This window comes from Bradyrhizobium jicamae, from assembly GCF_018130215.1.
GTDB classification, from domain to species: Bacteria; Pseudomonadota; Alphaproteobacteria; order Rhizobiales; family Xanthobacteraceae; genus Bradyrhizobium; species Bradyrhizobium jicamae_A.
In genome coordinates this window covers 1-55,468 of sequence record NZ_JAFCKQ010000012.1, presented here as the reverse complement: position 1 = coordinate 55,468, position 55,468 = coordinate 1, and the positions used below count along the sequence as shown (strand labels likewise).

Genomic DNA, 55,468 nt, shown 5'->3' with positions numbered 1-55,468 from the left:
GTTCTACGAATCGCTGGAGGTCGCGCTCAATGCCGGACAGGTCGAGTTGCTCGATCAGTCCAAGCTGCGGCGCCAGCTGCTGACGCTGATCCGCAAGGGCGCCTCGATCACCCATCCCGGCGGCCAGCACGACGACCACGCCAACGCCAGCGCGATCGCGATGGTGCTAGTGAACCCGGAGATCGGCGCCGATGCCGAGCCCGGCATGCTGGGCTTTATGCGCCAGCAGGTCGAGCGCAAGGTCGGTGTCGCGCAATACGTGGATGCGTCTCGGTGCAAGATCGTCACGGTCAAGGTGCCGATGGAGACCAGCCACGTGATGGTCGGCGGTGTCGCCTATCTCGTGCGGCTCAACGGCGATGCCCGCACCGTCGAACTGCCGGCACCGCATGCACTCGAACTGCTCGAAGGGCCGTTGTCGCCGTTCCGATCGGCCAATGCCGAGTTGCTGCAGGTTCTGCAGGATCGCGCCAAGCTCGAAAACTACAAGCACAGCCGGCTCGGCGAGGGCATCAAGGTCGCCGACTTGCTGCAGGCCCAGCGCGACGCCCGGCCTACCGTGATGGATGAGATGCAGGCGGTTCACCGTGCCAAGTGGGGGCTGCAATGACCCTTGCCGCAGACCGACACATCCGCAGAGTGCATCGGCTCATGGCTCGGCCGAACGCATCCAGAGACGCCACAGAGGCCGCCGAGGCCTGCAAGGCCGCTGGCCTGTCGCTGCATGAGGCCATGGCCGAGCTGCGCCGCATCCACGAGCTGACGGCGGCTGCACTGACACAGGACCGCGTGTCCTTGCCGGCGCATCTGGCGCGGCAGATCACGATCGACACCGCCCGCCTGATCTCACTGTTCGGCGAGCACGCGCTTGTGGTGCTGCATCGCGAGACTCTGGCGCGCACCTACGCGCTGATGGCCGCATACGGCCAGCGCACGAGATAACAAGGGGGCGCCAGACAATGGCGAGCGAAGATGACGAGATCGAGAAAGCGGCCCTAGTCCACACCGAGCGCGGTCTCGGCCGTGAGCTGACGACGCAGACCACGGGTGCGCCTGTGGCCGCCGCCGGTCAAACTGCTGCGGACTGGTTCGGCCCGTTGCAGCCGATGCGCCCGACGGCGCCGCCGGATGTTGCTGGCCGCACCCGCGACTTCCAGACCGGCACCAACCTCCTCGTGCAGCCGCGCGCGGAAGAGTCTGTTCCCTTCGTTACGCTGCGGGCACTGGCCGACAACTGCGATATCCTGCGGCTGGTGATCGAGCGGCGCAAGGATCAGATCACTCGCCTGCCTTGGTGTGTGCGTGTCCGACATGACGGCAACGGCGCCCGACCGAAGGCGTCGGCACTGTCGGCACACCACCGCGCTCAAATCCGCGAGGTGACGCAACGCCTCCGCGCACCATCGTGGCAGCTGTCGTTCCGCTCGTGGGTGCGGTCTCTCTTGGAAGACATGCTCGTGCTCGACGCGCCGACGCTGCATATCAAACGCAACACCTTCGGCGGCATCGCCGACCTGACCGTGATCGACGGCTCGACCATCCGCCCAATCATAGACGCGCACGGCCAGCGACCCCGCCCGTTCCTCTACAGCGGCGGCTCCATCGAATGGCTGGGCCAGACGATCGACCCCGCCCAGATGGCCGATCAGGGCTTCGAGCGCGTCGGCAACTTCATCTATCCGCCGGCCTACACCCAGGTGCTCAAGGGCATGCCCGCGGTCCACTACACCACGAACAGCCTGATCTATCGGCCGCAGAATCCGCGGCCACAGACCGGCTATGGCTTCTCACCGACTGAGCAGGTGATGGTTACTGCGCGCATTGCCACTGGGCGCGCGTTCTCCCAGTTGAGCTACCTGTCCGAGGGTAATCAGCCGGACGCAATCGTCACGATGCCCGCATCGTGGACTCCAGACAACATCCAGCGGTTTCAGGATTACTTCGACTCCCTTCACAGCGGCAACCTCGCCGAACGGCGCCGACTGAAGTTCATGCCGGAAGGCAAGTATCAGGAGTTGAAAGAGCCGCCGCTGAAGTCGGAATTTGACGAGTGGCTTTGGCGCATCATCGCTCTCGCATTCAGCTACCCGCACAGCGCGCTGGTCAAGCAACAGAACCGCGCCACCTCCGAGCAGAGCGAGCGAACCGCAGAGGAAGAAGGCCTTGAGCCGACGAAGCAGTGGCTGGCCGATCTGCTCAACGAGATCATCGCCGACTTCTTCGATGCGCCAGATCTCGAGTTCGCGTGGCTGGAAGAAGATGAAGTCGACCAAGAGAAGCAGGCGACCATCCTCTCGAAATACGTCAGCGATGGCATCTTGACCCCGAACGAGGCAAGGCAGCGTCTCGGCGAAGAGCCAGACCCGAGCCCTGCGGCCAACATGCTCGGCATCAAAACGGCCACCGGCCGCGCGCCACTCGATCATGTCAACGCCACCGCCGAGGCCACCGATCTCAAGGCCGATGCCGACAAGGCATGGCGCGGTCTCTCTCTCGAAAAGATCGCGGTGAAACTGAAGGATACGCGACCATGACCGCGCTGCTGACCGCACGTGATCGGGAGTTCTACAGGCTTCGCCGCGAGATTGAACGGGTCGAGCAGTGGCTCCGCGATGAGGCCGGAGATCGGCGAGCTGTCGCTTTCCATCGCGCCCGGCTCGCGGAGCTGCATGCTGCACTCGACATGCTGGAGGACTAGATGACCGCAATCAAGATCAACAAAATGTTTCAGCCCATCGGGCGAATGTTGGCGCCGTCTCACAAGGAGCTTCGGCTCGCCAGCGGCAACATTGTCATTCCAGACGATCGCGGCGAAGTGGTGGTCTGGGATCAGCGCGACCGCCACGAACTAGCAGACGCCGGCTGGCACATCGGCGGCGTCTACGCCAAAGGCACATTGGAGGACTAGCAATGTACGGCACCACAAACAGAGAGCCACTCTACAGGAACGGCACAGACGCCGTCGACTTCGAGCGGCAACAGCGCCTTGCAAAGGGCGGCCACCTGACCACATCCGCAGCCGAGCGCAGCGGCACCGCCGGCACTGTCGACCCCAATCGCCGCCGAGAGCTTGGCGAGGCTGAGGTCAACATCGGCAGCAGACACTACCGCGTTCGCGTCGGTCTCGACAGCGCCGCGCTGTTTGTGCACGGCCATCGGATCGAGCTTACCGATGTAGGTCCACTGCTCAGACAAGCCCTGAACGCCACGGCAGCCGCGCTCAACGCTGCGCAAGGTCGCGAAGAACAAGCCGCCCAGATCGAGATTTTGGGCGCCATGCTAGATCGCGTGATGCAGCGGCTGCCCGTCGCCGCCGACGCCGTTGTCAGAGAGATCGATAGGCTGCGATACGCAGCGATGTAGTTGAAGGAGAGCACCACAATGATGGAAGCTCTAGCGCGCGAACAGAACCGCAAGCGGGCGAGGCAAAAACTTGCGGCCGCACTCGCGGCCCTGACGCAAGGGGACGCTGAAGATTTGGTCGACGCCATCGATCGCTACATCGAGGCGCGCCTCTACTCTGACCGCAGTTTGAGGAGACCACAATGAAAGAGCTAGTAGAACTGCGGCCCAGCACAACCCTTGCGGAGCGGATGTGTGAGGCGAACCGGAATGGTCATGGTGGCACGTTCACGTATCTTGTAGCGCACCCGGATGGCTTTCACTCGGTGACTTGCCTTATCGACAGCAACCTGCGGATCACGGTCGACCGCGACATGGTCGACCAATATCCGGACTGGGACACGGTCAGGGTGATCGAGCAGCCGGAGACAGTCGACGAATTGCGCGCCGCCGGCTGGCCTGAAGATCAAGTCGAACTTCGGCGCAAGGTGATGCCGCTGCTCGAAGGTTTCAAGAAAACGAAGGCGGAGTTTGAAGCTGCGGTGGCGGCTCTCTGACATGAGACCGCGCGCAGCTTGCTCTCCATCGAGCCGCGCGCCCGGTGGCGGCAGGGGTAGGTCGCCTTCTTCCCCCTGTCGCCACCAACAATTCGGTGCTTCGCCGGGGACGGTGATTGCATCGCGCATCTCGATCACTGACGGCGGATGTAACCGCAGTAATCGAGATGCAAAACCAATGAACTGGAGGCAGGCTCGTGGACACATATCGCATCGGCATCTCTATCGTCTTGTCGAACACGCCGCTCGCCGCGTTGCAGGTGATCGCAAGTCGGTTGCTCGGTCTGCACGGCCATGTTGGCCGCATCAACAGCGGCTTCCAGTCTTGGAAGACGAGCCTCGATCTGGTCGCCGCCGTCGGCTTGGCCGGCGTGTTGGCCGGAATTGAAAAAGTCACTCAGGCGACCAAGGACTATCAGTCCGAGTTGATCAAGCTGGAGCGCATCGGCGGCAGCATGCAAAAGGCCGTTCTCGGCGGTGACGTTTCTCGGCAGGCCTTCGGTATCGCCCAGCGCGTGCCGATGAAGGTCGAGGATCTGATGAAGATCCCGGGCCTCACCTACTCGATTCTGCGCGGCGATATGGGTGAGGTCAACCAGACCTGGGAGCCGCTCGCCAAGTTCGGCTACGTGCTGTCGTCGGGTGGTCACCGCGGCGGCGAGGATGTCACAAAGGATGTTGCAGCCGCACTGCGCGCCGGCGAACTGACCGGCCGCATCACCGACACCGAAGGCAAGATCGACCTCAAGAAGCTGAACGACTGGCTCGACACTGTTGCGCGCATCACCGCGACCACGCACGGCACGGTGAACGGCCAGACGCTGCTCGGCATGGCGCAACAGGGCGGGTTCACCATGAGGAATCTCTCGCCAGAGGGCATGCAGCAGATGGCCATCGCCGCGCAGGTGATGGGAGGCCAGCGCGCCGGCACCGCCTACATGTCGCTGTGGCAGCAGATGGGCGCGGGCACCATGTTCACCCGCACCGCCGAGGGGCTCGAGAAGCTCGGCTTCCTCACCGACAAGGACTGGCACACCGACCACGGCCGCGTCATCCTCGAGGACTCTGGCAAGAAGAAACTGTCGAGCCTGATCGCCCAAGACCCGATGATCTTCGCCCAGGAGGTGAAGAAGCGGATGGACGAGCGCGGGATCACCGATCCCGACGACCGCACCACCATGCTGATGTCGATGCTGAACCGCCAGACCACGCAGCGGTTCATGGGCGAAATGTTCTCCAACATGCAGCAGCAGCTCGCCGAGCGCGGGATAATGATGCAGGGCATGGGCGCGGGCGAGTCGTTCGACCTTCTCAAGAACAAGGACATCGCGACCAATCTAGAGGCGGTCAGCAACGCTTGGCACAATCTCCTCGTTGCGGTCGGCTCCTCGCACAGCACAGAGATCGTCAGCACGCTGAAGGGGATCACCGACTTCATCAACAACATCACGTCTGCCTTCCGCGACTCCGACAAGCTGCGGTTCGGCGGCGAAGGTGATCTCGACCCCAAGCTTGACCCATGGGCCAACATCTGGAGCAAGCTGTCCGGGCAGATGGACCGTGGTGCTGATGATTTCTCTGCGTGGCAGCAGCGGTTGATCAATGATGCCCTTGCCCATCTCAAGGATACCTTGAAGGACGCCTTCACGAGCGCCGTGAGTTCGGTCACCGACTGGGCCAGCGCTCAGTGGCGCGCGCTCGCGAGCTCGCTCGACGGCATCAAGACCACCCTGACCAACTTCTTCGACGGCCTGATCGGAGCGGCACAGCGCATCGCCGACTTCGTGAATAAATGGGGCGGCCGGCTGGGGTGGATGTTTGGATTCGGCGGCGAGAAGGTGCCCGGCCTTGAGGATCACGCCCTCAAGCACAAGTCGTCGCTAGATGGTCTGTGGCCGAGCGGTGGTGAAGTCCTGCGACCCGTGCCGGTGATGTTCAACCCGTCCACGAACCAGCCGAGGCACGAGCAGAACTCCTTCTCGCTCAACATCGACGGCCAGACGTTGGCACAGACCATGATCGACAAAATCTGCGAGATGACGACCTACCCGACCGGCGCGCCGACGCCGGACGGTATGGGCCAATGGTTCGCGGGCGATCACAACTACACGGATACCTAGGCCATGCAGAAGCTGTACATCGAGCTTGATTTAGATGCCGCATGTGAGCGCTACGACATCGACCGCGAGGGCGCGATCGAGTTGGCGCAGCAGATCATCACGAAACATGGCGGCCTAGGCGTCATCAGAGATGAGGCCACCGCGCACGAGCTGTTCGATGACCTCGCCGCCCATGGCCTGCGACCGACAGCCGGCCATCGCGTACAGTGAGAGCACCGCTATGCCCAAGACCGCCGTCGACCCCTTCTTTTCCACGAATGCCGAGCCCGTCACCGCCGGCCGCCATTCCATGGTGGTCTCGGCCAGCGCCGCCGATCTCCCGCACGTCACATCGTCCCTGATCGTCAACTGCGGTGCCACGGCGGGCTCGATCACCGTGCTCATGCCGGACGATCTCGACACCAACGGCGTCGTGGTCCCGATCGCGGCGAACTCGACCACACAGCTGCAGCTCCAGGTCCGCGCCGTCACCGCGATCGGCACGGGCATCGGGGTCTGCGCCATGTGGTCGGCATGATCAGCGAGCTGACGGCTGAATGGATTCGGCTGAAGGAAGAAGAGTTGAAATCGGCGCAACATGCGCCGAAATCAAAAACTCAGCTCTCCCGCTTCCTGCCCCGTCTGTTGACTGTGGTCTCTACTGTATCAGATGATACATTAGATCGCGCCGCGAGCCCGCTGGGTGGGCGATCTGGCCGCCGCTGTCTTGGGCCAAGCTACGGGAAATAACTCACCACGGCCTGCCGCTGCCGGTCGACATTGCTCCGAAGAGCAAAGTTGACCAACACGACTTTGATTTCGTTGCAGGTTGCAACGATTTCACCGCGTGGGGCACATGGGTGCCCTCCTTTTCAGTGCGGGCGAAACGCTCACTTCTCGGTGATCTAGATCGCTTACACCAAGCAGGTGAAATGCTTTCGCGCTCGCCATCGAAATTTCGACAGTAAATCGAGCGCCGATTGGTCCGTCTTTCCACCAGTTCGGTGCAATGCCCTACGTGAAGTTCACCAAGTTGGTCTCATTGACGCGCGGCAAGCACAGGTGCAGCCTTGTCAGGCCATCGAATGGCGAGCGGCCCAAGGTGGTTGCAGCACCAAGGGCCGCCCTAACCCTGACCATGAGGATTGTCATGACCAAGGCTGCCGTACGTTCTAGCACCACAATCACCGACATCACCAACCCGGATGCCGCCCTGCTCGGCCTGATCGCGCAGCACGACGCGATGTTCGATAGATTGAACGACATGTGCATCGCGGAGGACGAAGGCCGCGCCGACTGGGACAGGGCCGAGCACGACGCCCTCTCCAATGAGGCCGAGCGGCTCGCCGCCTTGATCATCAGCGTGCCGGCAAGCACCCAGCTCGCGATCGACGGCAAGATGCGTGTGGCCCAAGATGAGGACTTCCTAGGCGACAACCTCACCCGGAGCATGCTCATCCTCGATCGCAAGCGTATCAATGCCGCTCGGATTGCTCGACGCATCAAGGCGGCTCGGCGCTCGGTCGAGCGAGCCGCCGCCGCGTAGTCCTACACCGAGCCCGCCGCCGCGTAGTCCTACACCGAGACACACAGGCCCGCCCTCCCCGGCGGGCCTTTTCAATGCGAGGGGGTCATTCTCGTCATCGTGATGCCGTTTAACGGCAAGCCGCGTGCCAGCATTCTGATAGCGCCGCGCGCCTGATGCGGTTGCGGAACGGGAGATTTCGATGGCCGTGAAACTACTCTTGAGAGTTCCCCCCGAACTTCGTGATGCATTGCAAGCTGAGGCCGAGCAGAATTGCCGCTCTGTAAACGGCCACGTCATCTACCTCTTGCGCGAGGCCGTTCGTCGCGATCGCGAGCAACGGCAAGAGGTACGGTGATGTCTTTCGTCTACGACGACGGTGGTCGAGCAGCCACAGGCTTCAAAGGCAGCGCCGGCGATTGCGTCACGCGCGCCATCGCCATCGCCACCGGCAGGCCATACCGCGAGGTCTATGACGCACTCGCTGTCGGCCTTCTCGATTATGTCGCCGCGCATCGCGATCGCACTGCCAAGCGCATCGCGCGAGGTGGTGGCCGCAAGGGCACTACACCGCGCAATGGCGTGTCGCGCAAAGTATGGGGCGCGTACCTCAAAGGCCTCGGCTGGCACTGGGTGCCGACAATGAAAATTGGCTCCGGCTGCAGGGTGCATCTCCGGAGTGATGAGCTGCCGGCCGGCCGGATCATCGTCAGTGTGTCCCGCCATGCGGTCGCTGTCATAGATGGCGTCATTCACGACACCTACGATTGTTCCCGCGACGGCACGCGATGCGTCTACGGCTACTACATGCCGGCGGGCCAGACGACCAAGGCGAGCGCCTAGGTGAAGCGACAGCCCTACACTCTCGATACTTTGCCCCTCTATGCGACCGACGAGGAGATCGGCGAGGTCGTGCTTGGGGTCGAAAGAAAGGGTGAGTTCAAGGGGCTTGCCGTCTTGCTCGAGCGGCAGGGAATGCCGAAGATCAGCCCCCTGCTTGGGGGCCGATACGTTCCAGCGGTCAAGCAGTTCTTCGACACTTACAACGGCTTGTCACAATCGGTCCCGGCACGCCCTGACGGTACGGAGGGAGAATGGACATCAGGCAGGAACGCCCGAAAAGCCCGGGCTTGAAATGGCGAAAGCGAAAGGAGGGTGACGTGCCCTACTGGTTCGCTGACGCTGCAGCGGTGCGGGCCGGCTTCACCATCAAGAGCCGGAATCTGTCGCACCTTGTGTCGACACCGGCGCAGGTGGTCGAGCAGGCGCAGATTCTTCAGCGCGAGATGCTGGCCTTCATGGCCGGCGATCAGCGAGGTGCCGTCAAGTTCGATCGCACCTTCAAGTCGCTGCTCGAAATCTACCAGACCGACACCGAGAGCCCCTACCGCACCACTATCAAGAAGCACACGGCGCAGAGCTATGCGGTCTATTTGAAGAAGATGATCGTCCACATCGGCAATCGACGAATCGACGAATGCGATGGTCGTGACGTGCGCCGCTGGTTTAGACAGTGGCAGACGTCAGGCCTAGGCGCCGCTCGCATGTCGCTGGCGGTGCTGAAGGCGGCGGTGTCGTTCGGCATCGTTTGCAGGCTTCAGGGATGTGCCGAGTTCAAGACCATCCTTGGCGTGCTCGAGTTCGAGCGGCTGCCGAGCCGGAAGTTCGCACCGACCGCAGCCCAGATCATCGCCGCCCGGAAGGCCGCACACGCCGCTGGCGCACCAGAGCGGGCCTTGGCGTATGCCATCCAGTTCGAGACGACCCTGCGGCAATGGGACGTGATCGGGCAATGGGTCGGCCTCGATGATCCCCGACCGTCCGCTGTGATCGGCTACGGCATGAAATGGATCGGGCCGAGCTGGGCGGCAATCGACAGCAACCTGATCCTGGCCAAGGTGAAGCCAACCAAGACCGAGGACACGTCCGAGGTCGAGGTGTCGTTCGATCTCTCGGCCTGCCCGATGGTGTGCGAGGAACTGGCCCATATCCCGCCAGCCGAGCGCAAGGGGCCGCTGATCGTCAACCGCGACACCGGCCTGCCCTACATCAGGCACACGTTCCAGAACGGTTGGAAGGCCGACTTCAAGGCGGCAGGCCTGCCGGCAGGAATGTGGAACCGCGACCTTCGGGCCGGCGGGATCACCGAGGGCGGCATGGCCGGTGCATCCAAGGATGACCGCCGCAAGCTGGCCGGCCACGCGAAGGAAGAGACCACGGAAATCTATGACCGCGATCAGGTTGAGGCGCACCGACGGGTGATGCAGAAGCGCAAGCAATATCGGGCCGAGAACGGACAATAAACAGGCGGTCCTGAGGACCGGGACCGGATCGGACCGGACGTATTTTAGATCAATTGGTTAGGGTGGGTTAATATTAACCACCTCTTAAAGCAGCCAGCATAGGCTCGCTTGCATAGGCTTTTCCGAACCCGAATCCCTATTCACGTCGCATACACGCCCAAGGATGAGCGCAGCTCCACTCTTTCCCGGCTTCGACGGGCTGATGACGCTCTCCCGTCGCGAGGGCGTCGACATCCGCCCGACATTGCTGCGCGTCCTGACCGACCTCTATGTGCAAGCAAGCGCTCATTCCGCGGACGAGGAGCGACAGTTCGTCGAGCTCGCCTCCCGCCTGATCGACGAGGTCGATGACGCGACACGCGCCGCGGTGCGAGCGCGGCTGGCGATCTATCCGGCTGCGCCGCGCATGATCCTGGACAAGCTCGGGCTGCGCCGCACAGATCCCGACTTGCCGATGCCGGCCGCATCAGCCATTGCGGTGCCCGCCCCCGCGGCTCCGCCGCCGCGGATTCCGACCGAAGCCGAGCTGCGAATGGCCTCGAGCCTGTCGATGCGGCCGAATGACGCCGCCGAAATCTCGGACATGTTCTTTGCCGCCAGCGCCAGCGAGCGAGCGCTGATCCTGCACAATCTGCAGAACACCCCGCTGAAGGCTGCCGCGCGGATCCCGGCAGCGCGTGCCGCGCGGGCGATCCACATCCTCGAGATGGCCGCCTACGCCGAGGACACCGAAAACTTCACGACCGAAGTCGGCGAGGCGCTGATCCTGCCCTCGCGGATTGCCGAGCAGGTGGTGAATGATCAAGGCGGCGAGCCGCTCGCCTGCGCAATGCGGGCCCTCGACGTCTCGAGCGCCGCATTCCAGCGCATCCTGATGTTCCTCGATCCGGAAGCCGGATCGTCGGTAAACCACGTCTACCGCCTGTCCCGGCTCTACGATCGCCTGAGCGAGCGCTCGGCGCTGGTGATGCTGGCCGCATGGCGCGGCTCAACCATGGCGGTGACCCGGGCCAAGTACCGCTCCGCGCTTTATGATGACGAGCGCCAGCGCGCCCGCGCGACGCCGTCACAGACGCGGCCCGCCGCGCAACCAGGCAGCGTGCCCGCCATTCGCGGCCACAAATCCGGAAGCTAGCGCTTCGCCAAGTCGAGAAAATGCCGCCCCGAGCGATCTTCGGTCTCGACGATCCATGCGTCGGGATCGAAGCGGATCTCCTTGGCCAGTCGCTCCTCGACCGTCGGTTCCGGCAGCGGCTCGGGCGCAATCGGTGCGAACAGGCGCTCGGCCGGGCGGCTGTCGTCGTAGACCGTCTGTGGCGCAGGCGCATACAGCATCGCACGGCCATCCATCAGCGCCACCTTGACGAACACGGCGCCCGCCTCCTCGGCGCCCTTCTTGCGCACCGCGCCGAACACACCCTCGGTCTGGCAGCGGCGCAGATAGGCGGCCACCCAAATGCTCGATTTCAATCGCATGCGCCGATCCTATAGGGCAGCGGCGGCAGCCCGTCCAATCGTTGCGCCCGGTCCTGCGCGGGTTGACCGTCATGGCCACCGCTCCTATCCTCGCTGTCGCGGTGCAAGCCGCGCCCGGGTCCACGGGAAGGGTTGAACCCACTTGCAAGCTTGAAGCGGCAAATCCAGCCTTTGTGCAGCCGGTTTTGTGGACCATCGGCCATTGTTGCACGGAGGTTTCCATGGACCGATCGCCCGCGCGATTGAACCTCGAACATCTGAAGAAGCAGGCCAAGGAGCTGGTGCGGCTCTACAGGCAAGCGGTGCCGGAAGCGCTCGCCCGTTTCCGTCACGCACTTCCGACGGCAGCCGGACGCAGCGACGCCGAGATCATCGCACTTGATCTCAGGCTCCACGATGCGCAATCCTGCGTCGCGCGTGATCTGGGTTTTGCGTCGTGGCAAGACTTGCGGCGCTACGTCGAGGCGCAATCGCATACGGACAACAGCAGGGCCGAGCGCGTGCTGCGATGGCTGCAGCTCGTCTACGCCGGCGACGTCGACGGCACCACCAACCGCGCCAATCCGCGCGTCGCCGTGCGGATGCTTACCGAAGATCCCGATCTCGCCGCAGACGATCCTTACCTCGCATGCGCCGTCGGCGAGGAAGAGACCGTGCGCCGTGCCGCCGCTGATGATCCTGCCTGGGTCAATCGTGCCGGCGGCCCGCTGAAGTTGCTGCCGCTCGTCGCCGTCACCCATTCGAGCCTGCTCCAGGTCGCGGAGTTCTGCGATCGGCTGCATCGCTGCGCACGGATTCTTCTGCAGGCCGGCGCCGATCCGAACCAAAGCATCAGCAGCCGCTGGCCGCCGGCATCGCTCGGCGAACCCGACGACCGCTACAAGCTGTCAGCGCTGTATGGTGCGGCCGGTCGCAACCACGACCTGCAGCTCACCAAGATGCTGCTCGAGGCAGGCGCCGACCCTGACGACAATGAGTCGCTGTATCATTCGCTGGAAGGTTTCGTGACGACCGGCACGCTGCTCGAACATGGCGCACGGATCGCAGGCTCGAATGCGATGTACAAGGTGCTCGACAGCGAAAACGTCGCCGCGCTCGAGCTGCTGCTGCATCATGGCGGCGATCCGAACGAGCCGGCCGGCAATGCGCCGCTGACCGATTGCGGCTCGCCCCTGATGTGGGCCATCCGGCGGCGACGATCGCGCCGCTGCATCGCGACCTTGCTCGATGCGGGCGCGAACCCGAAGGTTGCGACACCCGACGGCATCAGCGCCTACAGGTTCGCGCTGCAATTCGGCCTGACCGATGTCGCCGATCTCTTGCGCGAGCGAACCGTGGCCGAGCCACTTGCGGATAGCGAGCAGTTCGTCGCGGCCTGCGCCGGCGGCGACACGGCCGAGGCACACCGCATCCAGGCCGAGCGTCCCGACCTTCCGGCCGCGCTCTCGACGCAGCAGCTACGGCTGCTTCCCGAGCTCGCCGCGGCAGGCGTTGATGACGCGGTGCGGCTGATGGTCGTGCTTGGCTGGCCGATCGCAGTGCGCGGCGGCGACTGGGATGCATCGGCGCTCAATCACGCCGTGTTCCGCGGCGATGCCAAACTGGCCCGGTTCCTGCTCGAGCATGGCGCCCAATGGACCGAGCAGCACGGCTTCGGCGACAACGCGGCCGGCACGCTGTCCTGGGCATCCTGCAACGAGCCGGTCGACGGCGGCGACTGGGCCGGCTGCGCGCAAGCCCTGCTCGACCACGGCCTGCCCCCCGCCATTCCGGATGGCAACGATCCGGAATGGGTTTTGATCGGGGGGCGCAGGAAGTTGTTCTCGGACGACGTCAGGGACGTCCTGCTCGGAACGTAGTTCGAGGACCGGACTACTCGATCGAATGACCGATCATCGCGGAGAGCTCGTGGACCAGGCGCTCGGACATCTGCCCGGTCACCGGCAGCTTGCGCGTGCGCTCGAACTTCGCGATCGCGGCCTGGGTGTCGGCGCCGATGGTCCCGCTCGGCTTGAGCTGGCCATAGCCATATTCGGTGAGCGCGCGCTGGACCGCGGCGATCCGCCGTCCGGCCGGGTTCATGCTGGCGGTCGGGATCGGCGCCGGCGGACGCAGGACGCTGGACGGCGGCGTGACCGGCGCCGGAGCGGCCGATTTCATCACCAGACTGGTCATCGGATCGGCCGACCTGGAATCGGACGGCCTGGCGTCGACAGGCCGGGGTTCCGGCGTGGGCACGACCGGCTTTGGCGGCTCGATCGCCGCCGGCTCGGCCGGCTGAGGCACGGCCTCGGCCGGCCGCGGGCGCGGCATGACGGGGCTGGAGGCGGCAGCAGCTTGCGCCGGCGGCGGCAGCGTCACGACGGATCCACCGAACATCGGCGACGGGTGGCGGCCAGCCTGCAGGAACAGGGCATTTGTCAGGATGGCGATGATGGCAGACGCTGCGAGGACGCCCGCAACCATGTCCTTCGGGCTGTGCAGCAGCATCCGGAGCAAAAGTCCGCGCTCTTGCTCGGGCTCGATTGCCACCGCCCTGGCGCCGCGGCGGCGGCGCGGCGCCTCATCATCATCCAACGTCTGTCTAGGCACTTTTCTTCACCTGATGGGCTTGTTCTTGTAATCCGGAGCGCGGCGCCGGCTTCAGGGTCGAGACATTGCTCGCCGGCTCGACGGCAGCCGTCGGCGAGAACGCCAGCGGCAACGCGACCGACACGGTGGTGCCCTCGCCGACCTTGCTTTCGACGTTCAGCTCTCCGTGGTGGAGATTGACCAGCCCCTTCACGATCGAGAGGCCGAGGCCGGTGCCTTCGTGCCGGCGCTGATAGGTCTTGCCGGCCTGGAAGAACGGATCACCGATCCGCTTGAGATCATCGGCGGCAATGCCAACGCCGGTGTCCGAGACACGCAACAGCAGCCGTGTACCTTCGAGCGCAGCCGATACGGTCACGTTGCCGCTGCGCTCGGTGAACTTGATGGCGTTGGACACCAGATTGAGCACGATCTGCTTGAAGGCGCGCGGATCGCCGTGCATGTCCGGCAATTCGTCGGGAACGCGGGTCACCAGATCGACGCCGTTCTCGCGCGCCTTGAGCGCGAGCAGGCTGCAGCAATTGACCAGCGCCGGCCGCGGAGCAAACGGCTCCGGAGAAATCTCGAAATTGCCGGACTCCATCTTCGACATGTCGAGGATGCCGTTGACCACAGACAGCAGGTGCTGGCCGGAGTCATTGATGAGCTGGGCGTATTCCTTGCGGCGTGCGGCATCGAGCCCCAGCACATCCTCCTGCGCGATCATCTCGGAGAAGCCGATGATGGCGTTGAGCGGCGTCCGCAGTTCGTGGCTCATGGTGGCCAGGAAACGCGTCTTCGATGCATCGGCCTGTTCTGCGGCGTTGCGGGCCTGTTCCAGCGCCTGCTCCTGCACCTTGCGATCGGTGACGTCGCGGATCACGGCAACGACCTCGGCTTCGCCGGGCGGCTGATCGAGCGGGCGGCAGCGCATCTCGACCCAGATGAAGTCGGGAGCGACGGCCTGCCCGCGCGCGGCATCGCGGCGCAGGCGGAATTCGACGCTGCACGCCTCGCCGCCACGCGCGGCATCCGAAAGCGCGGTGAGATAGGCCGGCCGATCCGCGACATGAACGCGGTCGAACAGGCCATGGCCCAGCAGCCGCGACACCGGTACGCCGAGCATGATCTCGGCCGCCGGTGAAACGAATCGCACCGCACCGTTGCGGCTGTGCCGCGACAACACGTCGCTCATGTTGTGGGCGAGCAGACGGTAGCGATCCTCCTCGACATAGAGCAGCGCCACGCTGGTGCGCGCCAGCGACTCGACGCCAAAGGCGAGCCCGGTCGCATAGAATATCGCCGACACCACACCAAAGCCGGCCAGCGTCCCGTGCGCCGCAACGCCAGCGTCGGGCGCCGGCAGCAGGTGATAGAAGCCCAGCACGCTCAGCAGCGCGGCGGAGCTCATCGCCAGCACGAAGGCAAACGCCACCACGCGCCGCGAGGCCGACAGTGCCGCCTCGATTGGAATCACCACAAGCCACACCGCCGCAAAGGACGCGATGCCGCCGGTCATCGCCGCGATCGTCAGGACCAGTCCGGCGAGCGCCAGCGACGATAGCACATGGGCACCTTCATAGCGGCCGGTGCGCGAGAGAAACCACGACAGCAGGATCGGCGCGATCAGCCAGGCGAACGCCATGACCTCGATCGCACTCGGCGCGCCGCGCATGGCAAGATAGGCCGGGAACGTCGCGAATGCCGCAAGGCTGCCGAGCAGCCGCGGCGCCATGAAGGCGCGGTGGCGTGCGCGCGTCAGCGCATCATAGCGTGCCGACGGGTGCAGCAACGCATCGAGGCAATCGCGGATCAAACTCAAAACACTCACAGCACTCGCGCCTCGGCTTCGATCATCGTCAGACAGACGCGCCGGAACGCCTCCTTGGTCATTGCGGGTCAACGTGTCAGAGCGAGCTTAAGCGAACGCTAAGGCGCGCGCGGCTGCCGGCAAACACCATGCATTCGCGGAGTTTTGGTCCGTGATCCGGCGTGCATTCGACCGGGATGGTGAACGACAGGTTTCCGGATGTGACGATCTATGGTTTCGAAATGGTAGAGGTCGCAAAGTCAGCGCATCCGGGATCGCATGACGCCATCAATCGAAAATTTACGCCGAATCGAATCAGACGCATTTTCAGCGATTTTTCGGCGAGTTTACTTCAATGCAAATACTTCCGATTTATCGACGCCTGCTACGCCTGAACCAACTGCGGCGCCGACCGCATGAAGCAAAAGACCAACAGACGACCGGGGTCGCGCGATGTTTTTCCTGTTGCGTTTGGCATTCTGGCTCGGGCTTGTGCTCGTGCTGCTGCCGAGGGACAAAGCACCTGAATCGGAGAAGACGCCGCAGATCAGCACATCCGAGGCGGTGTCGGCGGCGACCGCGACCATCAGCGACATGGGCCAGTTCTGCAAGCGTCAGCCCGCAGCGTGCGAGGTCGGCGGTCAGGCCGCGACTGCGATCGGGCAGCGTGCGACCGACGGCGCGCGCAAGCTCTACAAGATCATCACGGACAAGAAGGCGCCCGACCACACCGGCTCGATCGGCGGGGACGACATCGACGCATTGCCTTCCGCGACCGCATCGCGCGACACGCTGTCGGCCGCCGACCAGGCGATCGAATTCCACCAGCCGCCGACGCCATAACCGCAAATTACCACGGAACTGGTTCCATTTTCGTCGCATTCACGGCCCGGCTTCCTATATAAGCCCATGAGAACGGGATGCGGGTCAGAATGACGACGATCGACGAAATCAGGGACAATTTTGCGCTGCTCGACGAGTGGGACGACCGCTATCGCTACGTCATCGAGCTCGGCCGCACACTCGAGCCGCTCTCCGAGGGGGAGCATTCGGCCGAGAACAAGGTGCAGGGCTGCGTCAGCCAGGTCTGGCTGTCGAAGCGGATCGATCGCGATGCCAACGGCGAACCGCGCCTGATCTATCTCGGCGACAGCGACGCCCATATCGTGCGCGGCCTGGTCTCGATCGTGCTGACGCTGTTTTCCGGCCATACGCCGAAGGAAATCCTGGCGACGGATGCGCTTGCATTGTTCGACGAATTCGGCTTCCGCGACCATTTGACGCCGCAGCGCTCCAATGGCCTTCGCTCGATGGTGGAGCGCATTCGCACCGATGCGCGTGAGGCGCTGGCCTCTGCCGCGTAAGCGGAACACGTCGTTCCGGGACGCGACGCGATCCGGAACCTCGCGATTCCGGGTTCGATGCTAGACGCATCGCCCCGGAATGACTGGCTGAGATCTACTTCCTCTTCCGCGCCTGCTGGCCGAGGCCCATCTTCTTGGCGAGCTGCGAGCGGGCCACCGCATAGTTCGGCGCCACCATCGGATAGTCGGCCGGCAGACCCCATTTGTCGCGATACTGCTCGGGCGTCATGTTGTACTGCGTGCGCAGGTGCCGCTTCAGCGATTTGAAGCGCTTGCCGTCCTCGAGACACACCAGATATTCCGGCGTGATCGACTTCTTCGCTGATACCGCAGGCTTGGCCGGCTCGAGCGGCGCCTCGGTACGTCCGCTCGACACGCGCATCAGCGCGGCATGGACCTGACTGATCAGGTTGGGAATGTCGGAGGCCGGCGTCGGATTGTTGCTGAGATAGGCCGACACGATGTTGGCGGTCAGTTCGACCGGGCTTTTGCCTGGGGCATCGGACATGGCTCAACCTTCCCGTGATATCGAGGGGCCCGGCACGGTGCGCCGGAGGGACAGTATCCGGCCGCGACAATACATCGGAGAATCCCGCACTACTTCGCGAATATGAACGGATTACAGCAAATATGACAAGAACGACGGGGTCTCCGTCCTTGAAAAGCCGCCGTGGCAAGTATTCGGGATCTTGAGCGCTTTCGGGCGAAGTGGATACGGTTTCGCGGGAAGAAAGCGCGTCGAAGCAAGAATCGAGGACTCGGTTCCGAACGGAGCTCTACGGCCGCTGCTCCAGATGCGACCTGAGCTCGTCGATCGAGGCAAACCGCATCATGCCTTCGGGCATCTGCGCCTCGATCGAACCGTCCGAGTAGAGCGAATAGGCCATGCCGTCCACGACGCCCGATTTGAGCACGGTCACCGGCGGCTGTTCCACCGGTGCCGGCGGATGGCCTGGTGATGGTGGCGCGCTCTGGGCCTCGGTGAAGGTCGAGGGCGTGCGGGGGCTGCGCCGCGAGGCGACATCGACCGAGCGCGGCCGTTCTGCTCTCGGCCAGGCATCGTCGAAGGTCGGGGCCGAAGGGTCGCTTGCCGCGGCGGGGCTCGGAAGCGGATCAGGCGACGGCAGGTCCGGCGAGAGCAGTTCGGCGGCGCGCGCCTGGGTCCGCTCGCGATCCTTCCGGGAGGAGGAGAACAGCAAATTGCGCCGCTTGGCCGATGCCTCGGTCGGGGCAGCGGCAGGCGTGGGTGGCGCTGCATCGGCTGGCGCGGCACGCTGGATCGCCTCTTCGTGCCAGGGCGGCGGCGAGGCAGCAGGGGCCGAAGGCGGCACCAGTGGCGGCGGCTCGGCTGCGGCATGCTGGTCCCGCGGGAACGAGAAGCCGGCCTCGACGGGCGGGGAACTGCGCGGGGAAGTTGCAGGGGCTGACAGCGGGAACTCGGGCCGCGCGACGGCCCCGCCCGGACCAAGGCGCCTGGCGATCCGCCTGAGCTCCCGGACAGCCGCGGCGAGCGCGAGGATGATCGCGCCGGTGCACACGCCGGAGACGCCGGTTGTGATCAAGGTGCTGCCGACGCTGAACTCCTTGTAGGGAATTCCAAGGCCGATCGCCGCCAGGCCCGCTAGGATCAGGCCCATACCGGCGACCAACAGAGCAACCACCATCGAACTAACCCCCGGAAGATCCGCGTGAAAATCGGCGCGGCCGCGAACGGCACGATACCGTCATGTTGTCTACACCGCCAACCATGAATTGTAGCCAGAGTTCCCTAAAATCTTGTTCCACCCGGTGATTGCCGGTTCACCGTCGTGCCGAGACCGGTTCCTCGCTGCGCCATTCCCGTAATTCTACCCGCTACCAATTGCTGCCAATTTATTGCAACGCATCCGGAAAATTACGCCACAATTCCCAATTACTTGAAAATGGAACTGCGCTATATGGACGCCGGGGAATGAGGCCCTAAAGCGCCAAACTGGGCCACAGGGACGCCGGTATCGCTAGCCATGTCATCTATCACGACGTCTGCCATCGAAACGCCCACACGGCGCTCGGTGGAGAAGACTTGCGACGACCTCGCCGTGCTCGCGCTCGCTGTGGTCGCCGTGGTCGCTGGTCTCACATTCCGCGATTACGGACTGGGCTGGGACGATTATACCCACGCTGAATATGCCGACTTGTTGCTCCGCATGTACGGGTCCGGATTCAAGGACACCAGCGCGCTCTCCTTTGCCAATCTCTACATGTATGGCGGCGGCTTCGACATGGCTGCCGCGCTGCTACACAAGGTCATCCCGCTTGAGCTGTTCGAGACGCGCCGCCTGCTCGGCGCGATCGTCGGCGTCATCGGCCTTGCCGTAACCTGGCGGCTGGCCCGCCGCGTCGGCGGCCCGCTGGCCGGCCTCGCCGCGCTGTTGCTGCTGGCGCTGTGCCCGACCTTCTACGGCCACATGTTCATGAACCCGAAGGATGCGCCGTTTGCCGTGGCGATGATCATCCTGATCATGGGCCTCGTCCGCCTCGCCGATGAGTATCCCGCGCCCTCGCCGCGCACGATCCTGATCGCGGGGTTCGGCGCCGGCCTGTCGCTCGGGTGCCGCGTGCTCGGCGGGCTTGCGTTGATCTATGCCGTGATCGGCTTCATCCCGCTGTGGATCGAGGACTACCGGACGCAAGGCGCGCGCGAGGCGGCGCGTCGCTTTGTCCATGTGGCCTACGTGCTCGTGCCGGGCCTGGTGTTCGGCTATCTGGTGATGGGTTTGATCTGGCCGTGGTCGATCATGGAGCCCGGGCATCCTCTCGAGGCGGTGACCTACTTCTCGCACTTCTTCGAGAAGCCGTGGAAGGAGATGTACGACGGCGCGCTGGTGTCGGTGCCGGACATGCCGTGGTCCTATCTGCCGACGCTGTTCGCGCTGCAGCTTCCGGAAGTGCTGCTGGCGCTGCTGGCCGGCGCCGTCGTCATCACTTTCATGTCGCTGTCGCGCAGGGATGTGCCGGCGCGGCGCAAGACCATCATGCTGATGCTGACGCTGGCGGCGATGCTGCCGCTGGTCATCGCGATGGTGAAGCGGCCGGCGCTCTACAACGGTATCCGTCACTTCATCTTCGTCATCCCGCCGATGACGGTGCTTGCCGGCGTCGCGTTCGCGCGCGCGATGGACTGGCTCGGCGAGAACCGCCGCGCCTGGCAGCCTGCCGCGCTTGCGGTGTTCGCCTTCGGCCTGCTGCTGCCGCTCAGCGAGATGATCCGGCTGCACCCCTACCAGTATACGCATTTCAACCACATCGCAGGCACGGTGCGGACCGCGGACAACTACTTCATGCTGGACTATTGGGGGCTGGCGCTGAAGCAGGCCTCCGACGGCCTGCGCGAGCAACTGGCCGAACGGCAGGAAGCCCCGCCGGCGAACCGCAAGTGGAAGGTCGCGGTGTGCGGGCCGCAGCGGCCGGCGCAGGTCGCGCTCGGTCCCGACTTCACGATCGGTTGGGACAGCAATGCCGCCGACTTCGCGATGACGCTCGGCGAGTTCTACTGCAAGGGCCTCACCGCACCCGTCATGGTCGAGATCAAGCGGGACGACGTCGTGTTCGCTCGCGTCTACGACATCCGCGGCCGCAGCATCTCGAGCCTGCTGGCGATCCCGGCGCCCTGAGCCGCGGCCCAGCACGAAATCCATCGCCCGCAATGCATCCTGAAGCATGATCTTCCCGGATCATGCTGCGCTTTCACGCAAGGACATGACTGTCACGCCGGTTCGCTGCCTTGCTGCGGTCCGGCTGCGGCGCTAGGCTTGCGACCAGCAACGACATCAAGGGAGTTATCAGCCATGTCGCCAGCGGAAGCGCATCTGAAGCAAGTGCCGCCGAACATGAGTGCGGCGGAATGGGAACAGCGGATCAACCTCGCCGCCTGCTATCGCCTGGTTGCGCTCTATGGCTGGGACGATCTGGTCGACACCCACATCTCGGCGCGGGTGCCGGGACCCGAGCATCACTTCCTGATCAATCCCTACGGACTGATGTTCGACGAGATCACCGCGTCGAGCCTGGTCAAGGTCGACCTCGACGGCAACCAGCTCTCCGAGAGCGCCTACAGCATCAACCCGGCCGGCTTCACCATCCATTCGGCGATCCACGAGGTGCGCGAGGACGCCGGCTGCGTGCTCCATCTGCACACGATCGACGGCACCGCGGTGTCGTCGAGCCCCGAGGGTCTGCTGCCGCTGAACCAGACCGCACAGTTCGTCACCCACGACCTTGCCTATCACGACTATGAAGGCATCGCGCTCGATCACGACGAGCGCCCGCGCCTGCAGCGCGATCTCGGCAGCAAGAACCACATGCTGCTGCGCAACCACGGCACGCTGACGGTCGGCCGCTCGGTCGCCGCGGCATTCGAGCGCATGTATCATCTGGAGCGGGCCTGCTCGATGCAGGTGGCGACCCGCGCGCTCGGTCCGATCGCCTACCCGGTCGACCCGCACGCGATCGACAAGAACACAGAGTTGCTGGCCCACCCCGACCGCGCCGAGTTGCGCTCGACGCAGCTGGTCTGGCCGCCGCTGCTGCGCAAGCTCGACCGGGTCAATCCCGGCTACCGCAATTGAATTTTCGCAAACTTCGGGTAAGTTGCTGAACAACACCCTCTGCACGACCGAATCAAAACGCCGCCCAATCCCGGGCGGCGTTTTTGCGTTGTGCGGGCCTCTTATCTGGCCTCGGCGAATGCGGCGAGGATTCGTGCCCAGGAGCGGATGCCCTTGTGGAAGCTCCTGAGGTCGTACTTCTCGTTCGGCGAGTGGATGTTGTCGTCGTCGAGGCCGAAGCCGACCAGCACGGAGTCCAGTCCGAGCGTGCGCTTGAAGTCGGCGACGATCGGGATCGAGGCGCCTGAGCCGACCAGCAGCGCTTCCTTGCCCCATTCATCGGTCAGCGCGCGCCGCGCGGCGGCGAGCGGCTTCATATCCCAGTCGAGTGCGATCGCCGGCGCGCTGGAATGGTCGATGAACACGGCCTTGCAATCCGCCGGCAGACGCGCCGTCACATAGTCGCGGAACGCCTGGCGGATCCTTGCCGGGTCCTGTCCTTCGACGAGACGGAACGACACCTTCGCCGACGCCTCCGCCGGGATCACCGTCTTGGAGCCCTCGCCGGTATAACCGCCGATGATGCCGTTGATGTCGCAGGTCGGTCGCGACGAGATCTGCTCGATCAGGAGACGATCCTTCTCGCCGGCCGGCAGCGACAGGCCGATCGGCTTGAGGAACGTGTCAGGCGTCAGGTTGAGGCTCTTCCACTGCGCCAGGATGTCCGGCGGCAGATCCTTCACCCCATCGTAGAAGCCGGGGATGGTGATGCGGCCGTTCTCGTCATGCAGGCCGCCGAGGATCCGTGTCAGCACGCGGATCGGATTCTGCGCGCCGCCGCCGAACACGCCGGAATGCAGATCGCGATTGGCGGCCTTGATCTTGACCTCCTCATAGAGGAGCCCGCGCAGCGAGGTGGTGATCGCCGGCGTGTTCCGGTCCCACATGCCGGTGTCGCAGACCAGCGCGAAGTCGGCCTTCAGCTCCGCCTTGTTGGCTTCCAGGAACGGTACGAAATTCTTCGAGCCGATCTCCTCCTCGCCCTCGATGATCATGGTGATGTCGACCGGCAGCGATCGCGTCACCTTCTTCCAGGCGCGGCAGGCCTCGACGAAGGTCATCAGCTGGCCCTTGTCGTCCTCGGCGCCGCGCGCGACGATGATCTTGCGGCCGTCGGCGTGGTCGGTGACCACGGGCTCGAACGGCGGACGGTGCCACAGATTGAGCGGATCGACCGGCTGCACATCATAGTGCCCGTAGAACAGCACATGCGGACGGCCGTCGCTGCTGCCATTGACCCTGGCGACGATCGCCGGATGGCCCGCGGTCGGCCGCACCTCTGCCGTGAAGCCCAGTGTCGCGATGTCTTTCGCGAGATGGTTGGCCGCCGCCTTGCAGTCGTCGGCGAACTCCGCCTCCGACGAGATCGACTTGATCCGGAGCAGCGCGAACAGCCGCTCGAGGCTGTTGTCGAAGTCGGCGTCGATGTGATCGAGGACCGGCTGGAGCTTGGTGTTGGACATCGCTGGTTTTCCCTGGCTGTTGGGCTTTGCCTGACGTTGTAGCTCGCGGGCGGCCGCAGGCAAAGCGCCCGCCTGCGCTTCAGCCGGATCAACGCGAACGGTTACCTTCGCAGCAAGCCGCCGAGCGCGCCGCGCACCAGTGCGCGGCCGATCGATCCACCAACCGAACCGCCGACCGATTTGCCGAGATCGGCGGCGACACCGCCGATCACCTTGTCGGTGACCGAACGCGTCACGTTGCGCGCGATCACCTGCCCGGTCGACAACCGGCCGCGCCTGACGTTGGTGCCGAAAATCGCGGACGCGATGGCGCCGATATGGCCGAGGATGCCGCCACCCTCACCACCCGGGCCTTCCGCCGACGCCGCCCCGCCGGCAAGACGCTTCTGGATGATCTCGTAGGCGGATTCGGCATCGATCGCGGTGTCGTATTTGCCCTTGAACGGGCTCGCATCGATGATCGCCTTGCGCTCCTCAGATGTAACCGGCCCGATCCGCGCCGACGGCGGTCGCACCAGGATGCGCTCGACGATCGACGGCGTGCCACCGCCCTCGAGGAACGAGACCAGAGCCTCGCCCTTGCCGAGCTCCATGATCACGCGCGCAGTATCGAGCTTGGGATTGGGCCGGAAGGTCTGCGCGGCCGCGGCGACGGCCTTCTGGTCGCGCGGCGTGAAGGCGCGCAGCGCGTGCTGCACGCGATTGCCGAGCTGTGCCAGCACCTTGTCCGGCACGTCGATCGGGTTTTGCGTGACGAAATAGACGCCGACGCCCTTGGAGCGGATCAGACGCACCACCTGCTCGATCTTGTCCATCAGCGCTTTCGGCGCATCATTGAACAACAGATGCGCCTCGTCGAAGAAGAACACCAGCTTCGGCTTCGGCAGGTCGCCGGCCTCCGGCAACTCCTCGAACAATTCCGAGAGCATCCAGAGCAGAAAGGTCGCATAGAGCCGCGGGCTCTGCATCAACTTGTCGGCGACCAGGATGTTGATCATGCCGCGGCCATCGCGGTCGGTCCGCATGAAATCCTTCAGCGTCAGCGCCGGCTCGCCGAAGAACTTGGCGCCGCCCTGGTTCTCGAGCACCAGGAGCTGGCGTTGAATGGTCCCAACCGTCGCCTTCGACACGTTGCCGTAGCTCTGCGCGGCCTTGCGGATCGGCGCCAGCGGATCCTCCTCGTCGGAAGCCTTCTTGCTGCCGTCCGGGGCGATCGCATCGAGCAGCGCGCGCAGATCCTTCATGTCGATCAGCGCGAGGCCATTCTCGTCGGCGACGCGGAAAGCGACATTGAGCACGCCCTCCTGTACGTCGTTGAGATCGAGCATCCGCGACAGCAGCAGCGGTCCCATTTCGGTGACTGTGGCGCGCACCGGATGTCCCTGCTCGCCGAACACGTCCCAGAACACGGTCGAGAACTGGTCGGGCTGGAATGTCAGCCCGATCTCGCTGGCGCGCTTGACAATGAAATCCTTGGCCTCGCCGGCTTCGGCGATGCCGGACAGATCGCCCTTGATGTCAGCCGCGAAGACCGGGACGCCGGCGCGCGCAAATCCTTCCGCCATCACCTGGAGCGAGACGGTTTTGCCGGTTCCGGTCGCGCCGGTCACGAGACCATGCCGGTTGGCGAGCGCGAGCGTCAGCCACGCCGTCTCCTCACCTTTGCCGATCAAAATCTTCTCATCGGTATCGGCCAGCTTGCCGTCTACGGTCGTCATCGCTTCGCCTCTTCGCGCAGATCAGATCGGTTCGACACCTCGAACCCGGTTCGATCTCGAACTCCTGCCATCATATTGCATCCTAGCGGTCGAATGAAACCATCGGCTGATGCCGACCTCGCCCCCGAGGACACCGCATCGTTAAAGGGTTCCTCATACTTTTTTCGGTACCACTGAAAAAGTGATTGCGCATTGCGACAAGATGGCGTGAATCCGCCACTCACTCTTGCATCGGAGCAACACTCCCAACGCGATCGAAAAAGAAAAACCAACCGAAATGCGCGGATCGCTTGTATTTCGCGACACAGGCGCTCAAGATCGAATTCAAGGACTTTCCGGTAAGAACCGGTCGAGGCGGGGCAATATGGACGAACTGGTTGGACGGCTGGCCATCAAGGCCGGCATTGACGGCGCTGTCGCTGAAAAAACCATCGGCATCGTTCTGGGCTTCCTCCGTAACGAGGGGCCTTCCGACACGGTTCAGGCTCTGATCGATCAAATCCCTGGCGCAGAAGCAGCGATTGCCGCCTCCAGCAGCGGAAATGGCCTGTCGCGACTGATGGGTGGCGGACTGATGGCCGTCGGCACCCGACTGATGGCGCTTGGCCTGGGCATGAGCGAGATTCAAAACATCGCGCGTGAACTTTTTGTGTTCGGTCGCGACAAAATCGGAGCGGATCAAATGGGCGAGATCATCTCGGGGACGCCGGGCCTCAGCCAGTTTGCCTGAACAGCCCTCGACGCGCCGGCTCCACGCTCCCTTTTACCTGCATACGAGTATCATGACATACCCCCTCTCCCAGATCGAAGGCTTGTCCGCCTATTGCGCGTCGAAACTGAAGTCACACGGCATTCGCACCACTGAAGCGCTGCTCGAAGCCGCCCGCACCGCCAAGGGACGCAAGTCGCTCGCGGCCAAGACCGGGATCAGCGAGCAGCAATTGCTCGAATGGGCCAACGTCTCCGACTACATGCGGATTCCCGGCATGGGCAAGGCCAAGGTCGGCCTGATCCGCGCCGCCGGCGTCACCACGGTGCGCGAGCTCGCATACCGCAACCCCTCTCGGCTCACGCAGAGCATGAAGGACGCCAACGTGAAGCGGAAGCTGGTCCGCGTCCTTCCGTCGGAGAAGTCGGTCGAGCTGCTTATCGAAGAGGCACGCAGGCTGTCTCCAAAGATCAGCTATTAGCCTGACGGGCCTCCGCCGCAGGGCCGGAGCGAGCCACCTTCACCACACCCTGACTTGACCTTGACTCGGCGTCATGGACCGCGCAAAGCGACCGCATGATGGTGACCACGCCCATATCGTCGGCGGCAACCGGCCCGGCTGCGCGGGAGGTGCTGCCGCCGTTGCTGTCGAGGCCCTACCCGGCCGTCATGGGAATCCTGAACGTGACGCCGGATTCATTCTCCGATGGCGGACAGTTCTTCTCGCCTGAGCAGGCGCTGGCGCAAGCCCGCAAGTTGATCGCTGATGGTGCCGATATCATCGATATCGGCGCGGAATCCACGCGCCCCTATGGGTCACGGCCGGTCTCGGCGGACGACGAGCTGAAGCGCCTGAAGCCGGTGCTGGCCGATGTCATCGCGCTCGGCGTCCCCGTCTCGGTCGACAGCATGAAATCCGAGGTGGTGGCGTGGGCGCTTGATCAGGGTGCGGCGATCGCCAACGACGTCTGGGGCCTGCAGCGCGATGACGGGATGGCCGCGCTGGTCGCCGCGCACCGCGTGCCCGTGATCATCATGCATAATCGCGAGCGCGCCGATCCGGCGATCGATATCATGCAGGACATCGCGACCTTCTTCTCCCGCTCGCTCGAGATTGCCGCCAGGGCCGGCATTGCCTCTGACAGGATCGTGCTCGATCCCGGCATCGGCTTCGGCAAGGTTCCGGAGCAGAGCATGATTGCGCTGGCGCGGCTCGCCGAGCTCGGCTCTTTCGGTCTGCCGGTGCTGGTCGGTGCCTCGCGCAAACGCTTCATCAGCTCGGTCGTGCCATCAGAGCCGCAGAATCGCATCGGCGGCTCGGTCGCGGCACATCTGATCGCGGCACAGAACGGCGCGCGCATCATCCGCGCCCATGATGTCGCCGAGACAGTTCAGGCGCTGCGGGTAGCAGCGGCAATCAAGGGGCTGCAATGACCGACACGATCTTCATCACCGGGATCGTCATCCATGCCCGCCATGGCGTGATGGAACACGAGACCGAGGTCGGACAGCGCTTCGTGATCGATCTCGAGCTCTACACCGATCTCTCGGAATCCTCCCGCACCGATCGCCTCTCCGACACCGTCTCCTATTCCAACGTCGTGGCGACCGCGACCTCGGCATTCAAGAACACCAATTACAAGCTGCTGGAACGCGCCGCCGGCGCCGTGGCCGACGATATCCTCGCCACCTTCCAGCGCGTCAGGGCCGTCAAGGTCACGGTCCACAAGCCGCACGCACCGATCGCCGCGATCTTCGAGGATGTCGGCGTGGTGCTGACGCGTTCGCGGCATCCGCTCCCACCAGCCCGTAGCTGACGTCATGGCTGACGTGCTGATCGCGCTTGGCGGCAATGTCGGCGACGTCCGCACGACGTTCCGCAAGGCCATCGCGAACATCTGCGGCATGACCCAGGCCGGGCTGCTGGCGCGTTCGTCGGACTATTCGACACCGCCCTGGGGCGAGGTGCAGCAAGACCCCTTCATCAACGCCTGCATCGAGATCGAGACCTCGCTCGATCCGCACGCCCTGCTGTTCACGCTGCACAAGATCGAACGGAAGTTCGGCCGCGACAGGGCCGACGAACAGCGTTGGGGTCCGCGCACGCTCGACCTCGACCTGATCGCCTATGACGATGTCACGCTCGACAAGCCGGAGCTGACGTTGCCGCACCCGCGCCTGTTCGAGCGCGCCTTCGTGCTGGTGCCCCTGGCCGAGATCGTACCCGATCGGCTGATCGCCGGACGCCGTGTCGCCGACGCGCTGGCCGGACTTTCGACCGACGGTATTTTCCGCCTCCCGGACCTCGATTGAAGCCAAACTTCCCCCAAACAACCGTTTGGCTTGGGCGCGCAGGCGTGGCAATTTCCGGCCAAATCAAGCAGGCCTCGGCGGGCCGACGAAGGACAATTTGGGCGGATGACGACCACGACTGACGATTTGCCTCTCGCAGCCGATTTTGCATCGGCGACCTATGATGACTGGCGCAAGCTGGTCGACGGCGTGCTGAAGGGCGGCCCGTTCGAGAAGCTTGTCGGCAAGACCTATGATGGGCTCAAGATCGATCCGATCTACCGCCGCGCCACCAATTCCAGCCCGCTTCCCGGCCGCGCCGCGGCAAGCCCCTGGCAGATCCTGCAGCGGGTCGACCATCCGGACGCCGCTCAGGCCAACGCCCAGGCCCTGCACGATCTCGGCAACGGGGCGACCGGCCTCGAATTCGAGTTCGCGGGCGGGCCCGGCACCCGCGGCTTCGGCCTGGCTGACGCCAGCAAGCAGACGCTGGCCAGGGCTTGCGACGGCATCTATCTCGATGCCGGGATCATGATCGCGCTCAACCCGGTGCTCGGACGCGAGAATGCCGGCGAGACCTTTGCCGACATGATCGAGGCCCGCAAGATCGATCCGGCCAGGCTCGATCTTCACTTCAATTACCAGGCGCTCTCGACCGTCGCCGTTCGCGGCGCCGCGACTGCTGCCTGGGCCGACTACGCGACGCCGTTCGGCAAGGTGGTCAACGGACTGATCAAGCGCGGCTTCAAGGGACCGTTTGCGCTCTCCGATGGCCGGCCTGTCCACGATGCCGGCGGATCCGAGGTGGAGGAACTCGCCTTCACGCTCGCGGTCGCGCTCGCCTATCTGCGCATGATGGAAGCGGCCGGCATCGATCTCGATGCGGCGCGCGCCGGAATCTCGTTCCGCCTCAGCGCCGACGCCGATCAGTTCCTCACCATGGCGAAATTCCGCGCGCTGCGGCTGCTGTGGGCGCGGGTCGAACAGGCCTGCGGGCTTGAACCGAAACCGATCTTCGTCAACGCGCAGACCGCCTGGCGCATGCTGACGCGGCGTGACCCCAATGTGAACATGCTGCGTGCGACGATGGCGACGTTCGCGGCCGGCCTGGGCGGCGCCAACGCGATCACGGTGCTGCCGCACACGCTGGCGCTCGGTCTGCCTGACGATTTTGCGCGGCGCGTCGCGCGCAACACCCAGCTTGTGCTGCTCGAGGAATCCAACCTTGCAAAGGTCTCCGACCCGGCGGCAGGCTCCGGCGGCGTCGAGACGCTGACATCGCAGCTCTGCGACGCGGCGTGGAATTCGTTCCAGGAGATCGAGAAGGCTGGCGGCATCTTCCCGGCGCTCGAGCAGGGCCTGATCCAGCAGAAGGTTCTAGCGACCCGCGCGCAACGTGAGATCAACGTGGCGAAGCGCCGCGACGTGCTGACCGGCGCGAGCGAGTTCCCCAACCTGCACGAGGCCGATACCGCGGTGCTGGACGTGAAACCGACGGCGCAAGTTTCCACGGCCGACGCGAAGATCAGGTTCGACGCGCTGGCGCCGATGCGCCTTGCCGAGCCGTTCGAGGCGCTGCGCGACAAGTCGGACGCGGCGCTGAAGGCGGCCGGGGTACGGCCGAGAATCTTCCTGGCCAATCTCGGGACCGCAGCGGATTTCACCGCCCGCGCGACGTTCGCAAAGAGCTTCTTCGAGACCGGCGGGATCGAGGCCCTCGACAGCGAGGGCTTTGCGGATACGGCTTCGCTTGCCGCGGCCTTCAAGGCCTCCGGGGCGGCGATGGCCTGTGTCTGCTCCGCGGACAAGGTCTATGCCACCAGTGCTGCTGACGCCGCCAAGGCCCTTCACGGGGCGGGAGCGAGGCATATCTATCTGGCAGGACGGCCCGGCGACCAGGAAGCGGCGTTGCGGGCGGCCGGTATCGGTGAGTTCGTGTTCGCCGGCGGTGACGCGCTGGCGACGTTGCGCGACGCCTATCGGCGGATGGAGCAAGCATGACGGCTGAGACACCAGCGAAACCCGTGCTGACCGGCGGCTGCCAGTGCGGCGCCGTTCGCTTTGCAGTGTCGGCGTCCCCGAACCGGATCAGCGTCTGCCATTGCCGGATGTGCCAGAAGGCCTCAGGCGCGCCCTTCGCCTCCTTTGCCGACATCAACAACGAGGACTTCACCTGGACCCGCGGCAAGCCTGCGGCGTTCAAGTCGTCCTCGATCGCCGAGCGCGACTTCTGTGCCGCCTGCGGCACCCCCTTGAGCTTCCGCCGCATCGACGGCCCGCGGATCGAGATCATGACCGGCGCCTTCGACCGGCCCGACCGGGTGGTGCCGACGCGGCAATACGGAACCGAGTCGCGCCTTGGCTGGGTCGTCGGTATCGCCAACCTGCCGAGCCAGACCACCATGCAGAACTACGGACCGGAGAAGATGGCGACCATCGTCAGCCACCAGCATCCGGATCATGACTAGCTCGCGACCGACGATGGTCGCCCGTGATATGATGGATCGCCATGAGCCGCATACCGAACTTTGCTGATATCGCCTTTGAGAAAGTCAGCGGTGCTGCACCCATCGCGAGCACCGAGCCGTGGCTGACGCCCGAGGGCATTCCGGTGAAATCCGTCTACGGCGAGGCGGACCGCGAGGGCATCGACTTCCTCGAGACCTGGCCGGGGATAGCGCCCTATCTGCGCGGTCCCTACCCGACCATGTATGTCAACCAGCCCTGGACGATCCGGCAGTATGCCGGCTTCTCGACGGCGGAGGATTCCAACGCCTTCTACCGCCGTAACCTCGCGGCGGGTCAGAAGGGCCTCTCTGTCGCGTTCGATCTCGCCACCCACCGCGGCTATGACAGCGATCATCCGCGCGTCTCCGGCGACGTCGGCATGGCCGGGGTCGCGATCGATTCCATCTACGACATGCGCACGCTGTTCGCGGGCATCCCGCTCGACCGGATGAGCGTGTCGATGACGATGAACGGCGCGGTGCTGCCGATCCTCGCGTTGTTCGTCGCTGCCGCCGGGGAACAGGGTGTCCCGCCGGAAAAACTGTCAGGCACCATTCAGAACGACATTCTGAAAGAGTTCATGGTGCGCAACACCTACATCTATCCGCCGGCGCCCTCGATGCGGATCATCTCTGACATCTTCGCCTATACCTCGCAGCGGATGCCGAAATACAACTCGATCTCGATCTCCGGCTATCACATGCAGGAAGCCGGCGCGACGCAGGATCTCGAGCTCGCCTATACGCTCGCCGACGGCGTCGAATATCTGCGCGCCGGTCTCGCCGCAGGCCTCGACGTCGACCGCTTCGCGCCGCGGCTGTCGTTCTTCTGGGCGATCGGCATGAACTTCTTCATGGAAGTCGCCAAGATGCGCGCCGCGCGGCTGCTGTGGGCCAAGCTGCTCAAGCAGTTCAACCCGAAGGACCCGCGCTCGCTGTCACTGCGCACGCATTGCCAGACCTCGGGATGGTCGCTGACCGCGCAGGACGTTTTCAACAATGTGATGCGCACCACGATCGAGGCGATGGCCGCCACGCAAGGCCACACCCAGTCGCTGCACACCAATGCGCTCGACGAGGCGCTGGCGCTGCCGACCGATTTTTCCGCGCGTATCGCCCGCAATACGCAGCTGTTCCTGCAGCAGGAGAGCGGAACCAACCGCATCATCGATCCCTGGGGCGGCTCCTTCTACGTCGAGCGGCTGACCCGCGATCTCGCGGCGAAAGCCTGGGGCCATATCCAGGAGGTCGAGGCGCTCGGCGGCATGGCCAAGGCGATCGAGGCCGGCGTGCCCAAGCTGCGGATCGAGGAAGCCTCGGCCAAGACCCAGGCACGCATCGATGCCGGGCGCCAGGCGGTGATCGGCGTCAACAAGTACAAGCCTGAGAACGAGAAGTCGATCGACGTGCTCAAGGTGGAGAACTCCACCGTGCGGCGCTTGCAGATCGACAAGCTCGCGCGGCTGAAGGCCGAGCGCAACCAGAAGGACGTCGACGCGGCGCTGGCAGCACTGACCAGTTCGGCGGGCGAAGGCAACGGCAACCTGCTCGCGCTGGCGATCGACGCCGCGCGGGCCAAGGCCACCGTCGGCGAGATTTCGGACGCGATGGAGAAGGTGTTCGGCCGTCACCGCGCCGAGATCAAGTCCATCACCGGCGTCTACAAGCGAGAGGCAGCGACCATGTCCAACAAGGTCGAAAAGGTGCAGGCGCTGATCGACGCCTTCGAGGAAGCCGAGGGCCGCCGCCCCCGCATCCTGGTGGCGAAGATCGGCCAGGACGGCCACGACCGCGGCCAGAAGGTGATCGCGTCCGCCTTCGCCGACGTCGGCTTCGACGTCGATATCGGCCCGCTGTTCGCGACCGCCGACGAGGCGGCGCGCCAGGCAGTCGAGAACGACGTGCACATCCTCGGCGTCTCGTCGCTGGCCGCCGCGCATCTCACCGCCGTGCCGGAGCTGAAAGCCGCACTGAAGAAGCACGGCCGCGATGACATCATGATCATCATCGGCGGCGTGGTGCCGCCGCAGGATTACGACGCGCTCTATGCCGCCGGCGCCGAAGCGATCTATCCGCCCGGCACGGTGATCTCTGACGCCGCCGAGGAGCTGATCCACAAGCTCAACACGAGGCTCGGCCACAGCGAGGCGGCGGAGTAGTTCGCCGCTTCCCCCAATTCAAAGGGAACGTTCCGTGCGCGCCGATCGCCTGCTGACGCATGCCAGCATCCTTTGCCTTGCCGGAATGCTCGCCGGCCTCAGCCTTCCCGCACGCGCCGCCGATCCCAGGCCCGACGCCACGATCAAGAACCGGAACGTCGAGGCCAATGTCTATCTCGACGACAAGATCAAGGCGGATGCGGCACTGGCCGACGATTGTCTCACGGAGGGCAAGGCGTGGATCGCGAAGAACGCTGCCGAGGCCGCGGCCGCGCGCAAGAGCGATCCGCAGTTCTTCAAGGACGGCGGCTGGTCGTTCGAGCGTAGATATTCGGTCCGTTCCGTCGTCGACGGCCACTATATCAGCGTGCTGCGCGACGACTACATGGACACGCACGCCGCGCATCCGAACACCGACGTCAACACCATCCTGTGGGACTCGACGGCCCGAAAGCGCATCAGCATCCGCCCCTTCTTCACCGAGACGTCGGACGGCGGCCCGACCATGAAGGCGATGGTGTCGGCCGTCACGACCGCGCTGAACGCCGAAAAGAACAAGCGCGACGCCGGCGAGACCGCGACGGCCGAGTGGTACAAGGAACTGAGACCGACACTGCTCAAGATCGGCGCGGTGACGCTGGCGCCGTCCACAGTGTCAGGCAAAAGCTCCGGCCTCACCTTCCACTACCCGCCCTATGCCGTCGGCCCCTATGCCGAAGGCCAGTATGTCGCCTTCGTGCCGTGGGAGACACTGAGGTCATATCTGACGCCGGAAGGCATGAAGATTTTCGGCGGTGCACGGCCGAAGGGAGATGAGGAGGAGCAATAGGGCCCGCCGGAGGGCCGTGCATTCCTGCCCGGATGCTGTGCAGCCCTGCTGCGGATGTGCTAAAGTTATCTCATGATTGAAGTCGCAGAGGTTCCTATCGAGACCGTCATCGGCCGATTGCGTGACATCGCTCCCGCATTGAGAGCCGCGGGAGTCACGCGACTGACCCTGTTCGGGTCGAGAGCCCGCGGTGACGCGCGCCCTGACAGCGATCTCGATGCACTTGTTGAAACGACGGCTCGCGGCGGATTGCCTCGTTTCGACTTCTTCAAGGTCTTGCACTTGACCGAAGATGCAACGGGTCTTCGGGTGCAGCTCTCGATGCGCGAAATGCTCAGGCCGCGCGTTGCAGAACGGATTGCCGACGATCTGATCGAGGTCTTGTGAATGCCGCCCACCGTAGGGGATCGGCTGAGGGATATTCTGGAAGCCATCACCGAAATCGAGGGCATCATCGCCGGCAGTGACTTTGAACAATTTTTGCGCGGACAAGATGCGCCGTTTGGCGATCGAGCGCTTGCTCGAGATCGTCTGCGAAGCATCGCGGAGACTTCCGGACAACCCCAAGGATCGCAACGTTGATATCGACTGGCGAAAGATGATCGACTTTGGCAATGTATTGCGGCACGCCTATCACGCGACCAGGGTCGATATTGTCTGGGACATCGCCCGTACCGACGTGCCGACACTGAAGGTCTTTGCAAACCGCAAGATAGCGCAACTCTAGCCACCTCCCCTCGCCTGCACCGGCCAGCCGTTGTAAACCAGCCGCATGACCTCGCCGAAGCCTGCCGCTCCCGACATCCGCGCCCTTGCCAAGGACCTCCGCGCCGGCCACCGCGCCGCGCTGGCGCGGGCGATCACGCTGGTCGAGAGCAGGCGCGGCGATCACCAGGCGGCTGCGCGCGACCTGGTGCAGGCGCTGCTGCCCGACACCGGCACGGCGGTGCGGGTCGGCATCACCGGCTCGCCGGGGGTCGGCAAATCGACCACCATCGATGCGATCGGCATGTTCCTGATCGATCGTGGCCACAAGGTCGCGGTGCTGGCGGTCGACCCGTCCTCGGCGCGCACCGGCGGCTCGATCCTCGGCGACAAGACGCGGATGGCACGGCTCGCCGTTTCAGACCAGGCCTTCATCCGCCCCTCCCCCTCCTCGGGCACGCTCGGCGGCGTCGCGGCGAAAACCCGCGAGGCGATGCTGCTGTGTGAAGCGGCCGGCTTCGACGTCGTGCTGGTCGAGACCGTCGGCATCGGCCAGTCCGAGACCGCAGTCTGCGACATGACCGACTTCTTCCTCGCGCTGATGCTGCCCGGCGCCGGCGACGAGCTGCAGGGCATCAAGAAGGGCCTCGTCGAGCTCGCCGACATGATCGCGATCAACAAGGCCGACGGCGACAATATCAAGCGCGCCAACCTGGCGGCGGCCGAATATCGCAGCGCGCTGCACATCCTCTCGCCGCGCTCCGAGCACTGGCATCCGCCGGTCGAAACCTATTCGGCGCTGTCGGGCACGGGGCTCGACAGGCTCTGGCAGAAGATCCTCGACCATCGCACCGCGATGACCGCGTCAGGCGAATTCGCCGCGCGCCGCCGCGCGCAGCAGGTGAAGTGGATGTGGTCGATGCTGGAGGGCCGGATGATGGCACGGCTGCGCGCCGACGCTGCGATCCGAGCCAAGGTGAAGAAGACCGAGGCCGAGGTCGCCGACGGGCGGATTTCGCCCGCGGTCGCCGCCGAACGGATCGCGGAGATGTTGAAATGACCGACAAGCTGCGCGTCCTCGTCACCGGCTTCGGCCCGTTCCCGGGCGCGCCGTTCAACCCGACCATGCCGCTGGTGAAGCGGCTGACCGAGCTGCGGCGCCCGGCTTTCGACAGCGTTCAGCTCGCGAGCCACATCTTCCACGTCACCTACGCGACCGTCGATCGCGAATTGCCGGAGCAGATCGCGAGGCATCGCCCGCAGGCGCTGCTGATGTTCGGGCTCGCCGGCCGCACCTCCTATCTGCGGATCGAGGCCCGCGCCCGCAACGCCGTGACCACGCTGTTTCCCGATGCCGGCCGCCAGCATGCGCGCAAGGGATCGATCGTCGACGGCGCCGCCGCGCGCTTGTTCGGGCCGCACACGGAAAAGCTTTTGCGCGCCGCGCTTGCCACCGGCATCGACGTGCGACTGTCGCGCGACGCCGGCAGCTATCTCTGCAACTATCTGAGCTGGCGCGCGATCGAGGCAGTGAACACAAACAACGGCGTTCGCCTGGCGCAATTCGTCCATGTTCCGCCGCTCGCGCATGACGGAACGGCCGCTCCCGGCAAATCCGATATCACGCTGGAGCAACTCGTCGATGCCGGCGAGGCGATGCTGCTGGAGCTGGTGAAGCTGACGCGGCAGGCCACGCTGGCGTGAGTGGCGCGGCTTGAGCCGTCCATTCCGCGTCCCGGCGGCGGAACGTGCCCATCCAATTTGGACTATGGGGGCGACAAATCGAGGCCGTCGGGTAGCCTGATCCAAAGAACGATTTGCTCGTCCGGGGAGTGACGGGACAAATGGCCCTTTCCGTGTGTGTCCTCGACCAGCACGAACTCGCCCGCAGAGACGTGCCGCACCTCGCCGTCGCTCGTCTCGTATTCGACCGCCCCGGTCAGTCTGACAGACAAATTCCGCGCCGGAACGGTGTGCCAATCAACCTGCCGCATACCGGCAGGGATTTGAGTGAACTCGACACTCGACGCGGGATAGCGATTGGACACTTGAAACGCCTTGGCACCAGGAGCGACGGTCACCCTGGCCGTCATGGGGATTTCCACTTCATCGAAGTGGGATTCGCCGTCCGGGCTCGCGTATATCCGAAGGCACTTCATCGGCTGTCACCTCTTGGCTCGCCAGCGGGAACAAGACCACCCTTACCATGACAGCAGCGAGGGTAAAATCACGGCTCCAATGTGTTGACCGACTACCGTCTTCACTGTCGCTCCTCGCGATGACGCGGATGGTCCGTTGAACTCGATGACGAAGCCGGCTGCGATCGCTGCACCCGCGATTAACCCTACCGCCAACAATCGCCTGTCCCATCGCCAAGTTCACCATGCCGCGCCGCATTTTCGCGCTACCTAGCAAAGGCGAACGTCACCGCTCGCATCTTGCGCGAGAGCCTTGCCAGATGGACGTCAACCGCCGCCACCTCATCGGAGCATCCGCCGCCGGCATGGCCGGCGCGCTTGCAATGTCGCCCGAGGCTGCGCGCGCCGCGCAATCGCTCGGATCGCTCGGCCGCGACGTCACCCAGTACGGCGTCCGCCCCGGCAGCCCCGACGATCAAACCCGCAACCTGCAGCGCGCCATCGACGAGGCGGCACGGGCGCAGGTGCCGCTGGTGTTTCCGCCCGGCGTCTACCGCTCCGGACTGCTGCGGCTTGCCGCCGGCAGTCATTTGATCGGCGTGCGCGGCGCCTCCCGGCTCGCATTCCACGGCGGCCTGTCGATGCTGTCGGGCGAAGGCGCCGGCGGCATCGGCCTCACCGGGCTCGTGCTCGACGGCGGCAACATCCCGCTGCCGACGCGGCGCGGCCTGGTGCATTGCCTGTCCGGCCGCGACATCCGCATCACCGATTGCGAGTTTGCCGGCAGCGGCGGCAACGGCATCTGGCTCGAGCAGGTATCCGGCGACGTCAGCAACAACATCTTCACCGCCGTTGCGAGCACCGCGCTCGTCTCGTTCGATGCGGTCGGACTTATCGTCTCGCGCAACACCATCAAGGGCACCAACGATAACGGGATCGAGATCCTGCGCACCGCGATCGGCGACGACGGCACCATCGTCGCCGACAATCGCATCGAGGACATCAAGGCCGGCCCCGGCGGCTCCGGGCAGTATGGCAACGCCATCAACGCCTTCCGCGCCGGCAACGTCATCGTGCGCGGCAACCGCATCCGGAACTGCGACTTCTCGGCGGTACGCGGCAATTCGGCCTCCAACATCCACATCACAGACAATAATGTCAGCGACGTTCGCGAGGTCGCGCTGTATTCGGAGTTCTCCTTCGAGGCCGCGGTCATCGCCAACAACACGGTGGACGGCGCGGCGCTCGGCGTCTCCGTCTGCAATTTCAACGAGGGTGGCCGGATCGCGGTGGTCCAGGGCAACATCGTCCGCAACCTGCTGCCGAAACGGCCCATCGGCACCGACCCTGGCGACGGGGCCGGCATCGGCATCTATGTTGAGGCTGACACATCAGTCACCGGCAATGTGATCGAGAACGCGCCGTCGTTCGGCATCGTCGCGGGCTGGGGCAAATATCTGCGTGACGTCGCGATATCAGGCAACGTGATCCGCAACGCTTTTGTCGGCATCGGCGTCTCGGTGGTGCCGGGCGCGGGCACAGCGCTGATCAACAACAACATGATCTCGGAAACCCCGCGCGGGGCGGTGGTCGGGCTCGACCACGCACGCGCCGTCACCACCGACCTGTCGGCCGGCGGCGGGCAGCAATATGCGCAATTGATGATCGGCGCGAATGCGGTGCGGCGATAGAAGCGCTTTCGAGCGAAGTGGTTAGCGGTTCGCGTGAAGAAAACGCGTCAAAACAAGAATCTGGCGTAGGCTAAAGCGTGGTGCGCAGCAATGGATAGCGCGCCTGCATCGCGTTGAGATCGAGCACCGGCAGCGCGGGAATCTCGAGCGGCGGTGCGTCGGCGACGGCAGAAGCTTCGTCCAGCACCTCGACGGCTGTCTCGAGCGCGGCCGCAACCGCCGTCATCGTGGCTTCGGCCAGCGCCGCCGCCTCTGGCCGGTACTGCGGCGCTGGCTGGGCATCGGAGTTCGGCAATGCCGAACGGCCGCGACCCAACCAGGACAGATCGATCGGGGAATTGTCGAGCGAGGCCTCGCGCGACAGCAGATCGCGCCAGGTGTCGACCGCGGCTCTCGCTTCCGTGATGTTTTCAAGAAAGGCCTGCTCGCTGTGATAGCGGCGCCAGCGCCCGCTTTCGAACATCTCGGTAAGATGCTCCAGCCTCTGCTCGGCGAGGTTGCACCAGCGCGCAACGATCTCCTGGCCTCTGGCCACGTCGGTCCGATGTGTCATTCAACTTGCCCGTAAGGAGAGAGACGGACGCAGACGCAACCGAACCGAACCGAACCGAATCAACAGGACGTGGCAGAGATATTCTGTGGAAAAGGTAAATAAAGTCTAACTAAATTCTTAATCGGCGACGGTCGCCGCAAGAAGTCCGCTACGAGGTTTCTCGCATTATCCACAGTCAGACTTGTCGACATGCATGGTCGCGATGCATCGCACGTCGGCAGCGCCGCGCTGACGGCTCCCCCAAATGAAAGACCCGTCCGGGGGGACAACCGGACGGGTCAAAGCCATATGGGCGCTTGGGGTGGATGGGCGCTCGCGCCTGATATAGCCAGCGGGGAGGGTTAACCGCTCCCACACACATAAGTCGTGGCAGGGGCCCCGACGTTCAAACCTCCGTCGATTTTTTTGCCCCCCGCGCCCGGGGTTCCGCGGCGTAATTTCGCGGGCTACAGCGCCGAAAATCACTGCGCATCAGGCCGATTTGCATCGTTTGCCGCGGATTTGTCCGATGCCGTCGACGGTGTGGAGCCGTCAGACGCGCGGCTCACGGAAGTGTTATTGCCGTCGGGCGCTTTCGGCGGCTGCGACAGTTTGTCCGAGACCGCCACGACAGGAACGGCGGGCGTCCTGCTCGAAGCCGTGACCGCGGCGAACGCATCTGCCTCCCCTGCCCCGAACAGATCGTCGCGGCCGGGTGCGCCGATGTCACGGGCCGTGCCGGTCAGGATCGCCCGCACCTCGTTCGGCTGCAACGCAGGATTGCGCTCGAGCATCAGGGCCGCGATCCCGCTGATGAACGCCGCGGAGAAGGAGGTGCCCGATGTCATCTGGTACTTGCCGTCGGGCGCGGGCAACAGGATGTCGACGCCAGGCGCCGCCAGCGCGATATGGCTGCCGCGGTTCGATGCCGTGAACAATCCGTCCTTGGCGTCGGTGCCACTCACCGCGATCACCTCCGGATCGGCGGCCGGGTACAGCGGCGGCGATTTCGCGCCGGCATTGCCGGCTGCGGCGACCAGCACGATGCCCTTGGCGGCGGTTGCGGCCACCGCGCGCCCGATCAGCGTGTCCTTCGGACCGGCAAAGCTCATGTTCACGATCTGCGCACCGTGCAGCACGGCGTAATCTAGGCCCTTGAGGATCACGTAGGATGTGCTCTCCGCGCCGCTCCTGCCCGCACCGAATGCGCGGATCGCCAGGATCCGGACCTCCGGGGCACCACCCATCAGCTTCGCGTGCGCGGCGATCGCGCCCGCAACGCCGGTGCCGTGGACATGCGGTCCCTCCTTGCTGCCGAGCGCATCGAAATTATCGGCGATCGTGTTGGCCAGTTCGGGATGGGCGGCGTCGACGCCGGAATCGATCACCGCGACGGTCACGTTCATGCCGCGCGCCAGTGTGTGGGCCTGCGGCAGGTGCAGCTGCGCCAGCGCGTACTGCGCCGGATCACCCTCGCTGGGCACGCCCTGCTGGTCCTGCAGCAGATAACGATAGTTCGGCTGCACGGAGCGAACGCTGCCGTCGCCGGCCAGATCCAGCCTCGCCGCCTCCAGCGGCCGGTTGCCGGCGATGCGGAACAGGCCGACGGTCACGCCGAGCAGCGGGATATTCTGCGAGACGATCCGGGTCAGTCCGTGTCGCCGCGCCAACGCGTCGGCCTGGGCGTCCGTCAAGGCGCTGTCGATCTCGGCGACAAGCTGGTTCGGCACGGTTCGCCGGTCCTGCGCAACCTGCGTATTGCCGCCGGCTCCGGTCCCGCTCTTCTGGGTCACGCCCTTGCTGCTGCCGCCGCTCATCAGCGCGACTGGTCGGTCGTAACACCCGCCATCGCTGCCGCGATAAGCGTCCTCGCAGGCGGGATAGAGGTTAGGCGAATAGCGTGCATAGGGCAGCGTCGATCCCACCGCCAATCGCGGGATGGTCTCGATCCGTGGAGGCGGCGGCCCGCGATCCGGTGGCGATGGCTTGGGGGTGACTACGTTGGGCGTGACAGGCTTGGGAGTGACAGGCCCGGGGTTGACGGTTTTGGGGGTGATACCAAGGCCATTCCGGGCGGCGATGCTGGTGCCGGTCCGGGCGGTAATGCCTGAACTGTTCCTGACGGCCGTATTGGCTCCCACCTTGCTCGCAACGTTCGGATTGATCCGCGGCCCGATCGAGACGCGCGGCGCGATGCGGATGGTCGGGGAGCGCATGAAGCTCTGGGCGTGCGCCGCCGGACCCGAGAGAGACATCAAGGGGAAAATCGCGACGGCGACGGCCACCGCGGCGCTCGTCGGCCAGCCCGGGCAATTACGGTTCATCGCAACCTCGACGCAAACGCAGAACCGTCAACCGAGCTGAGGCAAACCCCTAGGGCGTTTCGACCGCGAGGCTGACTATCTTTTCCTTCTGCAATCGGGCGATCAACGCCGCGACATCGGCCTTGGCCATCGCGTGATCGCCGATCTGCAGGCGGAACACCCCGGCCTTGGCGCCATCGATCGACGCCTGATAGGTGTCGAGCAGCGCATTGATGTCGGCGATCTTCGCATCGGGCGTAAAGCGCACCAGCAGGCGCGGCGGCGCGGCGGCCGGACCGCCGAGGTCACGGGTGAGCGGCGCGTTGCGGTCGGTCATGTCGAGGGATGCGGTCTGGAACGAAGCCGGCTGGCTCCGCATCAGTACCGCGCCGATCACGCCCGCCTGCAACAATAGCGCGATCGCGCCGACGCTCGCGGACCATGCCAGCGTGCGCGGCGACAATTTCGCGAAGAACTCCGAGACGCCGGCCGAGATCCGCGCCGACGTCGCCGGCCTCTGTTCCGGCTCGGCATCGATCGCCGCGAACAGCTTCTGCATGGCACGCGCAGAGGGCGCACCGAGGCTCTCGTTGAGATGGATCGTCTCGGCGAATTCCTCGCGGATAACGTCATACTGTATGGCAAGCGCGGAATCGCGTGCGAGCGCGTCCTCGACACGGCGCGCGTCACGCGAGTTCAGCGTGCCGGCTGCATGCCACGGCAACAGCATCTCGATCTCGCCGGGCTGTTGATCCAGCATTTTCTTGTTCGCTGCCATCATGGCCAACCTCGCTCGATGCCGGCGGCCTTCAGCAGCTCGGCAAGTTTCTTGCGCGCGTAGAACAGGCGCGTCTTCACGGTGTTCTCCGGAATGCCGACGATCTCAGCCACCTCTTCCACGGACTTCTCGTGATAGTAGACAAGATCGACGATCTCCCGATGGTCTGTCGAAAGCGCCGTCAGGCACTTGCGCAGGACGTCACCGGTGTCCCTCTTCTGCACCACCGTTTCCGGATCGTCGGACGTATCCTCGATCGCGTTCGCGGCCTCATCGTCCAGTTCGGCGTCCTTGCGGCGCCGAAGCGCAGACAAGGCCTTGAATCGGGTAATCGCCAGCAGCCAGGTTGAAACGGCGGAACGTCCCTCGAACTTGCCCGCCTGACGCCACACATCGAGGAAGACTTCACTGATGAGGTCTTCCGCGACCTGCTCATCCCGCACGAGCCGAAGCCCGAAGCGGTACACTCTGACATGATGCCGTCCGTACAGCACCTGCATGGCGAGGCGGTCGCCTTGAGCGATCCGAGCGATCAGAACCTCGTCTGAAGCCGCCTGTGTCGCGCTCAATGGCCGTCTCGCAAGGTTGGTCTGAGGGGGGTGGTGCGTGGTTCGACGCGAGAGGCAAGATTCTTCACATTACGGCAATGTGCTGACTGCATGTGTGATCCAGGCCACAGTCGATGACCCAGCGGAGGGACATGAGGCGAAAGTGCTGGAGGCTCTATCAACGGTATCATGATACTAGAGGCTTCCCACTGCACCGCCCAATCCGGTGCAACCATACCAAGGCCGCGCAGGCAAGCCAGCGCCCACGTCTCGAGCTCCCCCCACGGAAACGCGCCGGCCGCTTCGCCGCCGCCCCTCCCAGGCAAACAGATTCCCCTTACGAAACAAGGGCCATGACCGGGTTGCAACGGAGCAGATTCGGTTCCGAAAGATACCAAACCTAAAGGCTTTCCCACGTAGATTTTTGCCGGGTCCCACCACCGGCGAAAACCATGGGCAGCGCTGCGTCGTCATTTCTCGCCCCGATCACGGGCGCACTGGAAGGTGGACGTCCCAAGCTGACGGCCGAGCGGCTGGCGCGCCGCGCCAAGCAGCGTCGCCAGATCCAGTCGATGATCGGCAGCTGCTTCGTGCTCGATGCCGTCGTGCTGCTGATCTACGCGCATGCCGGCACCACGTCGGTCGCCGTCGCCACCGGATATGCCCTGACCGGCCTTACTTTGGTGGCAGCCTATGTGCTGCTCTCCGAAATCGGATTCCACGAGCGCTTCCGCGACCACTACCTGGTCGCGCCGCAATCGGCGATCAACATGGTGAACCTCCTGATGTTCACCTACATCGCGCCCGAGGCGGGCGTGCTGTTCCTCTGCAACCTGTTCGTGGTGTTCGGCTTCGGCGCGCTCCGTACCTCGGCGCGGCAGACCGCCGTGATCTGGACCGTGATGGTGCTGGGCCTGGCGGCACTGTTCCTGTGGACCGACAAGCCGATCGGAATGCCGACCGGCACCATGCCGGACCGCCTGGCCACCATGCTGGTGTTCGCGCTGACGATCGGGCGCTGCATGTTCCTCGGCATCTTCTCGAGCTCGATGCAGCAGTCGCTCTATCAGAGCGGGGTGAAGCTGAAGGAAGCTTACCGCCGCATCGAGGAACTCGCAGAGCTCGACGAACTGACCGGCGCCTTCAACCGCCGCTGCATCATGCGCATGCTCGAGGAGGAGATCGCACGCTGCGAGCGCAGCGGCAGCACGTCGGCGATCGCGCTGATCGACCTCGACCATTTCAAGCGCATCAACGACACCTACGGACATCCGATCGGCGACGAAGCGCTGCGCACCTTCGCCATCAGCATGTTCGCCAATATCCGCAGCATCGACCGCTTCGGCCGCTACGGCGGCGAGGAGTTCCTGCTGGTGCTGCCCGACCTGTCCCAGGAGGATGCCGGCCGCGCGCTGGAGCGGCTGCGCAGGATCATCGCCGATCTCGACTGGAGCGCGTTCTCGCCGGGCATGCAGGTGACGATCTCCGCCGGCGTCACGACGCTGCGTCCGAACGAGACGTCCGACACGTTGCTCGCCCGCGCCGACCGCGCGCTCTACACCGCAAAGGCACGGGGTCGCAACCGCATCGCCAGTGCCTGACCCGCCCATTTCCACATTCGGCGTCGGAGAAACCGTCGCCACCAGTCTTTGACGCTCCAGGATAGAGTCATGAATTCGAAGTCCGCGACAGCACCTGAAAGTCTGCTCGACGAATTGCAGACGACGCTCGCGCACGGCACCGTCGCACGCCGTGTCGAAACGCTGCGCCGCGTGACCGATCTCTTCATCAACGGCTCGGTGGACTACTCGGACGAACAGATCGGGCTGTTCGACGACGTCTTCCAGTGCCTGCTCGACCACATCGAAAGCTCGGCCAAGGCACTGCTCGCCAACCGCCTTGCGCCGGTCGACACCGCGCCGCCGCGGACCATCCGCACGCTCGCCTTCGACGACCTGATCGAGGTGGCCGGCCCGGTGCTCGCACAGTCGGCGCGGCTCGACGACGACACCCTGATCGAGACCGCGCGCAGCAAGAGCCAGGCGCACCTCCTCGCGATCTCGACCAGGAAGGCGCTGAGCGGCGCGGTGACCGACGTGCTGGTGCTGCGCGGCAATGACGAGGTGATCCAGAGTACGGTCAACAACCCCGGCGCAGAATTCACGGAGCGCGGCTTCACCCGTCTGGTCAGCCGCGCCGAGGGCGACGACAATCTGTCGACCTGCGTCGGCCTGCGGCCGAACATTCCGCGGCACCTCTATCTCAAGCTGGTCGCGAAAGCGTCCGACACTGTCCGCCAGCGGCTCGAGGCCGCGATCCCGCAGCAGGCCAAGGACATCCCGACTGCGGTGCAGGAAGCGACGCGGCGCGCCCGCTCGGCGCCCGGCGCCGTCACCCGGGACACCACGATCGCCCATGCCCTCGTCAAGTCGCTCTACGAGGATGGCCGGCTCGACGAATTCCAGCTCGCCACGTTCGCCGAGGCCGGCAAGTTCGACGAGACCAACGCCTCGCTGGCGGCGCTCGCCAATGTCACGGTCGGCATCGCCGAGAACATGATGATCGAAACCCGCGCCGAGGGCGTGATGATCCTCGCCAAGGTGTCGGGCCTGTCGTGGTCGACGGTACGGGCCATCATCAATTTGCGCGACGAGATCTCCGGCGGCGAGCCGACCGACCTGCAGACCTGCAAGGACACCTACGAGCGGCTGCGGCCCTCGACCGCGCAGCAGGTCCTGCGCTTCCACCGCATGCAGCAATCGGCGCCGGCGGCCTAGACTCCTGTTCTGACGCGTTTTCTTCACGCGAAGCGGTGTCCGGGCGCTCTAGTATCTCAGCACCCGCGACCCCGCGAGCGCGCCGACCGCAGTGACCAGCGCGGTCGCGATCGTGTACCAGGTCGCCACGAACAGCGGTGAGTCGTCGGTGCAATGCGACGCATAGAGCGTCGCGGCAAATCCCGCCGACAGCATGCCCGCAATCGCGCCGGCAACGGCAGGCCGCGCCGGCGCACCCTGACGCAGCGCATAGAGTGCGCCGGCGAGCAGCGGCAACGACATCTCGGGGATCGCGGACATGCAGTACCGCGAATTGCTGCCGACCAGCCGCGTCATCATCGGCGTCCGCTGCGGCATCATCATCTCGCCGCCGATGCCGGCGACGAGGATGCCGGCCGGGATCAACAGCCACCAGCCAAACCCGCGCAGCGAGGCCTCCGGCCGCGCCAGATGCAGGCTCACCGCAGTCGCGGAGATCGCCAGCGCCAGCGTGACCGCAAACTTCAGGTCGAAGAACGGATTATGCATCGCGGTCATGACGTCCGGGCGCACGCCAAGCTCGGTGAAGAACATCAGTATCGACACCGGCGCCGCCGCGAGCAGTGCCAGCATCAGCGAAAAGCCGATCGGACGGGTGTGGTGCTCGTTGTCGGCGGCGAGTGTTCGAATGAGTTGATCGGTATCCATGCTCATTGTTCCCGCAATTTCGCCGTCAGGGCCGCGAGCCCGCGATGCAGCGCGACCCGCACCGCGCCTTCGCTCATCGAGAACCTGGCTGCCGTTTCCTTGATCGAGGCGCTGTCGACCGCGATCGATTGCAGGACGTCGCGCTGCCGTGCCGGCAGGGTCTGCAACTGGGCGGCGACTTCGCTCGCGGAGGCCGTCTGCTCGACCGGCTCGCCGGGCAGCGTTTCGGCGAAGTCGTCGATGTTGACGAAGATGCGCTTGCCCCGGCGGCGCAGGGCGTCGATCAGCTTGTTGCGCGCGATCGCAAACAGCCACGGCGCAAACGGGGCGCTGGTGTCCCAGGTCTGCCGCTTCAAATGCACCGCCAACAAGATGTCCTGCACGATGTCCTCGGACTGGTCGATCGGTTGTCCCGCGCGCGCAAGACCGCGGCGCGCCGCCGCGCGGAGCACCGGCGTGACGGCCTTGAGCAGGCGATGATACGCCGCGCTGTCTCCTGACATGGCCGACCGCATCAGGCCGGTCCACTCGTCGTCACGTTCGCGCACGCGCGCTCCTGAAATGCAATTCGACCGATCTTTCAATTTGTTACGCCAGACGCAGGAGATCACGGATTCGTGATATCGAACTTCGGCACGACAAATACCGGTGGCCGCGACGTGGAGAATCGTCGCGGCGGGCCCCTGATACCTTGGCTCATAACATCGATCGGCGCGCCAAGCATCGGGGCTTGCCCGCAAGCCGCTCATAGCTTGAGGAAATTGCCCAGCTTTCGCCCCCGATAGCCCGAAGATTCCCTTTTTTTGCCCCGGTGTGGACACGCAGCGGGGTCTCTTTTCGCCCCGGGACAGGCGAAATGGGGAGTTCTTCAAATGAAAATCAAAGCCAGCGAGTGCTTGGCCTTGATGGTTGCGACAGTGCTGTTCGCCTGTTTCACCGGGCCGTTGCCGGCGCGTGCGGCCGGTTCGGACACCGCGGCGTCCAAATCCGATGACGCTGCGACCAGCAAATCCGTCCGCCAGACTTCGCGGCATGGCAAGCGCTCTGCGCATCAGAGATCGACCGACGGAAAGAAAGCCGGGAACGACTCCGTCGACGCCGGCAGCGTGACGTCGGCAGGCATCCCGCCCTCGGTCGCCAATGCCAATGCCGAGCTGACATCCGCCGACACGGCAGCGGACGACAGGGCGAACACCGGTTCCGCCAGGGTCAACACAATGGTGGCCCCCGACAGGATCGCCGAGACGCAGCAGCCCGCCGACCCCAGGGTGGTAGCATCCGACCAGCTCAATGACGTCGATCGTGCCCTGCAGCAGGCCGCTCCGGCCGAACCGCAGCAGCTTGCCCAGCAGCAGCAACAGCCGGCCCCCCAGCAGGCGGCCGAGCAGCAACAACCTGCACCGGTCCCACCGCAGGCGGTTGCACCGGTCCCGCCGCAGACGGTTGCAATGGCTTCCGCCAAGCCGGCTCCGGTTCAGATGGGCGGCGACAGCTCGACCTGGGATCAGACCTCGCTGATCGGAAAGATCTTCATCGGTTTCGGCGCCCTGCTCACCGTGGCGTCTGCCGCGCGCATGTTCATCGCATAGCCTGGCCTTGCGGCTGCGGCGCGGGTAGCGCCGCACCGCGGGCCTGACATCCTCTTTCCGCCTCTTGATGCGCCTCCCGCCAGCGGGCACATTGCCCGCCAAATCAGGCACGGGGTTACGGTCAATGGCTACGTTCGAATTCATCATTGTCGAGAGCAAGGGACCGGTCGGCGTCATCACGCTGAACCGTCCGAAGATGCTGAACGCGCTGTCGTTCGGAGTGTTTCGCGAGATTGCGGCTGCGGTCGACGATCTCGAGGCCGACGACAACATCGGCTGCCTCCTGATCACCGGCAGCGAGAAGGCCTTCGCAGCCGGGGCCGACATCAAGGAGATGCAGCCCAAGGGCTTCATCGACATGTTCGAGAGCGACTTCGCCGCGATCGGTGGCGATCGCGTTGCCCGCTGCCGCAAGCCGACCATCGCCGCGGTCGCCGGTTACGCGCTCGGCGGCGGCTGCGAGCTCGCGATGATGTGCGACATCATCATCGCGGCCGACAACGCCAAGTTCGGCCAGCCGGAGATCACGCTTGGCACCATCCCGGGCATTGGCGGCACGCAGCGCCTGACGCGCGCGATCGGCAAGTCGAAGGCCATGGATCTCTGCCTCACGGGGCGGATGATGGATGCCGCCGAAGCCGAGCGCGCAGGGCTCGTGTCGCGGATCGTGCCCGCCGACAAGCTGATGGAAGAGGCGCTGGCCGCAGCCGAGAAGATCGCCTCGATGTCGCGCCCGGCGGCGGCGATGGCCAAGGAGGCGATCAACCGTGCCTTCGAGACCCCGCTGTCGGAAGGCATGAATGTCGAGCGCAATCTGTTCCACTCGACCTTCGCGCTGGAGGATCGCTCCGAGGGCATGGCGGCGTTCATCGAGAAGCGCAAGCCGGTCAACAAAAATCGCTAACCCTCCCTGCTCTTTGCGAGCGCAGCGGTGACCAGCGCGCGATAGGCGCGCTCGGCGAAATGGGTCGGCTTGTCGAGGCCGAGCCGCGCCAGGCATTCGCGATCGGCGGCATCGGGCGGATGCCGCATCCCCTGCCACGCGAGGCCGGCGAGTTTCAGTGGCGTCCGCTGCGCGTCCTGCAGGATTTGCAGCGCGGGGATCAGCCGCTGCTCGATGTCGGTGAAATCGCTGCCGAACGGAAATGACGGCAACAGTCCCTCATCCCGCGCAGGCTTCAGCGCCGCGCGGATGCGTTCGGGATAGTTGTCGCGGTGAGCGGCCGGAATCTCGTAACTCCGCGCCAGCTTGCCGGCCTCCTTGGCCTGCCGCATCAGTTCGCTCTGGAAGCGCGAATCCGCCACCTGCAACATCGCCGCGACGACGTCGGCATCGGATTTGCCGCGCACGTCGGCCACGCCATATTCGGTGACGAAGACGTCGCGCAGGTGCCGCGGGATGGTCTCGTGGCCGTAGGACCAGCGGATATTCGACTGCACCGCCTTGCCGGACGGATGAGTGGCCTCCAGCGCCAGCACCGAACGTGCGCCTTCGAGCGCAAACGCCTGGGCGACGAAATTGTACTGGCCGCCGACGCCGCTCACCACCTGTCCGTTCTCGAGACCATCGGAGATCGCAGCGCCCAGCAGCGTTGCCATCATCGCGTTGTTGACGAAGCGCGCCTCGACGCGCGCGCGGCGCTTGGTATCCTCCTCGCCGTAGATCTCGTTGGTGAAGGACACCGGCATCATCTGGATCCTGGCCAGCCGCTCAGGCGCCGCCTCGCGGAGCGCACGGTAGAACGCCTTCGGCCCGAGGAAGAATGCACCGTGCAGGATCACGCCGTCGACCTCGCGCTTGAGGATGCCGGCCTCGACCAGGCCGAGGAATGCCTCGAACAGCATCTCGCTGACACCGTAGAGGCCCGTCTCGAACGGCGCGGTTTCGATCGACGCCGGCAACTCGCCGCCCGGCAGCAGCCGCTTCATGATACCCCGGTACTGCGCATTGTCGCGATGCCGGACCACCAGGCCCTGCGCGAGCGCGTCGCCAACCTGGCCGATGCCGATCTGCAGCGTGCCGCCGTCGCGCACCAGACCCGCGGCATGCAGCCCGATGGCGTATTTGGTGTCGCTGATCGGCTCGGACGGCGGCGCGAACAGCGGGAAGTCGGTTTCCGGACTGTCGAGCACCGCGGCGAATTCATCCGCCGGCAGATCGCCGGCACCCGGCATGAACGGCAGCTCGGAGTTGACCTGGGCGACCAGCTTGAATGACGCGCGGCCCTGTGCACGGGCACGCAGCACGTCGAGCGTCGTATCAGTGTTGCAACTCAGGCTGTAGCGCGTCACGCCGTCGATCACGCGCTTGGCGACCAGCTGGGGGACGACATTCAGTCCGCGCGACAGCAGATACGACGCCGCATGGGTATAGTTCGCCGAGATATAGTTCTGTTGCGCGAACGGCTGATACAGCCATTGCCCGGCGAGGAAGAAGAATTCGATCACCTTGATGTTGGCCGGCAGCGCGCCGGCGTGCAGCGCGGCCGCATAGGCGAGATCCGGATAGCCGCCGAACAGGCGATCGATCACCGGGCCGATGAAGCGCTGCTCCAGCAGGCTCTTCGGCCTCGGCTTCTCCAGCGTCAGCGCAGAGAACAGCGTCAGCTTGATCGAGCGGTCGGCGGCGGCCCGTGCGTACAGCGCGTTGACGATGTGGTTGGCCTTGCCGAGCCCGAGCGGCAATCCGACCACGAGATCCGTTCCGACGTCGCGAATGACGTGTTCCGCAATCGCCTCGGGGTCGGAGAAGACGTTCGGCATCAGCAATCAACCCGGCGAGGCCATGGACAACCGGCCGTCGGAATCGGCGGCCGGGAGCTGAAATCTATACTGCATATGACAGTCGGGTTCGCCTGCGACGACGCGGCGATGGACAGGAATTGGATCGCCGTGCCGCGGCAGTTGCGCGCGTTGGGCTCTTCCCGCCCGCGCCGTCCCCCGATAACCTCCTGCCGCCGGCGGCGGATAACGCCGGAGCGTGGCGAACACGCATGACAACAGTGCACGCAGGGAGACGCCCAATGCTGACGCGACGCAGTATGATGCTTGCTTCCATCGCGGCGGGAGTGACCATGACCAGCAGCAACGCATCGTCCAGGGCATCGCAGCCGTCGACGGCGGTCAATTTCGACGTGCCTCCCGGCGCGTGCGACTGCCATACCCACATCCACGGGGACCCCGAGAAATTCCCGTTCTTTGCCGGCCGCGTCTACACGCCGGAGCAGGCCTCGCCCGAGGAGATGAGCGCACTGCACAAGGCGCTGCACGTCGAGCGCGTGGTGATCGTCACCCCGAGCGTCTATGGCCCGGACAATTCGGCGACGCTTTTCGGCATGATGGCCCGCGGCGCGACCGCGCGCGGGGTTGCCGTGATCGACGACAGCACCAGCGAAAGCGACCTCGACAACTTGTACAAGGCCGGCTTCCGCGGCATCCGCCTCAACCTCGCGACCGGCGGCGTCAACGATCCCAATGTCGGCCGGCAGCGCTTTTCGGCCGCGATCGAGCGGATGAAGGCCCGCGGCTGGCACGTCCAGCTCTTCACCAGCCTGGCGATGATCGCGGCGATCAAGGACCTGGTTGCAGCCGCTCCGGTGCCCGTGGTGTTCGACCATTTCGGCGGCGCCCAGGCCGCGCTCGGCACAGGCCAGCCGGGATTTGCCGACCTGCTCGACCTCGTCAAATCGGGCAAGGCCTATGTCAAGATCTCCGGCGCCTACCGCGCCTCGAAACTCGCGCCCGACTATCCCGACGCCGCGCCACTCGCGCAGGCGCTGATCGCGGCCAATGCCGAGCGCATCGTCTGGGGCACCGACTGGCCGCATCCGGATTCGGTGACGCCGCCGGGCCGGAAGGTCACCGATGTGACGCCACTGTATCAGATCGACGACGGTCGCCTGCTCAACCAGCTTCCGGCCTGGGCGCCGGACGCCGCGATCCGCAGGACGATCCTGGTCGACAATCCCGCACGGCTCTACGGCTTCACCTGACTGTCTCCCGGCCGGCGCGAGCAATCGACGACGAGGCTCAGCAGTGACCGAGTGGTTCACTCGGGCCATTGCGGGGCATGGCTGCCGAGCGGCATCGCCGGACGGGCCCAGAAGGCGGGGGTCCTGGACAGGTCAGCCGCGTGCCTGACAGCACTGAGGCGGCCAAAGCCGGACGGAAGCTGCTCGATGAAGGGTTTGACCGCGTCGGCCCTGAGATCCTCGATCGCAAGGCCGCCACCGACGCGGCCGAGATTCCACAACCAGCGCCCGGTCTGCGCCAGTGACACCCGGACGTGCCAGCTGCCGCCCTCGCGGGCCTGGCGAGCCTTTGCCATCATGGCGCCGAACGCCATGAAATATCCGGTGGCGTGGTCGAGCATCTGCGCCGGCAGTTCCTTCGGCCCGTCGACGCCGGCCGCCTGCCCCTCGGCGTGATTGAAGCCGGTCGTGGTCTGCACCAGTGAATCGAAGCCGCGGCGCTCCGCCCACGGCCCGGCATGGCCATAGGCCGAGAGCGTCACATAGACGATGCCCGGGTTGATCCGCGCCGCCTCCTCCGGCGAGAAGCCGAGATGCGCGATCGCCTGCGGGCGATAGCCCTGCGAGAAAATATCCGCCTGCGTGACCAGACGGCGCATCACCTCGCGCCCCTCCTCGCTGGTCAGTTCGACGAAGCTCGTCAGCTTGCCGCGGCCGGTATCGATGGTGAGCCACGGGATCGCGGGCAGATCGGGACCGGAGATCAGCAGCACGTCCGCGCCATGGGCGGCGAGCGTGCGGCCGGCGACGGGTCCGGCGATGACGCGCGACAAATCGAGGACACGGATGCCGGCCAGCGGCCGGTCGCCAGCGGGCCACGGCTTTGGCGCGGCGTCGTCGATCTTCTCGATCGAGACCAGCGGCAGCGTTGCCAGCGCCTTCGCATGCGGCGTCGCCGACCAATCGTCATGCGTGCGCATCAGCGCGACGACGCCGCCCGCCGCGTAGGCCGCAGTCTCGAACGCCTCGCCGTCCCATTGCATCAGCGCTTTCTGTACATCGTCACGTTCGGCCTGGCAGTTCAGCACGCGGCAGACGGCGTCACGATGATGCGGGAAATTGGTGTGAAGGCGGACGAAGCGGCCGTCCCCGACACGGTAGACGCCGGCGATCTTGTCCCACGCCGGCGGCGGCGGCTTGTCGTCGACACGCAGATAGCGCTCGCTGCGGCATTCGACCACTGCGTGACGAATGTCGACGGAGACCTCCTGCGGCTCGCCGCTGCGTGATCGCCAGATCTCCGCCGCGGCAAGCCCCGCCGCCGCGATGCTCGCCTGCGCGGCCGCGGCAACGCGGAACGACGACGGCAGTTGCGGTTCGCTGCCGTTGAGCCTGACACGCTCGAGCGCGGACGGCGCGCCGCCGGCCTTGCTCCAGATGTCGGCCAGGATGTCATTGACGTCCTGCATGCGTAGTCCTCTTCGACAATTGTACGCCCTGGCATGATGACAGAAAAGCGGTGCCGCGGTTTGCCAGCCATGCTTAGGTTGTGGCCATCAAGGCCCTTCGACCTGAACAGGAGTTGCAATGGCTGCCCTCGATCCCCTCACCGCCGGCGGCGTTTTCATCGCGACCGCGGCCACCGACGCGGTCTATGTCATGTTCACCTCGGCGGTGGTCGCGCGCAAGCGCGTGCCGGCGGCGACCTGGAGCAGCATCTGGTATCTCCTCTCCTCCTATGCGGTGATCAGCTACACCGAAAACTGGATCTACGTCGCCTTCGCCGCAGCCGGCTCGTGGGTCGGCGCGTACGCCTCGATCACCTTCCTGCACCGCCCTCCCGGCGGCCCGCCGGTCGGTGCGGCGGTGGAGTAGATTTATGGTGCGATATCCATCGACTGTCGTCCCGGCGACATATTCTGTGTCATCACCCGCGCATGCGGGTGATCCAGTATTCCGGAGGCAGCGGTGCTTGAGCCGAGAGGCCGCGGCGTACTGGATCGCCCGGTCGAGCCGGGCGATAACACGAGGATGAGGACGCGGTTTCGCGCTCTCGCGACATGATTGCCCGAGGCTTGCATCTCGTTTCGCCCTCTCCTTGAGCAGAGGGCGCAGGGAAAGCCGGGTGCCGATCGCACCCATGGGTCCCGTGCAACAAGAAGCACGGGGGTAGGACCACAGGTGTAACCGGAGCAATCCGGCTTTCCCTGCGCGATGGTTTACGGCTTATACGTGCTCTCCCCGGCGAGACTGGGCTTTATTGTCACCGTCATCCGCAAGACGCTTGCGCATCCCAAGGACTCGACACCTGCCACTAGGGCGTCAGGCCTGCACGATTTCGCCATCCGCTATCCGCCGCGACCGTCAATCGCGACATCAGCGTCCACCGCATCCCACCACAACGTTCGTGACGATCGCGAAGCGCCCCTCGAGCGGGTGAGACGCGAAAATCTATATACTGGTTTGCCATGCTGATAAACCGAAATATTTTTGCGGCGAGGACTTGACGGGTTTTTGCTGATTTGCCCGACGGGCAGTTTCTGCATGGCTTGGTCGCATCGTGATCGGCGCCGCCAGAACAGAGGTCGCGCGGTGTGCCGATGGGCGCTACAGTGGATGCGCAGCAGCAAAGGACACGCAAATGGATCTGGGTTTGAAGGGACGGAACGCCGTCGTGCTCGGTGGCACACGCGGCATCGGACGGGCGATTGCGGCGACGCTGGCCGGCGAAGGCACAGGCGTTGCGGTTTGTGCCCGCAATGCCGAGCAGGTCGCGTCGACTGTACGCGAGCTGAAAGATTCGGGCGTGCGCGCCGCCGGCGCGGCAGTCGACATCACCGACGGCGCTGCGTTGAAGGCATGGATCGCCGGCGTCGCCGCGGAATTGGGCAGCATCGACATGCTGTTCTCCAACGCCGGCGCGATGGCGCAAGGCGGTGATCCGGCGTCGTGGGAGCAGAATTTCCGTCTGGACGTGCTCGGCGCGGTCAACGCCTTCGAAGCCACGCGTCCATTCCTCGAGGCGAGCGGCGAAAAGACCGGCGATGCGGCCTTCATCATCATCTCGTCGATCTCGGCTGCCCAGGCCGACCGCGCCAGCTCGTATGGCCCGATCAAGGCGGCGCTGGTGCACATGGCGAAGGGACTGGCGCGCCAGTACGCGGCGAAGAGGATCCGCGTCAACGTCGTCTCGCCCGGCACCGTCTATTTCAAGGGCGGCATCTGGAACATGGTCGAGCAGAACACGCCCAAGATTTACCAGGACGCGCTGGCCCGCAATCCGACCGGCCGCATGGCCGCGCCGCAGGAGATCGCCAACGCGGCGGTGTTCCTGGCGAGCCCGATCTCCTCGTTCACGACGGGCTCCAACCTCGTCGTCGACGGCGCGATCTCGAACCGGGTGAACTTCTGAAGCAGCCGGGAAGCCAAACCGGGTTCTTTGCGCTGTCGGAGATTCGGACGGAGCCTCGCTGCTGCCGACCAAATCGCTGCAGCAGCCGGTCGCCCTTCCAGAGCTCCTAGCCTTTTCCGGGGGCCACGATCGCGCGAACGACAAGCGCGATGCGTTCGCTGCGCATGCCGGGCCTGATCCGGCCTGACCGTTCGAGTTCAGCGAGCCCATGAAGGGCTGCCCAAAAGGTCTCGGTGACGTCAGCAGCATTGACGCAAAACGGCGTTACGACGGCCGCAAGTGCTTCGAATCCGGCCCGCAGCTCCGGCCTGGTTCCGGCTTCGGCGAACCGCAAATCCGTCGGGAGGACAAACATGGCCTCGTAGAGTGCAGGACAGCTGAACGCGAAGGCGAGATAGGCGATGGCGACATTCTTGAGAGCGTTTCGTCGTCCCTTCGAACCGCTTGCCGCTTCCCGAAGAGCTGCTGCGAGTTCCTTGAAACCCTCGACTGCAACTGCTGCAACGATCGCATCCCTGTTCTCGAAATGCGAATAGAGAACTGGCTGACTGTACTCGATTTCCCCGGCCAGGCGGCGGATGGTCACGGCATCCCATCCTTCGCGCTCCGCGATCACGCGCGCGGCCGCGACAATGCGGTGCTCGCGCGCAGCCCGCTCCCGGCCTTTCCGCTCGGCAATACCCAATCCTAGATCTCCCGCCTAGCAGGCTGTTGAAGAACTCAGCCGCGTTCGCAAACGAAGCCTGAATCGTCGCCATTGTGGATGTAGAAGTGGCCAACGAGCCTGCCCGCGGTGCCGATCATGGCCCATCCGCGACCACAGGACGGATCATTCTCGTCGTGCCCCTCCCATGAGAATTCGGCGCAGGCCGATCCGTCGCGGGTGCCGTAGCGCACATCCAGGAAGCCCTTGAGAGCCCCAAAGGCTATTTCACCATCGGACTTGCCCCGGAAGGTGAGATGCGCC

The 55,468-nt window shown here is 64.9% G+C and carries 63 protein-coding genes (1 of these 63 cut by a window edge); 45 read left to right on the top strand and 18 right to left on the bottom strand.

Annotated elements, in window-relative coordinates; translation table 11 throughout:
• The 18 genes from JQ586_RS15925 to JQ586_RS15840 form a co-directional block, all read left to right on the top strand.
• On the top strand, positions 1-610 hold the final stretch of the coding sequence (locus tag JQ586_RS15925) for a hypothetical protein (protein WP_212395537.1). The gene continues 1,157 nt to the left of window position 1, outside the view; only the last 610 of its 1,767 coding nucleotides appear in the window; its start codon lies beyond the left edge, outside the window; the stop codon is at positions 608-610.
• Between the two features lie 41 nt (positions 611-651).
• Positions 652-942, top strand: coding sequence for a hypothetical protein (locus tag JQ586_RS15920; RefSeq protein WP_212395536.1), 291 nt, complete (start codon positions 652-654; stop codon positions 940-942).
• 17 nt (positions 943-959) lie between these two features.
• Entirely contained in the window at positions 960-2,534 is a 1,575-nt protein-coding gene (locus JQ586_RS15915) for a phage portal protein (RefSeq protein WP_212395535.1), read from the top strand.
• Positions 2,531-2,698, top strand: a complete 168-nt coding sequence (locus JQ586_RS15910) for a hypothetical protein (protein ID WP_212395534.1) — start codon at positions 2,531-2,533, stop codon at positions 2,696-2,698. Before JQ586_RS15915 ends, JQ586_RS15910 begins: the two co-directional genes overlap by 4 nt.
• Complete coding sequence (locus JQ586_RS15905) at positions 2,699-2,908, top strand: hypothetical protein (RefSeq protein WP_212395533.1); 210 nt, start codon at positions 2,699-2,701, stop codon at positions 2,906-2,908.
• 2 nt (positions 2,909-2,910) lie between these two features.
• Complete coding sequence (locus tag JQ586_RS15900) at positions 2,911-3,363, top strand: hypothetical protein (RefSeq protein ID WP_212395532.1); 453 nt, start codon at positions 2,911-2,913, stop codon at positions 3,361-3,363.
• 18 nt (positions 3,364-3,381) lie between these two features.
• The gene (locus JQ586_RS15895) at positions 3,382-3,549 is read left to right on the top strand and encodes a hypothetical protein (protein WP_212395531.1); all 168 of its coding nucleotides are present in this window, start codon (positions 3,382-3,384) and stop codon (positions 3,547-3,549) included.
• Positions 3,546-3,899: a hypothetical protein gene (locus JQ586_RS15890; RefSeq protein WP_212395530.1), complete on the top strand. Its 354-nt coding sequence runs from the start codon at positions 3,546-3,548 to the stop codon at positions 3,897-3,899. Before JQ586_RS15895 ends, JQ586_RS15890 begins: the two co-directional genes overlap by 4 nt.
• 197 nt (positions 3,900-4,096) lie before the next feature.
• Positions 4,097-6,019 carry a hypothetical protein gene (locus JQ586_RS15885; protein WP_212395529.1) on the top strand — a complete coding sequence of 641 codons (1,923 nt, stop codon included), beginning with the start codon at positions 4,097-4,099 and terminating at the stop codon, positions 6,017-6,019.
• Between the two features lie 3 nt (positions 6,020-6,022).
• Entirely contained in the window at positions 6,023-6,229 is a 207-nt protein-coding gene (locus JQ586_RS15880; RefSeq protein ID WP_212395528.1) for a hypothetical protein, read from the top strand.
• A gap of 10 nt (positions 6,230-6,239) precedes the next feature.
• Complete coding sequence (locus JQ586_RS15875; protein WP_212395527.1) at positions 6,240-6,536, top strand: hypothetical protein; 297 nt, start codon at positions 6,240-6,242, stop codon at positions 6,534-6,536.
• Positions 6,533-6,748, top strand: coding sequence for a hypothetical protein (locus JQ586_RS15870; protein WP_212395526.1), 216 nt, complete (start codon positions 6,533-6,535; stop codon positions 6,746-6,748). Before JQ586_RS15875 ends, JQ586_RS15870 begins: the two co-directional genes overlap by 4 nt.
• A 400-nt stretch (positions 6,749-7,148) precedes the next feature.
• A complete protein-coding gene (locus JQ586_RS15865) occupies positions 7,149-7,544 on the top strand; it encodes a hypothetical protein (protein ID WP_212395525.1) in 396 nt (131 codons plus the stop codon).
• A gap of 181 nt (positions 7,545-7,725) precedes the next feature.
• Positions 7,726-7,881 carry an Arc family DNA-binding protein gene (locus JQ586_RS41540; protein WP_212395524.1) on the top strand — a complete coding sequence of 52 codons (156 nt, stop codon included), beginning with the start codon at positions 7,726-7,728 and terminating at the stop codon, positions 7,879-7,881.
• Entirely contained in the window at positions 7,881-8,366 is a 486-nt protein-coding gene (locus JQ586_RS15855) for a hypothetical protein (RefSeq protein WP_212395523.1), read from the top strand. The genes JQ586_RS41540 and JQ586_RS15855 overlap by 1 nt, the downstream gene beginning before the upstream one ends.
• Entirely contained in the window at positions 8,367-8,657 is a 291-nt protein-coding gene (locus tag JQ586_RS15850; protein WP_212395522.1) for a hypothetical protein, read from the top strand. It abuts the gene before it with no gap.
• Between the two features lie 26 nt (positions 8,658-8,683).
• A complete protein-coding gene (locus JQ586_RS15845; RefSeq protein WP_312016973.1) occupies positions 8,684-9,826 on the top strand; it encodes an integrase in 1,143 nt (380 codons plus the stop codon).
• 163 nt (positions 9,827-9,989) lie between these two features.
• Complete coding sequence (locus JQ586_RS15840; RefSeq protein WP_212395520.1) at positions 9,990-10,961, top strand: DUF2336 domain-containing protein; 972 nt, start codon at positions 9,990-9,992, stop codon at positions 10,959-10,961.
• On the opposite strand, the gene JQ586_RS15835 is transcribed toward JQ586_RS15840, so the two are convergent.
• Positions 10,958-11,302 (bottom strand): DUF1491 family protein, encoded by a 345-nt coding sequence (locus JQ586_RS15835; protein WP_212395519.1) that lies wholly within the window; start codon positions 11,300-11,302, stop codon positions 10,958-10,960. The two genes, JQ586_RS15840 and JQ586_RS15835, sit on opposite strands and share 4 nt — an antisense overlap.
• A 221-nt stretch (positions 11,303-11,523) precedes the next feature.
• Between JQ586_RS15835 and JQ586_RS15830 the strand changes: the two genes are divergently transcribed.
• Positions 11,524-13,161, top strand: a complete 1,638-nt coding sequence (locus tag JQ586_RS15830) for an ankyrin repeat domain-containing protein (RefSeq protein ID WP_212395518.1) — start codon at positions 11,524-11,526, stop codon at positions 13,159-13,161.
• A 13-nt stretch (positions 13,162-13,174) separates the two neighbouring features.
• On the opposite strand, the gene JQ586_RS15825 is transcribed toward JQ586_RS15830, so the two are convergent.
• Entirely contained in the window at positions 13,175-13,894 is a 720-nt protein-coding gene (locus JQ586_RS15825) for a peptidoglycan-binding protein (RefSeq protein ID WP_312016972.1), read from the bottom strand.
• Positions 13,887-15,704: a PAS domain-containing sensor histidine kinase gene (locus JQ586_RS15820; RefSeq protein WP_212395517.1), complete on the bottom strand. Its 1,818-nt coding sequence runs from the start codon at positions 15,702-15,704 to the stop codon at positions 13,887-13,889. Before JQ586_RS15820 ends, JQ586_RS15825 begins: the two co-directional genes overlap by 8 nt.
• Positions 15,705-16,136: 432 nt before the next feature.
• Between JQ586_RS15820 and JQ586_RS15815 the strand changes: the two genes are divergently transcribed.
• Complete coding sequence (locus JQ586_RS15815; RefSeq protein WP_212395516.1) at positions 16,137-16,526, top strand: DUF5330 domain-containing protein; 390 nt, start codon at positions 16,137-16,139, stop codon at positions 16,524-16,526.
• 89 nt (positions 16,527-16,615) lie between these two features.
• Entirely contained in the window at positions 16,616-17,047 is a 432-nt protein-coding gene (locus JQ586_RS15810) for a SufE family protein (protein ID WP_212395515.1), read from the top strand.
• 94 nt (positions 17,048-17,141) lie between these two features.
• Here the strand turns inward: JQ586_RS15810 and JQ586_RS15805 are convergent, their stop codons facing one another.
• Both JQ586_RS15805 and JQ586_RS15800 read right to left on the bottom strand, forming a co-directional pair.
• A complete protein-coding gene (locus tag JQ586_RS15805) occupies positions 17,142-17,555 on the bottom strand; it encodes a MucR family transcriptional regulator (RefSeq protein ID WP_212395514.1) in 414 nt (137 codons plus the stop codon).
• Between the two features lie 268 nt (positions 17,556-17,823).
• Positions 17,824-18,711, bottom strand: a complete 888-nt coding sequence (locus tag JQ586_RS15800) for a DUF308 domain-containing protein (protein WP_212395513.1) — start codon at positions 18,709-18,711, stop codon at positions 17,824-17,826.
• A gap of 339 nt (positions 18,712-19,050) precedes the next feature.
• On the opposite strand from JQ586_RS15800, the gene JQ586_RS15795 reads away from it, so the two are divergent.
• Both JQ586_RS15795 and JQ586_RS15790 read left to right on the top strand, forming a co-directional pair.
• The gene (locus tag JQ586_RS15795; protein ID WP_212395512.1) at positions 19,051-20,700 is read left to right on the top strand and encodes a glycosyltransferase family 39 protein; all 1,650 of its coding nucleotides are present in this window, start codon (positions 19,051-19,053) and stop codon (positions 20,698-20,700) included.
• A 174-nt stretch (positions 20,701-20,874) separates the two neighbouring features.
• On the top strand, positions 20,875-21,654 hold the full coding sequence (locus JQ586_RS15790) for a class II aldolase/adducin family protein (protein ID WP_212395511.1): 780 nt from the start codon (positions 20,875-20,877) through the stop codon (positions 21,652-21,654).
• Between the two features lie 101 nt (positions 21,655-21,755).
• Here the strand turns inward: JQ586_RS15790 and JQ586_RS15785 are convergent, their stop codons facing one another.
• Positions 21,756-23,156 (bottom strand): M20/M25/M40 family metallo-hydrolase, encoded by a 1,401-nt coding sequence (locus tag JQ586_RS15785; protein ID WP_212395510.1) that lies wholly within the window; start codon positions 23,154-23,156, stop codon positions 21,756-21,758.
• Positions 23,157-23,257: 101 nt separating this feature from the next.
• Entirely contained in the window at positions 23,258-24,874 is a 1,617-nt protein-coding gene (locus tag JQ586_RS15780) for a helicase HerA-like domain-containing protein (protein ID WP_212395509.1), read from the bottom strand.
• 364 nt (positions 24,875-25,238) lie between these two features.
• Here JQ586_RS15780 and JQ586_RS15775 point away from each other — a divergent pair, with 364 nt between their 5' ends.
• From JQ586_RS15775 to JQ586_RS15715, 13 genes are all read left to right on the top strand, one after another.
• On the top strand, positions 25,239-25,604 hold the full coding sequence (locus JQ586_RS15775) for a DUF2267 domain-containing protein (RefSeq protein WP_212395508.1): 366 nt from the start codon (positions 25,239-25,241) through the stop codon (positions 25,602-25,604).
• Between the two features lie 52 nt (positions 25,605-25,656).
• On the top strand, positions 25,657-26,064 hold the full coding sequence (locus JQ586_RS15770; RefSeq protein WP_212395507.1) for a DUF4332 domain-containing protein: 408 nt from the start codon (positions 25,657-25,659) through the stop codon (positions 26,062-26,064).
• Between the two features lie 95 nt (positions 26,065-26,159).
• Positions 26,160-27,017, top strand: a complete 858-nt coding sequence (gene folP, locus JQ586_RS15765) for a dihydropteroate synthase (RefSeq protein WP_212395506.1) — start codon at positions 26,160-26,162, stop codon at positions 27,015-27,017.
• Positions 27,014-27,400, top strand: coding sequence for a dihydroneopterin aldolase (gene folB / locus JQ586_RS15760; RefSeq protein WP_212395505.1), 387 nt, complete (start codon positions 27,014-27,016; stop codon positions 27,398-27,400). The genes folP and folB overlap by 4 nt, the downstream gene beginning before the upstream one ends.
• Positions 27,401-27,404: 4 nt before the next feature.
• On the top strand, positions 27,405-27,896 hold the full coding sequence (gene folK, locus JQ586_RS15755) for a 2-amino-4-hydroxy-6-hydroxymethyldihydropteridine diphosphokinase (protein ID WP_212395504.1): 492 nt from the start codon (positions 27,405-27,407) through the stop codon (positions 27,894-27,896).
• Positions 27,897-28,001: 105 nt separating this feature from the next.
• Positions 28,002-29,876 carry a methylmalonyl-CoA mutase subunit beta gene (locus JQ586_RS15750; RefSeq protein ID WP_212395503.1) on the top strand — a complete coding sequence of 625 codons (1,875 nt, stop codon included), beginning with the start codon at positions 28,002-28,004 and terminating at the stop codon, positions 29,874-29,876.
• Positions 29,873-30,343, top strand: a complete 471-nt coding sequence (locus JQ586_RS15745; RefSeq protein ID WP_212395502.1) for a GFA family protein — start codon at positions 29,873-29,875, stop codon at positions 30,341-30,343. Before JQ586_RS15750 ends, JQ586_RS15745 begins: the two co-directional genes overlap by 4 nt.
• 41 nt (positions 30,344-30,384) lie before the next feature.
• Entirely contained in the window at positions 30,385-32,541 is a 2,157-nt protein-coding gene (scpA, locus tag JQ586_RS15740) for a methylmalonyl-CoA mutase (protein ID WP_212395501.1), read from the top strand.
• 85 nt (positions 32,542-32,626) lie between these two features.
• Positions 32,627-33,370, top strand: a complete 744-nt coding sequence (locus tag JQ586_RS15735; protein ID WP_212395630.1) for an RsiV family protein — start codon at positions 32,627-32,629, stop codon at positions 33,368-33,370.
• Between the two features lie 72 nt (positions 33,371-33,442).
• Positions 33,443-33,757, top strand: coding sequence for a nucleotidyltransferase family protein (locus tag JQ586_RS15730; RefSeq protein WP_212395500.1), 315 nt, complete (start codon positions 33,443-33,445; stop codon positions 33,755-33,757).
• Between the two features lie 115 nt (positions 33,758-33,872).
• Positions 33,873-34,097: a HepT-like ribonuclease domain-containing protein gene (locus JQ586_RS15725; protein WP_312016971.1), complete on the top strand. Its 225-nt coding sequence runs from the start codon at positions 33,873-33,875 to the stop codon at positions 34,095-34,097.
• Between the two features lie 45 nt (positions 34,098-34,142).
• Positions 34,143-35,135 (top strand): methylmalonyl Co-A mutase-associated GTPase MeaB, encoded by a 993-nt coding sequence (gene meaB, locus JQ586_RS15720; RefSeq protein WP_212395499.1) that lies wholly within the window; start codon positions 34,143-34,145, stop codon positions 35,133-35,135.
• Positions 35,132-35,779: a pyroglutamyl-peptidase I gene (locus JQ586_RS15715; RefSeq protein WP_212395498.1), complete on the top strand. Its 648-nt coding sequence runs from the start codon at positions 35,132-35,134 to the stop codon at positions 35,777-35,779. Before meaB ends, JQ586_RS15715 begins: the two co-directional genes overlap by 4 nt.
• Positions 35,780-35,841: 62 nt before the next feature.
• Here JQ586_RS15715 and JQ586_RS15710 read toward each other — a convergent pair whose 3' ends face one another.
• Positions 35,842-36,234 (bottom strand): hypothetical protein, encoded by a 393-nt coding sequence (locus JQ586_RS15710; RefSeq protein WP_212395497.1) that lies wholly within the window; start codon positions 36,232-36,234, stop codon positions 35,842-35,844.
• Between the two features lie 299 nt (positions 36,235-36,533).
• Between JQ586_RS15710 and JQ586_RS15705 the strand changes: the two genes are divergently transcribed.
• Positions 36,534-37,904: a TIGR03808 family TAT-translocated repetitive protein gene (locus JQ586_RS15705; RefSeq protein ID WP_212395496.1), complete on the top strand. Its 1,371-nt coding sequence runs from the start codon at positions 36,534-36,536 to the stop codon at positions 37,902-37,904.
• A 70-nt stretch (positions 37,905-37,974) separates the two neighbouring features.
• On the opposite strand, the gene JQ586_RS15700 is transcribed toward JQ586_RS15705, so the two are convergent.
• Together JQ586_RS15700 and JQ586_RS15695 are read right to left on the bottom strand one after the other, a co-directional pair.
• Positions 37,975-38,457 carry a TIGR03809 family protein gene (locus JQ586_RS15700; protein WP_212395495.1) on the bottom strand — a complete coding sequence of 161 codons (483 nt, stop codon included), beginning with the start codon at positions 38,455-38,457 and terminating at the stop codon, positions 37,975-37,977.
• 461 nt (positions 38,458-38,918) lie between these two features.
• Positions 38,919-40,361, bottom strand: coding sequence for a S8 family serine peptidase (locus JQ586_RS15695; RefSeq protein WP_409410992.1), 1,443 nt, complete (start codon positions 40,359-40,361; stop codon positions 38,919-38,921).
• A gap of 154 nt (positions 40,362-40,515) precedes the next feature.
• Between JQ586_RS15695 and JQ586_RS41320 the strand changes: the two genes are divergently transcribed.
• The gene (locus JQ586_RS41320) at positions 40,516-40,800 is read left to right on the top strand and encodes a hypothetical protein (protein WP_312016976.1); all 285 of its coding nucleotides are present in this window, start codon (positions 40,516-40,518) and stop codon (positions 40,798-40,800) included.
• Between the two features lie 9 nt (positions 40,801-40,809).
• On the opposite strand, the gene JQ586_RS15690 is transcribed toward JQ586_RS41320, so the two are convergent.
• Both JQ586_RS15690 and JQ586_RS15685 read right to left on the bottom strand, forming a co-directional pair.
• Complete coding sequence (locus tag JQ586_RS15690) at positions 40,810-41,520, bottom strand: hypothetical protein (RefSeq protein WP_212395493.1); 711 nt, start codon at positions 41,518-41,520, stop codon at positions 40,810-40,812.
• Positions 41,517-42,086 carry a sigma-70 family RNA polymerase sigma factor gene (locus JQ586_RS15685; RefSeq protein WP_212395492.1) on the bottom strand — a complete coding sequence of 190 codons (570 nt, stop codon included), beginning with the start codon at positions 42,084-42,086 and terminating at the stop codon, positions 41,517-41,519. Before JQ586_RS15685 ends, JQ586_RS15690 begins: the two co-directional genes overlap by 4 nt.
• A gap of 431 nt (positions 42,087-42,517) precedes the next feature.
• Between JQ586_RS15685 and JQ586_RS15680 the strand changes: the two genes are divergently transcribed.
• Both JQ586_RS15680 and JQ586_RS15675 read left to right on the top strand, forming a co-directional pair.
• A complete protein-coding gene (locus JQ586_RS15680) occupies positions 42,518-43,666 on the top strand; it encodes a GGDEF domain-containing protein (protein ID WP_212395491.1) in 1,149 nt (382 codons plus the stop codon).
• Between the two features lie 69 nt (positions 43,667-43,735).
• Positions 43,736-44,842 (top strand): DUF2336 domain-containing protein, encoded by a 1,107-nt coding sequence (locus tag JQ586_RS15675; protein WP_212395490.1) that lies wholly within the window; start codon positions 43,736-43,738, stop codon positions 44,840-44,842.
• 48 nt (positions 44,843-44,890) lie between these two features.
• Here the strand turns inward: JQ586_RS15675 and JQ586_RS15670 are convergent, their stop codons facing one another.
• Positions 44,891-45,529 carry an NrsF family protein gene (locus tag JQ586_RS15670; RefSeq protein WP_212395489.1) on the bottom strand — a complete coding sequence of 213 codons (639 nt, stop codon included), beginning with the start codon at positions 45,527-45,529 and terminating at the stop codon, positions 44,891-44,893.
• Between the two features lie 2 nt (positions 45,530-45,531).
• Positions 45,532-46,077: a sigma-70 family RNA polymerase sigma factor gene (locus JQ586_RS15665; RefSeq protein WP_212395629.1), complete on the bottom strand. Its 546-nt coding sequence runs from the start codon at positions 46,075-46,077 to the stop codon at positions 45,532-45,534.
• A 324-nt stretch (positions 46,078-46,401) separates the two neighbouring features.
• Here JQ586_RS15665 and JQ586_RS15660 point away from each other — a divergent pair, with 324 nt between their 5' ends.
• Together JQ586_RS15660 and JQ586_RS15655 are read left to right on the top strand one after the other, a co-directional pair.
• Positions 46,402-47,118, top strand: a complete 717-nt coding sequence (locus JQ586_RS15660; RefSeq protein WP_249147641.1) for a hypothetical protein — start codon at positions 46,402-46,404, stop codon at positions 47,116-47,118.
• A gap of 124 nt (positions 47,119-47,242) precedes the next feature.
• Positions 47,243-48,022, top strand: a complete 780-nt coding sequence (locus JQ586_RS15655) for an enoyl-CoA hydratase (RefSeq protein WP_212395488.1) — start codon at positions 47,243-47,245, stop codon at positions 48,020-48,022.
• On the opposite strand, the gene JQ586_RS15650 is transcribed toward JQ586_RS15655, so the two are convergent.
• Positions 48,019-49,881, bottom strand: coding sequence for an acetyl-CoA hydrolase/transferase C-terminal domain-containing protein (locus tag JQ586_RS15650; protein ID WP_212395487.1), 1,863 nt, complete (start codon positions 49,879-49,881; stop codon positions 48,019-48,021). The two genes, JQ586_RS15655 and JQ586_RS15650, sit on opposite strands and share 4 nt — an antisense overlap.
• A gap of 260 nt (positions 49,882-50,141) precedes the next feature.
• Between JQ586_RS15650 and JQ586_RS15645 the strand changes: the two genes are divergently transcribed.
• On the top strand, positions 50,142-51,110 hold the full coding sequence (locus JQ586_RS15645; protein WP_212395486.1) for an amidohydrolase family protein: 969 nt from the start codon (positions 50,142-50,144) through the stop codon (positions 51,108-51,110).
• A gap of 56 nt (positions 51,111-51,166) precedes the next feature.
• Here JQ586_RS15645 and JQ586_RS15640 read toward each other — a convergent pair whose 3' ends face one another.
• Entirely contained in the window at positions 51,167-52,558 is a 1,392-nt protein-coding gene (locus JQ586_RS15640) for a CoA transferase (RefSeq protein ID WP_212395485.1), read from the bottom strand.
• Between the two features lie 118 nt (positions 52,559-52,676).
• Between JQ586_RS15640 and JQ586_RS15635 the strand changes: the two genes are divergently transcribed.
• Together JQ586_RS15635 and JQ586_RS15630 are read left to right on the top strand one after the other, a co-directional pair.
• Positions 52,677-52,964 carry a hypothetical protein gene (locus JQ586_RS15635; protein WP_212395484.1) on the top strand — a complete coding sequence of 96 codons (288 nt, stop codon included), beginning with the start codon at positions 52,677-52,679 and terminating at the stop codon, positions 52,962-52,964.
• A 766-nt stretch (positions 52,965-53,730) separates the two neighbouring features.
• Complete coding sequence (locus JQ586_RS15630) at positions 53,731-54,501, top strand: SDR family NAD(P)-dependent oxidoreductase (RefSeq protein WP_212395483.1); 771 nt, start codon at positions 53,731-53,733, stop codon at positions 54,499-54,501.
• 106 nt (positions 54,502-54,607) lie between these two features.
• Here the strand turns inward: JQ586_RS15630 and JQ586_RS15625 are convergent, their stop codons facing one another.
• On the bottom strand, positions 54,608-55,186 hold the full coding sequence (locus JQ586_RS15625; RefSeq protein ID WP_212395482.1) for a TetR/AcrR family transcriptional regulator: 579 nt from the start codon (positions 55,184-55,186) through the stop codon (positions 54,608-54,610).
• 35 nt (positions 55,187-55,221) lie between these two features.
• Positions 55,222-55,468: hypothetical protein (locus JQ586_RS15620; RefSeq protein ID WP_212395481.1), on the bottom strand; the 247-nt coding region annotated here is incomplete at its 5' end.

Coding starts and splice junctions, on each gene's coding strand:
- JQ586_RS15920 (WP_212395536.1), top strand. CDS start 652: ATGGCTCGGCCGAACGCATCCAGAGACGCCACAGAGGCCGCCGAGGCC.
- JQ586_RS15915 (WP_212395535.1), top strand. CDS start 960: ATGGCGAGCGAAGATGACGAGATCGAGAAAGCGGCCCTAGTCCACACC.
- JQ586_RS15910 (WP_212395534.1), top strand. CDS start 2,531: ATGACCGCGCTGCTGACCGCACGTGATCGGGAGTTCTACAGGCTTCGC.
- JQ586_RS15905 (WP_212395533.1), top strand. CDS start 2,699: ATGACCGCAATCAAGATCAACAAAATGTTTCAGCCCATCGGGCGAATG.
- JQ586_RS15900 (WP_212395532.1), top strand. CDS start 2,911: ATGTACGGCACCACAAACAGAGAGCCACTCTACAGGAACGGCACAGAC.
- JQ586_RS15895 (WP_212395531.1), top strand. CDS start 3,382: ATGATGGAAGCTCTAGCGCGCGAACAGAACCGCAAGCGGGCGAGGCAA.
- JQ586_RS15890 (WP_212395530.1), top strand. CDS start 3,546: ATGAAAGAGCTAGTAGAACTGCGGCCCAGCACAACCCTTGCGGAGCGG.
- JQ586_RS15880 (WP_212395528.1), top strand. CDS start 6,023: ATGCAGAAGCTGTACATCGAGCTTGATTTAGATGCCGCATGTGAGCGC.
- JQ586_RS15875 (WP_212395527.1), top strand. CDS start 6,240: ATGCCCAAGACCGCCGTCGACCCCTTCTTTTCCACGAATGCCGAGCCC.
- JQ586_RS15870 (WP_212395526.1), top strand. CDS start 6,533: ATGATCAGCGAGCTGACGGCTGAATGGATTCGGCTGAAGGAAGAAGAG.
- JQ586_RS15865 (WP_212395525.1), top strand. CDS start 7,149: ATGACCAAGGCTGCCGTACGTTCTAGCACCACAATCACCGACATCACC.
- JQ586_RS41540 (WP_212395524.1), top strand. CDS start 7,726: ATGGCCGTGAAACTACTCTTGAGAGTTCCCCCCGAACTTCGTGATGCA.
- JQ586_RS15855 (WP_212395523.1), top strand. CDS start 7,881: ATGTCTTTCGTCTACGACGACGGTGGTCGAGCAGCCACAGGCTTCAAA.
- JQ586_RS15840 (WP_212395520.1), top strand. CDS start 9,990: ATGAGCGCAGCTCCACTCTTTCCCGGCTTCGACGGGCTGATGACGCTC.
- JQ586_RS15835 (WP_212395519.1), bottom strand. CDS start 11,302: ATGCGATTGAAATCGAGCATTTGGGTGGCCGCCTATCTGCGCCGCTGC.
- JQ586_RS15830 (WP_212395518.1), top strand. CDS start 11,524: ATGGACCGATCGCCCGCGCGATTGAACCTCGAACATCTGAAGAAGCAG.
- JQ586_RS15815 (WP_212395516.1), top strand. CDS start 16,137: ATGTTTTTCCTGTTGCGTTTGGCATTCTGGCTCGGGCTTGTGCTCGTG.
- JQ586_RS15810 (WP_212395515.1), top strand. CDS start 16,616: ATGACGACGATCGACGAAATCAGGGACAATTTTGCGCTGCTCGACGAG.
- JQ586_RS15805 (WP_212395514.1), bottom strand. CDS start 17,555: ATGTCCGATGCCCCAGGCAAAAGCCCGGTCGAACTGACCGCCAACATC.
- JQ586_RS15800 (WP_212395513.1), bottom strand. CDS start 18,711: ATGGTGGTTGCTCTGTTGGTCGCCGGTATGGGCCTGATCCTAGCGGGC.
- JQ586_RS15795 (WP_212395512.1), top strand. CDS start 19,051: ATGTCATCTATCACGACGTCTGCCATCGAAACGCCCACACGGCGCTCG.
- JQ586_RS15790 (WP_212395511.1), top strand. CDS start 20,875: ATGTCGCCAGCGGAAGCGCATCTGAAGCAAGTGCCGCCGAACATGAGT.
- JQ586_RS15785 (WP_212395510.1), bottom strand. CDS start 23,156: ATGTCCAACACCAAGCTCCAGCCGGTCCTCGATCACATCGACGCCGAC.
- JQ586_RS15780 (WP_212395509.1), bottom strand. CDS start 24,874: ATGACGACCGTAGACGGCAAGCTGGCCGATACCGATGAGAAGATTTTG.
- JQ586_RS15775 (WP_212395508.1), top strand. CDS start 25,239: ATGGACGAACTGGTTGGACGGCTGGCCATCAAGGCCGGCATTGACGGC.
- JQ586_RS15770 (WP_212395507.1), top strand. CDS start 25,657: ATGACATACCCCCTCTCCCAGATCGAAGGCTTGTCCGCCTATTGCGCG.
- folP (WP_212395506.1), top strand. CDS start 26,160: ATGATGGTGACCACGCCCATATCGTCGGCGGCAACCGGCCCGGCTGCG.
- folB (WP_212395505.1), top strand. CDS start 27,014: ATGACCGACACGATCTTCATCACCGGGATCGTCATCCATGCCCGCCAT.
- folK (WP_212395504.1), top strand. CDS start 27,405: ATGGCTGACGTGCTGATCGCGCTTGGCGGCAATGTCGGCGACGTCCGC.
- JQ586_RS15750 (WP_212395503.1), top strand. CDS start 28,002: ATGACGACCACGACTGACGATTTGCCTCTCGCAGCCGATTTTGCATCG.
- JQ586_RS15745 (WP_212395502.1), top strand. CDS start 29,873: ATGACGGCTGAGACACCAGCGAAACCCGTGCTGACCGGCGGCTGCCAG.
- scpA (WP_212395501.1), top strand. CDS start 30,385: ATGAGCCGCATACCGAACTTTGCTGATATCGCCTTTGAGAAAGTCAGC.
- JQ586_RS15735 (WP_212395630.1), top strand. CDS start 32,627: ATGCTCGCCGGCCTCAGCCTTCCCGCACGCGCCGCCGATCCCAGGCCC.
- JQ586_RS15730 (WP_212395500.1), top strand. CDS start 33,443: ATGATTGAAGTCGCAGAGGTTCCTATCGAGACCGTCATCGGCCGATTG.
- meaB (WP_212395499.1), top strand. CDS start 34,143: ATGACCTCGCCGAAGCCTGCCGCTCCCGACATCCGCGCCCTTGCCAAG.
- JQ586_RS15715 (WP_212395498.1), top strand. CDS start 35,132: ATGACCGACAAGCTGCGCGTCCTCGTCACCGGCTTCGGCCCGTTCCCG.
- JQ586_RS15710 (WP_212395497.1), bottom strand. CDS start 36,234: ATGAAGTGCCTTCGGATATACGCGAGCCCGGACGGCGAATCCCACTTC.
- JQ586_RS15705 (WP_212395496.1), top strand. CDS start 36,534: ATGGACGTCAACCGCCGCCACCTCATCGGAGCATCCGCCGCCGGCATG.
- JQ586_RS15700 (WP_212395495.1), bottom strand. CDS start 38,457: ATGACACATCGGACCGACGTGGCCAGAGGCCAGGAGATCGTTGCGCGC.
- JQ586_RS41320 (WP_312016976.1), top strand. CDS start 40,516: ATGCTGGTGCCGGTCCGGGCGGTAATGCCTGAACTGTTCCTGACGGCC.
- JQ586_RS15690 (WP_212395493.1), bottom strand. CDS start 41,520: ATGATGGCAGCGAACAAGAAAATGCTGGATCAACAGCCCGGCGAGATC.
- JQ586_RS15680 (WP_212395491.1), top strand. CDS start 42,518: ATGGGCAGCGCTGCGTCGTCATTTCTCGCCCCGATCACGGGCGCACTG.
- JQ586_RS15675 (WP_212395490.1), top strand. CDS start 43,736: ATGAATTCGAAGTCCGCGACAGCACCTGAAAGTCTGCTCGACGAATTG.
- JQ586_RS15670 (WP_212395489.1), bottom strand. CDS start 45,529: ATGGATACCGATCAACTCATTCGAACACTCGCCGCCGACAACGAGCAC.
- JQ586_RS15660 (WP_249147641.1), top strand. CDS start 46,402: ATGAAAATCAAAGCCAGCGAGTGCTTGGCCTTGATGGTTGCGACAGTG.
- JQ586_RS15655 (WP_212395488.1), top strand. CDS start 47,243: ATGGCTACGTTCGAATTCATCATTGTCGAGAGCAAGGGACCGGTCGGC.
- JQ586_RS15650 (WP_212395487.1), bottom strand. CDS start 49,881: ATGCCGAACGTCTTCTCCGACCCCGAGGCGATTGCGGAACACGTCATT.
- JQ586_RS15645 (WP_212395486.1), top strand. CDS start 50,142: ATGCTGACGCGACGCAGTATGATGCTTGCTTCCATCGCGGCGGGAGTG.
- JQ586_RS15640 (WP_212395485.1), bottom strand. CDS start 52,558: ATGCAGGACGTCAATGACATCCTGGCCGACATCTGGAGCAAGGCCGGC.
- JQ586_RS15635 (WP_212395484.1), top strand. CDS start 52,677: ATGGCTGCCCTCGATCCCCTCACCGCCGGCGGCGTTTTCATCGCGACC.
- JQ586_RS15630 (WP_212395483.1), top strand. CDS start 53,731: ATGGATCTGGGTTTGAAGGGACGGAACGCCGTCGTGCTCGGTGGCACA.